This is a genomic window from Bacteroides sp. 224 (assembly GCF_010500995.1).
GTDB lineage: Bacteria > Bacteroidota > Bacteroidia > Bacteroidales > Bacteroidaceae > Bacteroides.
This window is the reverse complement of record NZ_QVMK01000002.1, coordinates 173015-230685: the sequence shown is the minus strand read 5'-3', so window position 1 is coordinate 230685 and position 57671 is coordinate 173015. Positions and strand designations below refer to the sequence as shown.

The 57671-nt window shown below is 40.7% G+C and carries 41 protein-coding genes and 1 riboswitch (2 of these 42 running past the window's edge); of the genes, 28 read left to right on the top strand and 13 right to left on the bottom strand.

Annotation, left to right across the window (positions count from 1 at the left end; translation table 11 throughout):
- Both D0T60_RS02340 and D0T60_RS02335 read left to right on the top strand, forming a co-directional pair.
- Positions 1-1156, top strand: partial view of a U32 family peptidase gene (locus D0T60_RS02340; protein ID WP_163216535.1) — the 3' portion only. Its footprint begins 668 nt before the window's first position; the window shows 1156 of its 1824 coding nt (coding positions 669-1824); the start codon falls outside the window, past its left edge; it ends in the stop codon at positions 1154-1156.
- Positions 1153-1980 carry a hypothetical protein gene (locus D0T60_RS02335; RefSeq protein WP_163216534.1) on the top strand — a complete coding sequence of 276 codons (828 nt, stop codon included), beginning with the start codon at positions 1153-1155 and terminating at the stop codon, positions 1978-1980. Before D0T60_RS02340 ends, D0T60_RS02335 begins: the two co-directional genes overlap by 4 nt.
- A gap of 29 nt (positions 1981-2009) precedes the next feature.
- On the opposite strand, the gene D0T60_RS02330 is transcribed toward D0T60_RS02335, so the two are convergent.
- The 6 genes from D0T60_RS02330 to D0T60_RS02305 all read right to left on the bottom strand — a co-directional run bounded on the left by D0T60_RS02330 (position 2010) and on the right by D0T60_RS02305 (position 9972).
- Complete coding sequence (locus D0T60_RS02330) at positions 2010-4370, bottom strand: TonB-dependent receptor (RefSeq protein WP_163216533.1); 2361 nt, start codon at positions 4368-4370, stop codon at positions 2010-2012.
- A 74-nt stretch (positions 4371-4444) separates the two neighbouring features.
- Positions 4445-5062, bottom strand: a complete 618-nt coding sequence (locus D0T60_RS02325) for a response regulator transcription factor (RefSeq protein WP_163216532.1) — start codon at positions 5060-5062, stop codon at positions 4445-4447.
- Positions 5049-6599 carry an NAD(P)/FAD-dependent oxidoreductase gene (locus D0T60_RS02320; RefSeq protein ID WP_163216531.1) on the bottom strand — a complete coding sequence of 517 codons (1551 nt, stop codon included), beginning with the start codon at positions 6597-6599 and terminating at the stop codon, positions 5049-5051. The genes D0T60_RS02325 and D0T60_RS02320 overlap by 14 nt, the downstream gene beginning before the upstream one ends.
- Positions 6600-6659: 60 nt before the next feature.
- Positions 6660-7046, bottom strand: a complete 387-nt coding sequence (locus tag D0T60_RS02315; RefSeq protein WP_163216530.1) for a GxxExxY protein — start codon at positions 7044-7046, stop codon at positions 6660-6662.
- A 54-nt stretch (positions 7047-7100) separates the two neighbouring features.
- Positions 7101-8468, bottom strand: a complete 1368-nt coding sequence (gene radA / locus D0T60_RS02310; protein ID WP_163216529.1) for a DNA repair protein RadA — start codon at positions 8466-8468, stop codon at positions 7101-7103.
- A gap of 463 nt (positions 8469-8931) precedes the next feature.
- Entirely contained in the window at positions 8932-9972 is a 1041-nt protein-coding gene (locus D0T60_RS02305; RefSeq protein WP_163216599.1) for an asparaginase, read from the bottom strand.
- 543 nt (positions 9973-10515) lie between these two features.
- Between D0T60_RS02305 and thrA the strand changes: the two genes are divergently transcribed.
- From thrA to thrC, 3 genes are all read left to right on the top strand, one after another.
- The gene (gene thrA / locus D0T60_RS02300) at positions 10516-12951 is read left to right on the top strand and encodes a bifunctional aspartate kinase/homoserine dehydrogenase I (RefSeq protein WP_163216528.1); all 2436 of its coding nucleotides are present in this window, start codon (positions 10516-10518) and stop codon (positions 12949-12951) included.
- Positions 12952-13043: 92 nt separating this feature from the next.
- Positions 13044-14255, top strand: coding sequence for a cofactor-independent phosphoglycerate mutase (locus tag D0T60_RS02295; protein ID WP_163216527.1), 1212 nt, complete (start codon positions 13044-13046; stop codon positions 14253-14255).
- A gap of 98 nt (positions 14256-14353) precedes the next feature.
- A complete protein-coding gene (thrC, locus tag D0T60_RS02290; protein WP_163216526.1) occupies positions 14354-15658 on the top strand; it encodes a threonine synthase in 1305 nt (434 codons plus the stop codon).
- 8 nt (positions 15659-15666) lie between these two features.
- Here the strand turns inward: thrC and D0T60_RS02285 are convergent, their stop codons facing one another.
- From D0T60_RS02285 to D0T60_RS02275, 3 genes are all read right to left on the bottom strand, one after another.
- Positions 15667-16308 carry a thiamine diphosphokinase gene (locus tag D0T60_RS02285; protein WP_163216525.1) on the bottom strand — a complete coding sequence of 214 codons (642 nt, stop codon included), beginning with the start codon at positions 16306-16308 and terminating at the stop codon, positions 15667-15669.
- 196 nt (positions 16309-16504) lie between these two features.
- Positions 16505-17074 (bottom strand): nicotinamide riboside transporter PnuC, encoded by a 570-nt coding sequence (gene pnuC, locus D0T60_RS02280; protein WP_163216524.1) that lies wholly within the window; start codon positions 17072-17074, stop codon positions 16505-16507.
- 3 nt (positions 17075-17077) lie between these two features.
- Complete coding sequence (locus D0T60_RS02275) at positions 17078-19339, bottom strand: TonB-dependent receptor (RefSeq protein WP_163216523.1); 2262 nt, start codon at positions 19337-19339, stop codon at positions 17078-17080.
- 31 nt (positions 19340-19370) lie between these two features.
- Positions 19371-19467, bottom strand: a riboswitch (TPP riboswitch).
- Between the two features lie 252 nt (positions 19468-19719).
- Here D0T60_RS02275 and argR point away from each other — a divergent pair.
- The 9 genes from argR to D0T60_RS02230 all read left to right on the top strand — a co-directional run bounded on the left by argR (position 19720) and on the right by D0T60_RS02230 (position 28644).
- Positions 19720-20193, top strand: coding sequence for an arginine repressor (gene argR / locus D0T60_RS02270; RefSeq protein ID WP_163216522.1), 474 nt, complete (start codon positions 19720-19722; stop codon positions 20191-20193).
- Positions 20194-20227: 34 nt separating this feature from the next.
- A complete protein-coding gene (locus D0T60_RS02265; protein ID WP_163216521.1) occupies positions 20228-20815 on the top strand; it encodes a GNAT family N-acetyltransferase in 588 nt (195 codons plus the stop codon).
- A 71-nt stretch (positions 20816-20886) separates the two neighbouring features.
- A complete protein-coding gene (locus D0T60_RS02260; protein WP_163216520.1) occupies positions 20887-22089 on the top strand; it encodes an argininosuccinate synthase in 1203 nt (400 codons plus the stop codon).
- Positions 22086-23054, top strand: a complete 969-nt coding sequence (gene argC, locus D0T60_RS02255) for an N-acetyl-gamma-glutamyl-phosphate reductase (RefSeq protein WP_163216519.1) — start codon at positions 22086-22088, stop codon at positions 23052-23054. Before D0T60_RS02260 ends, argC begins: the two co-directional genes overlap by 4 nt.
- 163 nt (positions 23055-23217) lie before the next feature.
- Entirely contained in the window at positions 23218-24342 is a 1125-nt protein-coding gene (locus D0T60_RS02250) for an aspartate aminotransferase family protein (protein ID WP_163216518.1), read from the top strand.
- Between the two features lie 13 nt (positions 24343-24355).
- Entirely contained in the window at positions 24356-25132 is a 777-nt protein-coding gene (gene proC, locus D0T60_RS02245; protein WP_163216517.1) for a pyrroline-5-carboxylate reductase, read from the top strand.
- An 80-nt stretch (positions 25133-25212) separates the two neighbouring features.
- Positions 25213-25767 carry a helix-turn-helix domain-containing protein gene (locus D0T60_RS02240; RefSeq protein WP_163216516.1) on the top strand — a complete coding sequence of 185 codons (555 nt, stop codon included), beginning with the start codon at positions 25213-25215 and terminating at the stop codon, positions 25765-25767.
- 21 nt (positions 25768-25788) lie between these two features.
- Positions 25789-27444 carry an AMP-binding protein gene (locus D0T60_RS02235; RefSeq protein WP_163216515.1) on the top strand — a complete coding sequence of 552 codons (1656 nt, stop codon included), beginning with the start codon at positions 25789-25791 and terminating at the stop codon, positions 27442-27444.
- A gap of 306 nt (positions 27445-27750) precedes the next feature.
- On the top strand, positions 27751-28644 hold the full coding sequence (locus tag D0T60_RS02230) for a sugar phosphate isomerase/epimerase family protein (protein ID WP_163216514.1): 894 nt from the start codon (positions 27751-27753) through the stop codon (positions 28642-28644).
- Positions 28645-28650: 6 nt separating this feature from the next.
- Here D0T60_RS02230 and D0T60_RS02225 read toward each other — a convergent pair whose 3' ends face one another.
- Genes D0T60_RS02225 through D0T60_RS02215 form a run of 3 tightly spaced genes read right to left on the bottom strand, consistent with a single transcriptional unit; the run spans position 28651 to position 33038 of the window.
- On the bottom strand, positions 28651-29187 hold the full coding sequence (locus D0T60_RS02225) for a recombinase family protein (RefSeq protein WP_163216513.1): 537 nt from the start codon (positions 29185-29187) through the stop codon (positions 28651-28653).
- A complete protein-coding gene (locus D0T60_RS02220; RefSeq protein ID WP_163216512.1) occupies positions 29111-29539 on the bottom strand; it encodes a hypothetical protein in 429 nt (142 codons plus the stop codon). Before D0T60_RS02220 ends, D0T60_RS02225 begins: the two co-directional genes overlap by 77 nt.
- 22 nt (positions 29540-29561) lie before the next feature.
- A complete protein-coding gene (locus D0T60_RS02215) occupies positions 29562-33038 on the bottom strand; it encodes a SusC/RagA family TonB-linked outer membrane protein (RefSeq protein ID WP_163216511.1) in 3477 nt (1158 codons plus the stop codon).
- A gap of 737 nt (positions 33039-33775) precedes the next feature.
- Between D0T60_RS02215 and D0T60_RS02210 the strand changes: the two genes are divergently transcribed.
- Genes D0T60_RS02210 through D0T60_RS02200 form a run of 3 tightly spaced genes read left to right on the top strand, consistent with a single transcriptional unit; the run spans position 33776 to position 40876 of the window.
- Complete coding sequence (locus D0T60_RS02210) at positions 33776-35182, top strand: DUF4992 family lipoprotein (protein WP_163216510.1); 1407 nt, start codon at positions 33776-33778, stop codon at positions 35180-35182.
- Between the two features lie 41 nt (positions 35183-35223).
- Positions 35224-38556 (top strand): TonB-dependent receptor, encoded by a 3333-nt coding sequence (locus D0T60_RS02205; protein WP_163216509.1) that lies wholly within the window; start codon positions 35224-35226, stop codon positions 38554-38556.
- Between the two features lie 16 nt (positions 38557-38572).
- Entirely contained in the window at positions 38573-40876 is a 2304-nt protein-coding gene (locus D0T60_RS02200; RefSeq protein ID WP_163216508.1) for a RagB/SusD family nutrient uptake outer membrane protein, read from the top strand.
- Positions 40877-40933: 57 nt separating this feature from the next.
- On the opposite strand, the gene D0T60_RS18910 is transcribed toward D0T60_RS02200, so the two are convergent.
- Positions 40934-41068, bottom strand: a complete 135-nt coding sequence (locus D0T60_RS18910; protein ID WP_255491552.1) for a hypothetical protein — start codon at positions 41066-41068, stop codon at positions 40934-40936.
- Positions 41069-41269: 201 nt separating this feature from the next.
- On the opposite strand from D0T60_RS18910, the gene D0T60_RS02195 reads away from it, so the two are divergent.
- The 11 genes from D0T60_RS02195 to D0T60_RS02145 all read left to right on the top strand — a co-directional run.
- Positions 41270-41713 carry an HU family DNA-binding protein gene (locus D0T60_RS02195; RefSeq protein WP_163216507.1) on the top strand — a complete coding sequence of 148 codons (444 nt, stop codon included), beginning with the start codon at positions 41270-41272 and terminating at the stop codon, positions 41711-41713.
- Positions 41714-41762: 49 nt separating this feature from the next.
- On the top strand, positions 41763-42815 hold the full coding sequence (locus tag D0T60_RS02190; protein ID WP_163216506.1) for an endonuclease/exonuclease/phosphatase family protein: 1053 nt from the start codon (positions 41763-41765) through the stop codon (positions 42813-42815).
- A 411-nt stretch (positions 42816-43226) separates the two neighbouring features.
- The gene (locus tag D0T60_RS02185; RefSeq protein WP_163216505.1) at positions 43227-44912 is read left to right on the top strand and encodes a polysaccharide lyase; all 1686 of its coding nucleotides are present in this window, start codon (positions 43227-43229) and stop codon (positions 44910-44912) included.
- Positions 44913-45038: 126 nt separating this feature from the next.
- Complete coding sequence (locus tag D0T60_RS02180; RefSeq protein ID WP_163216504.1) at positions 45039-45701, top strand: DUF3826 domain-containing protein; 663 nt, start codon at positions 45039-45041, stop codon at positions 45699-45701.
- A gap of 103 nt (positions 45702-45804) precedes the next feature.
- Positions 45805-46758 carry a glycoside hydrolase family 43 protein gene (locus tag D0T60_RS02175; RefSeq protein ID WP_163216503.1) on the top strand — a complete coding sequence of 318 codons (954 nt, stop codon included), beginning with the start codon at positions 45805-45807 and terminating at the stop codon, positions 46756-46758.
- A gap of 20 nt (positions 46759-46778) precedes the next feature.
- A complete protein-coding gene (locus D0T60_RS02170) occupies positions 46779-50156 on the top strand; it encodes an MGH1-like glycoside hydrolase domain-containing protein (protein ID WP_239059479.1) in 3378 nt (1125 codons plus the stop codon).
- A 91-nt stretch (positions 50157-50247) separates the two neighbouring features.
- Positions 50248-51468 (top strand): ATP/GTP-binding protein, encoded by a 1221-nt coding sequence (locus D0T60_RS02165; protein WP_163216502.1) that lies wholly within the window; start codon positions 50248-50250, stop codon positions 51466-51468.
- Entirely contained in the window at positions 51455-52099 is a 645-nt protein-coding gene (locus D0T60_RS02160) for an RloB domain-containing protein (protein ID WP_163216501.1), read from the top strand. Before D0T60_RS02165 ends, D0T60_RS02160 begins: the two co-directional genes overlap by 14 nt.
- 86 nt (positions 52100-52185) lie before the next feature.
- Positions 52186-54963, top strand: coding sequence for a glycoside hydrolase family 78 protein (locus D0T60_RS02155; protein WP_163216500.1), 2778 nt, complete (start codon positions 52186-52188; stop codon positions 54961-54963).
- A gap of 35 nt (positions 54964-54998) precedes the next feature.
- Positions 54999-56333 (top strand): glycoside hydrolase family 28 protein, encoded by a 1335-nt coding sequence (locus D0T60_RS02150; protein ID WP_163216499.1) that lies wholly within the window; start codon positions 54999-55001, stop codon positions 56331-56333.
- 157 nt (positions 56334-56490) lie between these two features.
- Positions 56491-57671, top strand: partial view of a DUF3826 domain-containing protein gene (locus D0T60_RS02145; protein ID WP_163216498.1) — the 5' portion only. It continues 781 nt past the right edge of the window; the window shows 1181 of its 1962 coding nt (coding positions 1-1181); its start codon is at positions 56491-56493; its stop codon lies beyond the right edge, outside the window.

The window sequence follows — 57671 nt, the reverse complement described above, 5'->3', positions numbered from 1 at the left end:
GAGTGAACAGTTGGAACAGTTGTTGGATGCCGGTGCCTCTTCTCTAAAGATAGAAGGACGGTTGAAAGATGTTTCTTACGTGAAGAATGTAACTGCTGCTTATCGGCAAAAACTGGATGCCATCTTTAAACGTAGGTCTGAATATATACGCGCTTCCTCCGGTACATGTACCTATACTTTTAAACCTCAACTGAATAAGAGTTTTAGCCGTGGCTTTACAAATTACTTTCTGCATGGAAGGGGAGAAGACATACACTCATTCGATACCCCCAAATCATTGGGCGAGGAGATGGGGCGACTCAAAGAAATACGAGGGAATTATCTGACAGTAGCCGGAGTGAAGTCTTTTAATAATGGTGATGGTGCCTGCTTTATGGATGAACAAGGTAAGCTGCAAGGCTTCCGCATTAACAAAGTAGACGGAAATAAGCTGTACCCTCAAGAGATGCCCCGCATAAAACCTAAAACACTTCTCTATCGTAACTTCGATCAGGAGTTTGAGCGGGTGTTGTCTCATAAATCTTCGGATAGGAAGATGGCTGTATCCATCTTATTGGCAGAGAATAATTTTGGCTTTTCTCTTACCTTAACCGATGAAGACGAGAACAATATAACACTTGCCCTTCCTTATGAAAAGGAAGTAGCGCGTACCCCTCAACTGGAGAATATAAAGAAACAACTGGGCAAGCTGGGAAATACCCCCTTTGAGGCAGAACGCATTGATGTAGACTTTGCAGAGAATTGGTTTATTCCTGCTTCGGTTCTAACAGAATATCGCAGAGAGGCTATTGAGAAATTGATTACTGCCAGACGCATTAACTATAAACAAGAAAAGTCGGTTCTTAAACCAACTACCCATACTTATATTAGAGAAGAATTAACTTATCTGGATAATGTTTCGAACTCCGCCGCAGTTTCATTTTATCAGAAACATGGTGTTCAAAGCATAGCCCCTGCTTATGAGCAAAAACCGGAAGAAGGAGTTGCTTTAATGTTCTGTAAGCATTGCATACGATTTAGCATGGGATGGTGTAGAGTGCATCAGCAGGTTCAATCACCTTATAAAGAACCTTTTTATCTGCAATCTTCCGACGGAAGAAAGTTTAGACTTCAATTTGATTGTAAGAACTGTCAGATGAAAGTATTTGCTGTATGAACCCTTTAATGCCACTGAATACAAATCTGGAGCTGTTTATAGATTCAGCTCCATTGAGGATTCTCCCTCTGAAAGATTCTGTATGGTTATATCAAGGTGACCGGGTAGTGGTAGCAGAGTTTGATGTTCATCCGGTTGATAGTTCCGTCTGGGTAAAGCTGGCTCATAGCGAGGATGTTCAAGGATGGATTAACCAATCGGATATTGTAGATTCTTTTGTGCCGGCAGATAGTATTTCGCAGTTCATTCATTGGTTTAGTAACTCTTACGTTCCTTACTTTATAGCATTTGTGGCTATCTTTTTAAGCATTTGGATTTATAGATTATCTATAAGGAAGCAGACTAAGTTTGTGTTTTTTAATGATATAGGTAGTTTGTATCCATTATTTCTCTGTTTGCTGATGGCTACAAGTGCCACTGTCTATCAGTCTATTCAGATGTACGCTCCTGAAATGTGGCAATACTATTATTTTAATCCTACACTATCACCTTGGGAGGTTCCTTCTATTTTATCAGCCTTTCTATTATGTATTTGGGGAATTCTGATTGTTGGAATTGCTTCAACAGAAGTAGTTTTTCGTAGTTTGCCGTCGGGGTCAGCGCTTCTGTATTTGCTTGGTTTGGTTACTTCCTGTATCTTTTGCTACGTGTTTTTTATCTGGACTACCCGGATTTATTTAGGGTATATTTTCCTGTTGGGCTTTGCTTGCTTGTTTCTAATTAAATTGATAGGTAGTGCTCAGCATCAGTTTAAATGCGGAAACTGTGGCAAGGGGATAAAAAAGAAAGGGGCTTGTCCATTCTGTGGGGTGGTGAATGAATAGCCCCTTGTGTTTATTTTAATTCTTTGGTCCTAAAACCTACACCTCACCTCAACCCCCACCTGTACAGGTCGTCCTCTTTGTGCAAATCCGTTGCCCATACTTTCAAAGTAGAAAGCATCGTATTTCTTATTCAATATATTCTGTGCCCAGAAGGCAATCTGACCATTTCCTTTGTTGAATGCCAGTCTGCTATTTAGTGTACCATAGAAGGATTGGCTGACATCATTTTGTTCTGTCCAGTAAATGCGTCCGGCGCCGGCATAGTTCAAGTTGAACTGAATTTGATCTAACAGCTTGCAGGAAGTAAGGTTAGCTGTATACTGTCCGCCAACATTAAATGTGTGTTTGGGGGCAAAGGGCACTGTGTTTCCTTTATAGTCAATGCCATTTCCTGCATTATATTCTCTGAAAGTAGAACGGGTATATCCATACGTGGCATTAAAGCTCAATGCTTCGGAAAGAATGGTTCTTAAAGCAACCTCTGCTCCATAGCTACGGCTTTTACCGGCGTTGACAGTGATGCGACCTAATCCGGATTCTACAAATTGAGATATCTGTTGGTTTTTGGTATCCATGTAGAAAGCAGCCAGGTCTGCCTGCAAGCGACCTCCCCAGAAGGTAAGATGAGAACCTATTTCGTAACTCCATGTATGTTCTGGTTTATAGATAGATGCAGTATCCGGGTCAATCTTTACGGCAGGCATCATTTTGTCAATCATGGCTGCATACTTGTTGAATTTATTACTTTCCATTAGTGCTGTTTTCATAGAACCACGCATTTCCTGGGATACTAAGTCCGAGAACATCTGTACGTTATAGCCACCCGAGCGATATCCTTTGGATACAGTAAAGTAAATACTATTGTTTTTCTTCCATTCATATTGAAGGGAAAATTTGGGTAATAGTTGCATATAGTCATGATCTGCTTTTCCTTTCAATGTTGTAGGAGCTTCCATAGTGTCAACAGTAGGGAAGGGGGCTCCGGGCATCTGCATACTAAAATTGAAGTCAAGTGGATCGCTTTCGCAATCGTAGTCTATTTTAATCTTTTCATAATCTAATCTTAGTCCGGCTGTAAAAGAGAGCCCTTTGATGAATAAATCGTTAATAGTAGATTGATGATAAATAGCCGCATTCAATATAGGAGTTTTAAAATCATCTCGGATAGGTAATTGTGAATTGTTCACACTAAAAATCATTGTAGGAGCAGCCGGACTGTTTGGGAATTTGCTGTTTGCATTCTCCTCGATAGTAGTCCTTATACCTTCCTCCTTAAAAGTAACAGGTGCATTTGTCTTCAGCCATTGATAAAACCCGAAAGCCCCGGTAGTCCATTCCCATTTACGACCGGATTTAGATTTTAATATAACTTCCTCCGAAATGGTATTTATCTGCTGCTTTTGTTGCATGGTAAAGATATCGCGTTCGGTGAAATCCTGGTCAAGAAGCATATTGTCTTTTAGGTATTGATAACCTGTTACCATATTTAAAGTGAAATCTTTTGCCTGATACTCCATATTTACTCCGGCATTCAATAAATTACGGCGATAGTAAGTATTATCTTTAATAGAAATTTTGTCTATATAATCTTTCCTTTTGTCATCATCTTCCGGATTGACTCTTCCTGTATAAGCATAAGGATACCCTCCCTGATCGCTATACTCATAATTCACCGTTGCATCTATTTTAAAGTTTTGAGAAGGGAAATAGATCGCTCGGATACGTCCTCCGGTTGCATCGCTTTTATCAATCTTTTTATTGTTGAAACTGTTTTTGAAGAATCCTCCCGAATACTCATAAAAACCTCCTGCCGAGAATGCGAATTGATCCGACAAACGGTGATAATGAGTTACGGAAGCCTTGTAGCCATTGCGAGTGGCTGCTTCTATCTGAACATCTGTTCCTTGGTAGTTGAACGGATTCTTGGTATGTATCCGAATCAGTCCTCCCATTGTGTTGCGCCCGTAGAGAGTTCCTTGGGGACCGCGAAGGATGTCGATGCGTTCAACATCCGCATAACTGAAATCAAAAGCAGATTTATCAATAAAGGGGATATTGTCTACATAGAGCCCCACAGAAGGGGTGTTGATGCGCGAACCGATTCCACGGATATACACAGCCGATGTCATCTTAGAACCATAGTCGGGAATAAACATGTTAGGAACCAGTCCTGTAAGATTCTTAATTGAATTTACCTGATTTACCTGCATGTCTTGTTGAGAAAGAAGGGTAACAGAGGCAGGTTGCTCGCGCAACTTTCTGTTTTCTTTGGGCGAGGCTATCACCATTACTTCTTCAATGTCTACTACTTTTAAAGTGTCACGATCTTCTGCCAGTAAGTTGACAGTGAATAAGAAAGATAAGGCGATTAGAATAGCTGGTTTTTTCATTTATATTTAGCTTATTATTTTCTTTTGCAAAGAAACAATAACTATAATAACTACACAATCCTAATTTATGAGGATTATATTCTGTCCGCTTCTACATATCCATTCATTACGGCATACATGGTAAGTCCTGATACAGATTTGATGCCTAACTTCTCAGTGATATTTTTGCGATGTGTAATGACTGTCGTTAGGCTGATATTCAATTTATCGGCAATTTCTTTATTGATGTAGCCTTTGCTGACAAGCACCAACACTTCTATTTCCCGGGCAGATAGCTCTTTCTCTTCTTCCGGGGTGGGCAATGGTTTCTTTTCTTCGAAGAAACGCGCCAGTTCTGTTTGCATCTTCTGTTCGGGCAGAAAGATGTTTAGTATATGATTGCCGGCAGGTATCACTGTTCCGCCTACGCCATGCATCAATATGATGGTTTTCTCCTTGCGGGGCAGAAAGAAAGCATTGTAAAGCACATAAGTTTGCGAAGAAACAAAGTACCAGGTGTACATGTCGGGGGTATCGTCGGCAAATGCTCCGAAGTTGGGGAACATACGAACGATGCATATAGGGTCGATACCTTTTAATAACTCCCTTAAACCAATGGCAGAAAGGGTGTCGGGGGTGATGATGGCTATTTCGAGCCTCTCCCCGGCTCTCTCCGAAGGAGAGGCTGGGTGGTTGGAATTATTGTAAACCATGACTTAGGCTCTCCGCGCATCTTTCTCCATCTATGGCAGCCGAAACAATTCCACCTGCATATCCGGCTCCTTCTCCGCAAGGGAATAATCCACTAATGTTGATGTGCTGCAAAGTTTCTTTATCTCGCGTGATACGTACCGGAGAGGAAGTGCGGCTCTCTACCCCAATCATTAAAGCTTCGTTAGTAAGGAAGCCATGAGCACTCCGACCGAACTGAGTGAAAGCAGTCGATAACCTTTTGGTGATAAACTCCGGCATCCAGAAATGCAGGGGAGAAGATACCAGTCCCGGACTGTATGAACTGTCGGGCAAATCGAAACTCAATTTCTTTCTGGTGAAGTCTACCATTCGTTGGGCAGGTGCTGTTTGTTTCATGCCTCCTTGCAGCCAACTTTGTCTTTCTATCTCATGTTGAAACTTCATCATGGTTAAGGCTCCTGTTACTTCGGCAACATCTTCCGGATGCACCTCTACCACCATGCCCGAGTTACTCCATTTAGAACCCCGGTTGGAGGGCGACATACCATTTACCACTACCTGCTCCGGTTGGCTTGCCGCAGGAACAACAAACCCTCCGGGACACATACAGAAGCTATAAACACCGCGACCATCTACCTGAGTAACAAAACTATATTCGGCGGCAGGCAGGTATTTGCCTCGTCCTTCTTTATTATGGTATTGTATACGATCTATCAGTTCGGAAGGGTGTTCCAAACGTACTCCTACGGCGATGGCTTTGGGTTCAATAAATACATCGTTGTGGTATAACCATTGGTAAACATCCCGGGCAGAGTGTCCGGTAGCAAGGATAACAGGTCCGAGGAATGTTTTTCCGGTGTTGGTTTCGATGCCTTCTACTTTCTGTTTCTGAATGATAAGCCTGTCCATTCTTGTTTCGAAGTGTATTTCACCACCACATTGCAGAATGGTGTTTCGCATATTCTCAATGACTCGGGGCAGTTTGTCTGTGCCAAGGTGGGGGTGGGCATCTATCAAGATATTGGTGGAGGCTCCATGTTGGCAGAATACGTTTAATATCTTTTCTACATTTCCCCGTTTCTTGCTGCGGGTGTAGAGCTTGCCATCGGAGAAAGCACCTGCACCTCCTTCGCCGAAGCTATAGTTCGATTCCGGGTTTATCGTATGCTCTCTGCTGATCAGGGCAATGTCTTTACGACGGTCGTGTACGTTCTTTCCTCGCTCCACAATGATGGGGCGTATGCCTAACTCAATAAGTCGCAAAGCGGCAAATAGTCCGGCAGGGCCGGCACCTACTATAATTGCCTGAGGTTTACCCTCTACATTTTTATAGTCGACGCGTTGGTATTCGTCGTCTTTAGGCATCTCATTCAGGTAAACACGCACTTTGATGTTTACATAGATAGTGCGTTGGCGAGCATCAATACTACGTTTAAGTATACGGATGGCAGTGATGTCCTTTTTGTTAAATCCTTCCTCTTGGATGAGGTAGGAGGTTATGGACTGTTCGCTGGCGGCTTGCTCGGGGAGGATTCTTAGTTGGTATTCTTGTATCATAATTGTTTTTGTTTTGTTCACCACAGATTAACACAGATTTTCGCAGATTAATTTAGTAGTTTATAGTACGTATCTCCTTATTCCGTGTTGTAAATTAGTTTGGTTGAAGTTTATTAGCAGCCCTAAATGTAGTTTACTTAGTTTAAGGTAGCTCATAACTTGAGCAGTGTGTATTGGCAGCAGTTGGTCAACGGATTTTAGTTCAATAATAACCTTGTTTTCAACAAGAATGTCAATTCTATATCCACAATCAAGTTTCTGATTCATGTAAATAACCGGCAGCTCTTTTTGCTTTTCAAAAAAGAGATTCTCTTTTTCTAATTCATAACATAAACATGCTTCGTAAGTACTTTCCAGTAATCCGGGACCTAATTCCTTGTGAACCCTGTATGCACACCCTATAATCTTATATGATAAATCATTTATTTCTTTATCTACTATAGCCATATCTTTAATATAATAATCTGTGGAAATCTGTGTTAATCTGTGGTGAACAATAAATCACCCAAAGAGGCACCTAAACGCCTCCTCCACCTTCCTCACCGCCACCAGCTCAATCTTTATTTTCTTTCTATCCAGCCCCTGCAAATTATACTTAGGCAATATAAACTGTTTGAATCCCAGTTTCTCCGCTTCGCTAATCCGTTGCTCTATCCGGTTTACGGGGCGAATCTCCCCTGATAACCCAATCTCCCCTGCCATGCATACCCCTGTTTCTATGGCCGTATCCATATTCGACGAGAGGATGGCACTGATTACAGCTAAGTCGATAGCCGGATCGTTCACCTTCAACCCTCCGGCAATATTCAGGAATACATCCTTTTGGGCCAGTTTGAACCCTACCCGTTTTTCGAGCACAGCCAGCAACATATTCATGCGACGAATATCGAACCCGGTGGCCGAACGCTGCGGATTTCCATACACCGCAGAACTTACAAGCGCCTGTGTTTCAATCAGGAAAGGACGAACCCCCTCGATGGCCGAAGCAATGGCTACGCCACTCATCCCCTCATGATCTTGAGAGAGCAGTAACTCCGAAGGATTACTCACCTGCCTGAGTCCATCTTGACGCATTTCATAAATTCCCAGTTCGGCAGTACTCCCAAAGCGATTCTTGATGCTTCGGAGAATGCGGTACATATAATGCTGATCGCCTTCGAACTGCAAAACGGCGTCTACAATATGCTCCAGCACTTTCGGACCCGCTATACTTCCCTCTTTGTTGATATGACCGATGAGGATAACCGGAATATGCGTTTCTTTGGCAAACCGTAAGACAGAAGCCGAACATTCCCGTACCTGTGATACGCTGCCCGGAGAAGACTCAATGGCTTCTGTAGAAATAGTCTGGATGGAATCAATCACCACCAGTTCCGGACGAATATTCTTGATGTGCACATAAATCTGCTCTAAAGATGTTTCGCATACAATGTAACAATTGTCCGAAGCATGAGTAATGCGGTCGGCACGGAGCTTCAACTGCCGGGCACTTTCCTCGCCGGATACATAAAGGATGCGTTTCTCCGGTATATGAAGTACTGTTTGCAGAATAAGGGTTGATTTACCAATGCCCGGTTCACCTCCCAGCAATACTAAAGAGCCCGGTACTAACCCGCCTCCCAATACACGATTGAGCTCTTCGTCGTGCATATTGATGCGTGGTTCGTCTCCTGCTTCCACATCGCGCAGCATCATAGGCTTTGCTTTGGTGGTTTCCATACCCGACACAGGACGAAGTTTGGAAGGTTCCTTGCGTACAATCTCTTCTACATAAGTGTTCCATTCTCCACAAGAGGAACATTTGCCCACCCATTTCGGGGAGTCCTGTCCACAGTTGCTGCATACATATACGGTTTTTTCTTTAGCCATTGGGGTTGTTTTTTAATCAAAACTACGATTTTGTGATTATTGTGAGGCAAAGGTATGAAATAGAAAACAAATTGAGCTCATAAAGTGCGCGTTATGGCACAAAACGCTCATTTTCGAGAGATAATTTTCGAATTATTTTCTAAGTATCAGATTGTAAGCAGGTTGTGTTTTTGTGTTGTCGTCCTTTTTCTCTGTTGCTTCCATCTATTTCGATTGCCGGTAGCATTTCAGTTAACTGTCGGTAGTATTTCGGTCGATTGCCGGTAGCATTTTAATCAGTTGCCGGTAGGCCTTTTTTCTAAATTTATTTTCTACTTCTGCTTCTTATCATCATCAGTAGTATTCTACTACAATATATTGTTATAGGGTCGCTATAACGAACGCTATACTTTAGGTTTATGCTTTTTTGTTGAAGAAATGTGACTTTTTTAGTTGTGAGCATTGCGCCCAGTGTGTTCTTTATTTACTGAATAGTGATTTCTCCTACCATCGGCTCATTCATTCGTAGTCTTACTTCTCCGGGCGAGTAACCTTTTCCCAGCAGATACATCAGTTTGGTGATGGCGGCCTCTGTGGTACTGTCGTGCCCGCATACTACTCCTGATCTAAGTAGCTGATAGCCAGTTTTGTATCTTTTCATTTCTACGCTTCCGGCGCTGCATTGGGTTACGTTTACAATAACAATACCCCGTTCGCTGGCTTCGCTAAGATGGCGAGTGAACCATTCCTTCTGCGGAGCATTTCCGGAACCATACGTTTCTAATACCACTCCTTTCAGGCCTTCGATATTAAGAATGGACTTTACCACACCCTCCTGAATACCCGGAAACAGTTTCAGTATAGCTACATTGCTATCCATCTTATAATGGGGCTTCAATGTTTGCTTATACGACTTAGGGTAGTTGAATAAATGATTGTAGCGTATGTGTATGCCTGCGGTGGCTAAAGCCGGGAAATTGCAAGAACGGAACGCATTGAAGTTCTCTGCGTTCAATTTTGTTGTCCGGTTACCACGCATCAAATGGTTTTCGAAAAATATACAAACTTCCGGCACTACGGGTTTGCCTTCTTTATCTTGTTCGGCAGCAATTTCGATACTCGTCATCAGGTTCTCTTTTCCATCGGTTCTAAGCACTCCAATGGGTAGTTGCGACCCTGTAAATATAACAGGCTTGTTTAAACCTTCGAGCATAAAACTGAGAGCCGACGCTGTATAAGCCATCGTATCTGTTCCATGCAGAATAACGAAGCCATTGTATTTATCGTAATTATCGAATATTATTTTAACTAATCTGCTCCACATGTCCGGCTCCATATCCGAAGAGTCCATAGGAGGATCAAACTGATAAGTATCTATACGGAAAATGAAACGGCGCAACTCCGGTATATATTTCTGGAGCTGGTCGAATTTAAAATTTTCAAGTGCACCGGTTTCTGGATTTTCAATCATCCCAATGGTTCCGCCGGTATATATTAATAAAACTGAGGCACTTTCAGGGCACATAAGAAAAAGAATGTTGTTCCCTGCAAAGATAGTAATATTTTTGGTTCGCGGTTTCAAATTGTCAATAAATAAACCGATCATTTGCTTGTGCCTGATTTGTTTGGTGTTAAAATGATAATACTATAGGTTGCTATTTTCTTTGCCTTCTTCTGTTTTCATGTGCTTTTAATGCAAAATAATCGCAAAAAGTGATAGAATGAATAGAATTATTTGTATTTTTGCAGCACTTATCAATCTAAAAGGCGTAGAAATAGAGATTATGATTAAGAACTACTCACATACTACAACGACGATGTGTATATGTACCATGACCCTTAGGGGTTAAGGAAAGTTCTTGTGTATCTACGTGATCCACGTTTGCAAAGGCAGACAAAATCATTTAAGTTTTTTAGTTTTGAGTTTATAGTTTAGAGGGTAAACTGTTTTTGAAGTAAATGGAAACTCAAAAAACTCACCACCCATAAACTCAACCCTACAAACTCAAAACTATAAACTACAAACTTAAAACTACAAACTTAAAACTCAAAAACTCAAACCCAATATATGAAAGTAATGAAATTCGGCGGAACATCCGTAGGTTCCGTGAACAGCATTTTAAACGTAAAGAAAATAGTCGAGTCGGTAAAAGAACCGGTTATTGTAGTTGTATCTGCTTTAGGCGGAATAACCGACAAGTTAATTAATACCTCTAAAATAGCCGCTTCGGGCGATTCCGGTTACGAAACGGAATTTCAAGAGATAGTCTATCGTCATGTAGAAATGATTAAAGGGGTGATCCCTGCCGGAGATCGGCAAGTTGTTCTGCAAAAGCAAGTAGGAGAACTCTTGAACGAACTTAAAGATATTTATCAAGGTATTTACCTGATTAGAGATCTCTCTCCTAAAACTGCCGATACCATTGTTAGTTACGGCGAAAGACTTTCGTCTATCATTGTAGCCGAACTGATTAAGGATGCTCAATGGTTCGACTCGCGTACCTTTATTAAAACAGAGAAGAAACACTCCAAACATATTCTGGATGCAGAACTATCGAACCAACTGATAAGTGAAACTTTTAAGAATAAGCCTAAGGTTGCCGTACTTGGTGGTTTTATTTCGTCGGATAAAACTTCCGGCGATGTAACCAATCTGGGTCGTGGCGGATCGGACTATACCGCTGCCGTTATTGCTGCTACCCTTGATGCTTCTATTCTGGAGATCTGGACAGATGTAGACGGATTTATGACTGCCGATCCTCGTGTGATTTCTTCGGCTTATACCATCGATGAGCTTAGTTATGTAGAGGCTATGGAGCTTTGTAACTTTGGGGCTAAGGTGGTATATCCTCCAACAATCTATCCGGTTTGCCATAAGAATATTCCTATTCTGGTAAAGAATACCTTCAACCCCGAAGGAAAAGGAACCATCATTATACAAAAGAATGGCAATAGCGAAGGAAAAGCGATTAAAGGAATTTCATCTATTAATGATACCAGCTTGATTACTGTACAAGGGCTTGGTATGGTAGGGGTAATCGGTGTAAACTACCGTATATTCCGTGCGTTGGCTAAAAACGGAATCAGTGTATTCCTTGTATCTCAGGCTTCTTCGGAAAACAGTACTTCCATCGGAGTGCGTAATGATGATGCAGATTTGGCTTGTCAGGTATTGAACGAAGAGTTCGCCAAAGAAATAGAGATGGGAGAGATTACCGAAATCTCTGCGGAAAAAGGATTGGCCACTGTGGCTATTGTAGGCGAAAACATGAAGCATACTCCCGGTATTGCCGGAAAGTTGTTTGGCACATTGGGTCGCAACGGTATCAATGTAATTGCTTGTGCACAAGGAGCTTCGGAAACAAACATCTCGTTTGTGGTAGATGAGAAATCATTGCGCAAATCACTGAACGTTATTCACGACTCCTTCTTCTTGTCCGAATATCAGGTGCTTAACCTCTTTATCTGCGGAACAGGTACTGTAGGAGGAAGCCTAATCGACCAGATACGTTGCCAACGTCAGAAGTTAATGGAAGAAAACGGACTGGTACTTAATGTAGTAGGTATTGCCGATAATGTGAAAGGCTTATTTAACCGCTCGGGCATCAACCTCGACAACTATCAGGAAGATTTATACAAAACAGGCATGGATAGCAGTCCGCAAATACTTCGTGATGAGATTATCGGAATGAATATCTTCAATTCCGTATTTGTAGATTGTACTGCCAGTTCTGACGTTGCTTCGTTGTACAAAGACCTTTTGCAGCATAATATTTCGGTGGTGGCCGCCAATAAAATTGCAGCTTCTTCTGAATATGACAACTATATAGAATTGAAGCAGATAGCCCGAAAGCGTGGTGCTAAATACTTGTTTGAAACCAATGTAGGAGCAGGACTACCCATTATCAATACAATAAACGACCTGATACACAGCGGCGACAAGATATTAAAAATAGAAGCCGTACTTTCCGGTACATTAAACTATATCTTCAATAAAATCAGTGCGGATATTCCTTTCAGCAAAACCATTAAGATGGCACAGGAAGAACGCTACTCCGAACCCGATCCACGTATCGACCTAAGTGGAAAGGATGTAATCCGTAAACTGGTAATCCTTGCCCGTGAAGCCGGCTATAAACTGGAACAAGAAGATGTAGAGAAACACCTCTTTGTGCCCGATTCTTTCTTCGAAGGCACATTGGATGACTTCTGGACACGCATCCCGGAATTAGATGCCGACTTTGAAGCACGTCGCAAAGTATTGGAGAGCGAAAACAAACACTGGCGATTTGTGGCTAAGTTTGAAAACGGAAAAGGTTCTGTCTCTTTACAAGAGGTAGATTCCAAACACCCATTTTTTAACCTGGAAGGAAGTAATAACATCATTCTGCTTACCACTGAACGCTATAAAGAATACCCGATGATGATTCAGGGATACGGAGCAGGCGCCAGTGTAACCGCCGCCGGTGTATTTGCAGATATTATGAGTATTGCCAACGTTTAAATTAGTTGAGAGTTGAGAGTTGAAAGTTGAGAGTTACCATGCGGCATCGTAACTCTCAACTCTCAACTCTCAACTCTCAACTCTCAACTATTATGAAACATATAATAATTCTCGGAGACGGTATGGCCGACTGGCCGGTAAAATCTCTGAATAACAAAACTTTGCTTCAACATGCCAATATTCCTTATATGGATATGTTGGCAAGTATGGGGCGCAACGGACTGTTGGCAACCGTTCCCGAAGGATTTCATCCCGGGAGCGAAGTTGCCAATCTTTCTGTATTGGGGTATGACTTATCTAAAGTATATGAAGGTAGAGGTGTACTCGAAGCTGCCAGCATGGGGGTAGATGTGTTGCCCGGAGAAATAGCCATGCGTTGTAACCTGATTTGTGTGGAAGACGGTCGGATTAAGAATCATTCTGCCGGACACATTACATCCGAAGAAGCGGCGGAGTTGATAAGCTATCTGCAAAAAGAGTTGGGTACAGAAGCGGTTACTTTTCATCCCGGAGTGTCTTATCGCCATCTGTTGGTTGTAAAAGGAGGCAAGAAAGAATTAACTTGTACCCCTCCGCATGATGTGCCCGGTAAGGAATTTGCTCCTTTATTAATAAAACCGATTGTTCCCGAAGCCGAAGAAACAGCCAGACTGCTTAATGAACTGATTCTACGTTCGCAAGAGTTGCTGAAGAATCACCCAATCAATCTGAAACGTATGGCAGAAGGCAAAGACCCGGCTAATAGTATTTGGCCTTGGTCGCCGGGGTATCGTCCTCAGATGGAGCCACTTTCGAGTACTTATCCGCAAATCAAATCCGGAACAGTAATCTCTGCTGTCGATCTGATTCAAGGAATAGGAAGATATGCCGGTTTGCGTAAGGTAGAAGTAGAAGGTGCTACCGGACTTTATGATACGAACTATAAGAATAAAGTAGCCGCTGCATTGGAAGCGTTAAAGTCAGAAGATTTTGTATATCTCCATATCGAAGCCAGCGATGAAGCCGGGCACGAAGGAGATGTTTCGCTTAAAATAAAGACTATTGAAGATCTGGACAGCCAGGTAGTCGGCCCTGTTTATGAAGCCGTGAAAGGTTGGGGTGAACCCGTGGCTATTGCCATTCTTCCCGATCATCCTACCCCTTGCGAATTGCGTACCCATACCTCAGAACCGGTTCCCTTCCTGATCTGGTATCCGGGTATTGAGGCAGATGGTGTGGAAGCGTATAATGAAGAAGCAGCCAAGCAAGGAGTGTATGGGCTGCTGAAAGGAGATGAGTTTATGAATGAATTTATGGATAATTAAACCACAGATTAACACGGATTTTCACGGATTATTATTCTGAATTAAGTTTTTAATCTGTGTAAATCCGTGTTAATCTGTGGTGAATAAAAGATAAAACAATGAAATACTACAGTACCAACCAGCAAGCCCCTTTAGCCTCCCTGCAAGAAGCAGTAGTCAAAGGATTGGCCTCCGACAAAGGGCTTTTCATGCCCGAAAGCATTAAACCCCTCCCAAAAGAGTTTTATGATAAAATAGATACCTATTCTTTTCAGGAAATAGCCTACCGGGTAGCCGATGCTTTCTTTGGCGAAGATGTTCCGGCAGATGTATTGAAAGAAATTGTATATGATACCCTTAACTTCGATGTTCCTTTAGTGAAAGTGACCGATACGATTTATTCACTGGAATTGTTTCACGGACCCACACTTGCCTTTAAAGATGTAGGTGGTCGCTTTATGGCTCGTTTATTGGGCTACTTTATCAGAAAACAGGGGCAAAAGAACGTGAATGTGTTAGTTGCTACTTCCGGAGATACAGGTAGTGCGGTGGCCAACGGATTTCTGGGGGTAGACGGTATTCATGTGTATGTACTCTATCCCAAAGGGAAGGTGAGCGAGATACAAGAAAAGCAATTCACCACCTTAGGACAAAATATCACAGCTTTAGAAGTAGAAGGTACGTTCGATGATTGCCAAGCTCTGGTAAAAGCTGCGTTCATGGATAAAGAGCTGAATGATCATTTGTTGCTTACCTCTGCCAATTCTATTAATGTGGCTCGTTTCCTGCCACAAGCTTTTTATTATTTCTATGCTTATGCTCAGTTAAAGAAGCTTGGCAAGGAAGGCAGTGCCGTTATTTGTGTTCCAAGCGGTAACTTTGGTAATATAACTGCCGGGTTATTTGGCAAACAAATGGGATTACCTATAAAACGCTTTATTGCAGCCAATAATAAGAACGATATCTTCTATCAGTATTTGCAAACAGGTAAATATAATCCGCGTCCTTCCATTGCTACCATTGCCAATGCTATGGATGTAGGAGATCCCAGCAACTTTGCTCGTGTACTCGATTTATACAAGAACTCACACGAAGCAATTGCCGCCGAAATAAGTGGCACTACTTATACAGACGACCAGATTCGCGAAACGGTGAAGAATGTATATAAAGAAACCGGTTATTTGTTAGATCCTCATGGCGCTTGTGGCTATCGTGCCCTTCAGGAAGGATTGAAAGAAGGAGAAACCGGTGTATTCCTTGAAACAGCCCATCCTGCCAAATTCTTGGAGACAGTAGAAAGCATCATCGAAGATAAAGTGGAAATACCTGCCAAACTACAGGAATTCATGAAAGGTGAGAAGAAGAGCTTGCCTCTGACAAAGCATTTTGAAGATTTCAAGAAGTATCTATTAAACGTAAAATAGAGTTTCTTCTAAATTATATTCCTGAACAAGAGATACTTGCCATTGGCCCAAATGGTAATGTTCTCTTGTTTAGCTTCGTTCAGTGTGCCTTGCCACCAGTTAGTAAATCCCCGAAGTGGGTAGGCAACCCCTTCGCCTTCCATCCGGGTAGCAGTGAAGTTAATAATGGATATTTGTTCTTCAGGTATACATTCAAAAGTTGCATTCCCGCAAACGGCATTGAAAATACCATAGTTAGTCACCATCTGCACCCGAACTTCATCCATATAATCAATTAACAGGCTGATGTTTCCTAAGGTATGATCCTCTCTTTTACCTGTGGCACCTACTATAATAATATCTTTTCTTCCCTGCTCAATACAGTAATTGACTGCTTTCGTCTGATCATTTGTTTCCTGATCGTTATTAAAGTGAAGAATGTCTGCAAACCGATCTTTGTTTTCTGATGAGAGCGAATCTCCATCTCCGATAATGGCATTGGGAATGAATCCTCTTTTTATATATTCATTAGCAGCACCATCGCAACAAACTACATATTTGGCTTGTTTCAGTAAAGCCAAAGGAAGAGAATGGGTTGGGAATTCTCCATTGGCCAGAATAACAGTTTCGGGAATCGTTTTTGTGGATATAAGTGGGTAATGTTTTATCATATTAAGTGCAAAATAAGTATTATGGGTACGCGGAAAAAGCAGAATGAGCGGATGAACGCGGAATAATAATAAAGCAAATCCAAACAAACAGGATTTATTTAGTTCAGTAAATTAAAATTCCGCGTTCATCCGCTTATTCCGTTTCTTCCGCGTATCTATGTTTAAAAGTAATATAGGCTTCATCTTTAGAATTGCTCTACACCTTCATCATTTTTCTCCATTTTAAGTAGCCAAAGATAGCAATTACCGAGTAAAGTCCATATAACCCTGCCGTATAATCGAGTCCCTTATAAATGTATAACCCACAACTCACCACATCCACTGCAATCCACACCAACCATTGTTCCACATATTTTCTGGCCAACATCCACATGGCGACAATACTTAATGCAGTCGTAAAACTGTCAAGCCAAGGTACTGTACTGTCTGTATAAGTAATTAATATCCATGCAATGAGAAAGAAAGCAATGAAGAAGGCAACAGAAAGAGGAAGAATTGTTTTTGATGGCATATAGGTAATCGGTAACTCTGCCTTATCTTTTTTCTCTTTTCCACTTCCTTTCAGCCAAACGATCCACCCGTAAACAGATGCCAACAAGAAATATACATTGATTCCTGTATCTGCATACAAGCCTGCGTTATAATATACAAAGATATAGATAGCAGGCATAATGATGCTTGCTATCCATAAGTAAATACTAGCTTTGTACTCTAACCAAAGATAGAGCAACCCTACAAACGTTCCTATAATTTCTAAATAATCCATCCGTTAAAAGCGAAGCGTTAGATTAAATAAAACATTGGTTCCTGCCATCGGGTAGAAACATGGATCATTGGAAACACGCCAATTGTTGGTTGGGTTCCCATTTGAATCTGTCTGATAAACAGCAGCCGTCTGTGAATATCCGTTTGTTTCATATTTGGTGTTGAACAGATTATAAACAGAGGCACCTACGGTTATACTCTTTACATGTCTGATCTTGAATGTATATCCCGCATGCAGATGATTAACAAAATAAGCATCCAACGAGTTTTCTTTATCCCCCGCATTATCTAAATACTGGCGGCTCACATACTGCGATTGGAAAGAAGCACTCCATCCCGATAACTCAAAGTTGATTAAGCTTCCTGCCATAAAGGAAGGGGAGAAAGCAATAGGAGTATCACCCAAATACCGCTCAGTCTGTGTATATAGTTCACTGCCTTTGTCGGAGTAATCGCTCAGATATTCGGTGTAGTTCTTAATGCGATTCTTACTCCAGGTAGCATTCACATCCCATCGAAGGTAATCGGTGAGTTTAACACCTGCTGTCAGCTCCACACCCATGCGATAACTGTCTTTTACGTTTTCGGCCATTGGTTCTCCAATATCATTCAGGTTTCCGTTTAATACTAATTGGTCTTTGTAATCCATATAATAAAGGTTGATTCCTGCGGTAAAGCAACTGTTCCGGTAAGTATAACCTAACTCGTAATCGAACAACTTTTCTGCTTTGGGATGCTTATCAAACAATCCGTCTGTATAATTATTGCGGGTCGGTTCTTTCTGGGCAACAGCAAAGGAGGCATATACATTATTATTTGGATTGATTTGCCAGAAAACACCCGCTTTAGGATTGAAGAAGTTGAAGTCCTTATCAATATCGAGGAGCTGTGGCCTTTCAGGTTCAGCGCTCCAATCCCACTTATCATTATTTCCTTTTATTTGGTAATTGATAGATCGATACTGTAAGTCAGCATAAAGGTTGAAGCCCTTTGTTAATTCATAATTGGCTTTGGCATAGATATTACCATCCAACTTCTCTCCCTTATTACGATAATATTCATGATCGGGAGCAAGGTATCCGATATAGTTTTTTACCCAGATTACTTGTCCGTAGTGATCATTCTTATAATGATTGAGGCCTCCGCCGATAGAGCCATCCAGTCTGTTGTTTTTATAATTGAAAGAGAAAATACCTCCACCAAATCCACTATCTACATGCTTGCGGCGTATCAGATTGCTTTTGTCATAGTTAATTCCATCTATTATATAAGAAAGAAGACTATATTCTTTCAGTGTCCGGTCATTTTTATATTCTTCGTAATAACCATTTCCATCTGTATAATGCAGAGCTACATTCATGTTCCATGCAGAAGAGAAAGAATGATTAAAGAGCAACTGATAATGAGTTTGCTTATAATGATCTAACTGATTATCATAAAAGCCCATCTCTACCTTTCCATCTTTAATTTTTCCGTTTGGGTTATAACGACGGTCTGTCTTCAACCTCTCCCGACTTATCCCGTCCCAGGCATGATACGTTTCCTCTTTACCACCAAAGGTGATAAACTTAATGCTTGAATTCTCACCGTAATATCCTGCCTGTGCAAAGTAAGATTTCAAATCCGAAGAAGCACGATCCCTGTATCCATCACTCTGAATGTTAGAGATACGAGCATCGAATGCCCAATGATTGTTTATTAACCCCGAACCTACTTTAAAGGTTTCTTTATGTGTATTGAAAGAACCGTAGGAGCCGGAAAACTCTCCATAAGCTTTCGAAGGAATCCCCTGCGTCTTCATATTAATGCTTGCACCGAAAGCGCCCGAACCGTTGGTAGACGTTCCTGCGCCTCGTTGTATCTGCAAATCTTCCAAAGAAGAAGCTAAGTCGGGAGTATTTACCCAATAAATAGCATGGCTCTCGGCATCATTCATCGGAATGCCATTGGTGGTGATATTAATACGGGTAGCATCCGTTCCGCGCACACGAATACCTGTATAGCCAACTCCTGAACCTGCGTCCGAAGTAGTTAATACCGATGGGGTGGCAGTAAGCAGAAAGGGGATATCCTGCCCGAAGTTTTGTTTCTCCAATTGCTTTTTACTCACGTTTGTAAATGCTACGGGAGTCTTGGAAGTGGCTCGTGTAGATATAACTACTTCCTGAAGATTCACCATCTTTACACTGTCTTTAGAGGAACTTTGGCTGTATACATGTATTCCTACACAACAAAGACTCATTAGCATCGCTGCTTTCCTTTTCATTTTCGATAAGTTTTTTTGTTAAACAGAAAAGGGGTACTTTTCTATATCTTCCCTCCGCCGGTATTACCCGGATCAGGTCAATGGGTATGATCTCAGCCCGTTATTTTAGGGCACCCCTCACATGAAAATTTGTTCCAAAACACGTTTGTTTTGGTAAACGCCTGCAAAAGTAGACAAAAATACTCGATTTATAAACGAATCTAATAGAATTAAGGATAAACACAGAGGTACTGTACTCATTAATAGAATAGCTTTAATGCGGCATTATAGATACAATAAAGAATGTAATATGGCATAAAAACTCAAAAAAAGAGCTGTTTTATGCATAAATCTATGAAATAATGCATACTTTTGCAGTCTATTTGGAATAATTATACGACATGAAGAAGAAAGCGGATCGATTAGATACTATCAAAATTATTATTTCCAGCAAAGAAGTCAGTTCTCAGGAAGAATTGTTGCAGGAACTTATGAATGAAGGGTTTGAGCTAACGCAAGCCACTCTTTCCCGCGATCTGAAACAACTAAAAGTAGCCAAAGCTGCCAGTATGAACGGGAAGTATGTATATGTATTGCCTAACGATATAATGTATAAGCGGAATACAGAACAATCGTCTACCCGTGATATGCTGATGAACAGCGGCTTTATTTCGTTGCAGTTTTCGGGCAACTTAGCTGTCATAAAAACCCGCCCGGGGTACGCAAGCAGCATTGCTTATGATATTGATAACCGCGACTGTAAAGATATTATTGGCACCATTGCAGGAGATGATACTATCCTATTGGTGTTGAAAGAAAATACAAGCAGAGTTTCTGTTGAGAATTGTCTGAGTTTTATAATGCATAATAAATAAATTAAAGGGTTCCATTTTATAACAAGGAATGTAAATGAAAGATTCAATTGATGTAATGGTGGCCGATGCCTCCCATGAAATTTACGTGGACACCATACTTAACACAATAACCGAAGCCGCGAAGGTAAGAGGTACAGGAATTGCCAAAAGAACACATGAGTATTTGGCACAGAAAATGAAAGAAGGGAAAGCAATTATAGCCCTTGCCGGCGATGAATTTGCAGGTTTCTGTTATATCGAAAGTTGGGGGAATAAACAATACGTAGCCAATTCCGGGCTTATTGTAGTAGAAAAATTTCGTGGGCACGGATTGGCAAAGCGAATAAAGAAAGCGGCATTCGCCCTTTCTCGCTTACGATGGCCACATGCCAAACTGTTTGGGCTAACCAGCGGAGGAGCTGTGATGAAGATTAATACAGAGCTTGGATACGTACCCGTACCCTTCTCGGAGTTGACAGACGATGAGTCTTTCTGGAAAGGTTGCGAGGGTTGTGTCAATCATGATGTGCTCATGCGTACCGATAGGCGTTACTGTATTTGTACTGCTATGCTTTTTGATCCGGCCTCTCCCCCGGCCCCTCTCCGAAAGAGAGGGGAGGAAGAAGAAAAAGAAGAAATATAAATAATATAAGCCACAACTCCATTCTCCCTCTCCTTTGGAGAGGGTTGGGGAGAGGCTCTAATTTTACCAATATGAAGAAAAAAGTAGTTTTAGCATTCAGCGGAGGTTTAGATACCTCCTTTTGCGCCATGTACTTGTCGAAAGACAAAGATTATGAAGTATATACAGCTCTTGCTAACACCGGTGGTTTTAGCGAAGAAGAACTGAAAGTAATTGAAGAAAAAGCATATAAACTGGGTGCCGTAAAACATGTGGCATTGGATGTTACACAAGATTATTATGAGAAAAGTATCAAATACATGATCTTTGGTAATGTTTTGCGTAATGGTACATATCCTATTTCGGTAAGCTCGGAACGTATATTCCAAGCCATAGGTATTGCCGAGTATGCTAAAGAAATCGGAGCAGATGCCATTGCTCACGGAAGTACCGGAGCCGGTAATGATCAAATACGCTTCGACTTAACATTTGAAGTGCTTGCTCCCGGAATCGAAATCATTACTCCTACCCGTGACATGATTCTTACTCGTGAATACGAAATAAACTACTTACGCGAACACGGTTTCGAAGCCGACTTCGTAAAGATGGAGTATTCTATCAATAAAGGATTGTGGGGAACTTCTATTGGTGGAAAAGAAACATTGAATAGCGATCAAACTTTGCCGGAAGAGGCATATCCAAGCCAAGTAGTTGCTTCGGGAACAGAAGAACTCAAACTTGAATTTAAAGAAGGAGAGCTACATGCCGTAAACGGAGAAGTATTTACCGACAAGGTAAAGGCTATCAATAAAGTAGAAGAAATTGGCAACAAATACGGTATTGGTCGCGATATGCATATTGGCGATACCATCATCGGATTGAAAGGACGCGTAGGCTTTGAGGCTGCCGGACCTTTGCTGATTATCAATGCCCATAAAATGCTCGAAAAGCATACATTAAGCAAGTGGCAATTGTATTGGAAAGATCAGGTAGGTACCTGGTACGGCATGTTCCTGCACGAAGCACAATACCTGGAACCTGTAATGAGAGATATTGAAGCCATGTTGGAAAGCTCTCAACGCAATGTGAACGGAACTGTAAGCATCATCTTGCGTCCTTATAGCTATACATTAGTAGGTGTTGATTCTGCTTATGATTTAGTGAAGAACGAACTGGGTGAATATGGTGAAGTACAAAAAGGATGGACTTCGGAAGATGCCAAAGGATTTACCAAGATTCTTTCTACTCCGTTACGAGTCTATTATGCAAATCAAAAGAAAAACAACAAACTATGATTAAAGTAGGAATAGTAGGCGGTGCAGGTTATACAGCAGGAGAACTAATCAGATTATTAATTAATCATCCTGATGCCGAGATCGTATTTATAAACAGTAGCAGTAACGCAGGTAATAAGATTACCGATGTACATACCGGACTTTATGGTGAATGTGATTTGGTTTTCACCAATGAACTTCCTTTAGATACGATTGATGTTTTGTTCTTCTGTACAGCTCACGGAGACACCCGTAAGTTTATGGATAGTCATAACATCCCGGAGAATCTGAAGATTATCGACCTTTCTATGGATTACCGCATAGCCGGAGAAGATCATGAGTTCCTTTACGGTTTGCCCGAATTGAATCGTCGTGCTATCTGTAAAACCAAGTATGTGGCCAATCCGGGATGCTTTGCTACAAGCATTCAGCTGGGGCTGCTGCCATTGGCAAAACACCTGATGCTGAATGATGAAATCATCGTAAATGCCATTACTGGTAGTACAGGGGCAGGGGTAAAGCCGGGAGCTACCACTCATTTCAGTTGGCGGAATAATAATATGAGTGTTTATAAACCATTCACTCACCAACATATTCCCGAAATAAAGCAATCGCTCAAGCAGTTGCAAAACAGCTTTAATTCGGACATCGTATTTATCCCTTATAGAGGAGACTTTGCCCGCGGTATCTTTACCACAATCATTGTAAAGAGCAAAGTGGAATTGGACGAACTTGTCCGTATGTATAAAGAATATTATGAGAAAGATTCTTTTGTGCACATTGTAGAAAAGAATATAGACCTAAAGCAAGTTGTAAACACCAACAAGTGCTTACTTCATCTGGAAAAACAAGGCGATAAATTATTAATCATCTCCTGCATTGACAACTTGCTGAAAGGAGCCTCGGGGCAGGCTGTTCATAATATGAATCTGATGTTTAATCTGGAGGAAACTGTAGGATTACAGTTGAAACCAAGCGCATTCTAAAAAGCCTCTCCCCAACCCTCTCCAAAGGAGAGGGAGGAAGACGATGCAGTGCATAGTTAAGAGGCATTAGAATTTAAAATACTATTATTATTAACAATTAAAAAATCCCCTGAACCGCACGGTTCTTCCCCCTCTCTTTTGGAGAGGGCTGGGGTGAGGCTTTATGAATTTATTCGACGTATATCCATTATTTGATATCAACATAGTAAAAGGAGAGTACTGCCAGGTGTGGGATGAAAACGGTACCCAATACCTCGACCTCTATGGCGGACATGCTGTGATCTCTATCGGTCACTCTCATCCGCACTATGTAAAAATGATTAGTGAGCAGGTAAGTAAGTTGGGATTCTATTCCAATTCAGTAATAAACAAACTGCAACAGGAAGTTGCCACAAAGTTAGGACCTATTTGCGGATACGATGATTATTCATTGTTTCTGGTAAACTCGGGTGCGGAGGCAAATGAGAATGCACTGAAACTGGCTTCTTTCCATAACGGGCGCAAGCGAGTTGTATCCTTCTGTAAATCATTTCACGGACGTACGTCGCTTGCTGTAGAGGCTACAGATAATCCTAAGATTATAGCTCCGATCAATGCCAATGGGCATGTTACCTATTTAGAATTGGATGATGTAGAAGCAATGAAAGCCGAATTAGCCAAAGGAGACGTTTGTGCTGTAATCATAGAAGGCATACAGGGCGTAGGTGGTATTCGTATTCCTTCCAACGAGTTTATGCAAGAACTGCGTAAGGCTTGCACCGAAACCGGAACAATTCTTGTTTTGGATGAAATTCAAAGTGGATACGGTCGTACAGGTAAGTTCTTTGCTCATCAATATAGCAATATTAAAGCAGACATTATCACTGTGGCTAAAGGAATTGGTAATGGCTTTCCTTTGTCGGGAGTGTTAATCAGCCCGATGTTTAAGCCGGTTTACGGAATGTTGGGTACTACATTCGGCGGTAATCATTTGGCATGTGCCGCAGCATTGGCTGTGCTTGATGTAATGCAAGAAGAAAACCTTGTAGATAATGCAGCCAAAGTAGGCGAGTACTTAATGACGGAGTTGAAGAAAATACCTCAAATCAAAGATGTACGTGGTAAAGGACTTATGATTGGGTTGGAATTCGACGAACCTGTTAAAGAACTACGTAAACGTTTGCTGTTTGATTATAAGGTGTTTACAGGTGCAACCGGAACTCATGTGATACGTTTATTACCACCTCTTTGTCTTACTATAGAAGAGGCCGATCAATTCTTATTATCTTTGAAATCCTGTTTAAACTAAAGAACGCGTATTTATGAGGATTACAATAATCGGAGCCGGAAATATGGGAGGGGCTATCGCTCGTGGACTTACCTTAGGAACGTTGGTGAAAGCTGCCGATATAACGGTATCCGATCCGTCTAAAGCAAACCTTGACAAACTAACTGCGTTTAATAAAGATATTCAAACAATCAGCGATAACCAAGAAGCTATTGCGGATGCAGATATCGTTATGATAGCCGTGAAGCCTTGGTTAATGAAAGAAGTGATTAGTAATCTGCAATTCAAGGTAGATAAGCAAATCATAGTTTCGGTAGCTGCCGGAATTTCATTGTCCGACCTTGCCGATTGGACAGACCCTGTGGCTACTCTCTTTCGGTTGGTGCCCAATACAGCCATTTCAGAGTTGGCAAGCATGACGCTGATTGCTTCTATGAATGCCACATCTGAACAGGAACAAATTCTGCTGAATCTTTTCAATGAATTAGGCTTGGCTATGCTGATACCCGAAAAACAGATTCCCGCTACTACAGCTATGACTTCTTGTGGTATTGCGTATGCCTTAAAGTATATACAAGCAGGCTTGCAGGCAGGAGTAGAGATGGGTGTATATCCGAAAGACGCCATGAAGATGGTTGCCCAATCATTAAAAGGAGCCGCCGAGCTCATTCTAAATAATGACACTCATCCTGCTGTTGAAATAGACAAAGTAACTACTCCGGGTGGCCTTACCATTAAGGGCATTAATGAGTTGGAGCATGCAGGGTTTACTTCTGCCATTATTAAGGCGATGAAGGAAAGTGCTAAATAAAAGCCTCTCCCTAACCCTCTCCAAAGGAAGAGTGTAGTAGAAATAAACTTAAAACTACAAACTAAAAACTATAAACTTAAATGGATGAACAGATTAAGCAAATAGCAGAGCGTTTACGCGGATTACGTGAAGCTCTCGACCTGTCGGTAGAAGAGTTTGCCAAACAAGCAGAAGTGAAAGTTGAAGACTATCAGAAAGCAGAAGCCGGAGAGTCTGATATCTCTGTGGGTATGTTACAAAAGATAGCTCGTACTTACAATATTGCATTGGATGCCCTCATGTTCGACGAGGAACCTAAAATGAATAGCTATTTTGTAACGCGTGCCGGTAAAGGGATTTCTGTAGAACGTACCAAAGCTTATAAATACCAAGCGTTGGCTTCGGGCTTTATGAAACGTGAAGCCGATCCGTTTATTGTAACTGTGGAGCCTAAAGCAGATGATACTCCTATACATTATAATACACATAACGGACAGGAATTTAATTATGTGTTGGAAGGAAGTATGCTCATTAGTGTAGCAGGGAAAGAGTTGATTTTGAATGAAGGAGATAGCATTTACTTTAACTCAAAACTACCTCATGGTATGAAAGCGTTGAACGGAGAGAAAGTACGTTTTCTTGCAGTAATCTTTTAAACTTAAAAACCACAAATAAAAATGGTAGAAAGATTTTTATCTCAAACAACCTTCACTTCACAAGAAGATTTCAAAAAGAACTTAAAGATACAGGTACCCGATAACTTCAATTTTGGATATGATATTGTAGACGAATGGGCAGCCAAAGAACCAAATAAGCGCGCATTGCTTTGGACTAACGATAAAGATGAATGTCGCGAGTTTACATTTGGTGATATAAAGAAGTATTCGGATATGACCGCTTCTTACTTTCAAAGCTTAGGTATTGGTCGTGGCGACATGGTGATGTTGATTCTTAAACGTCGCTATGAATTTTGGTTTAGCGTTATTGCATTGCATAAAATAGGAGCAGTGGTAATTCCTGCTACACACCTTCTGACTAAGAAAGATATTGTATATCGATGCAATGCCGCAGATATTAAGATGATTGTGGCTGCCGGAGAAAACATCATCACACAGCATATACTGGATGCCATGCCGGATTCGCCCAGCATAAAGAAAGTGGTAAGCATTGGACCCGATATACCCGAAGGCTTCGAAGACTTTCACAAAGGTATTGAAAATGCTGCTCCTTTTGTGCGTCCTGAACATGCGAATACAAATGATGATATCTCATTGATGTACTTTACTTCGGGAACTACCGGAGAACCTAAAATGGTGGCTCATGATTTTACTTACCCGTTAGGGCATATAACTACTGCCACTTATTGGCACAATCTTCACGAGAATAGCCTTCACCTGACTATTGCCGATACCGGTTGGGGAAAAGCGGTGTGGGGAAAACTGTATGGTCAATGGATTGCCGGAGCTACCGTGTTTGTTTATGATCATGAAAAGTTTGTGCCCGCAGAGATCTTAAAGAAGATTCACGACTACCATATCACTTCGCTTTGCGCGCCTCCTACTATCTTCCGTTTTTTGATTAGAGAAGATTTATCGAAGTACGATCTTTCTTCTTTGGAGTATTGTACCATTGCAGGCGAAGCCTTGAATCCTTCTGTTTTTGAGAACTTCCTGAAACTGACAGGCATCAAACTCATGGAAGGTTTCGGACAAACAGAAACTACATTAACCATTGCCACTTTCCCTTGGATGGAGCCAAAACCCGGAAGTATGGGAATGCCCAACCCTCAATATGAAGTCGACTTAATTGATTATGAAGGTCGCTCAGTAGAAGCCGGTGAGCAAGGACAAATTGTGTTGCGTACCGACAAAGGTAAATCGGTAGGGCTTTTCAAAGAATACTATCGCGATGAACAGCGCACTAACGAAACCTGGCATGATGGCATTTATTATACCGGAGATGTTGCCTGGCGAGATGAAGACGGCTATTTCTGGTTTGTAGGGCGTACCGATGATGTTATTAAGAGCTCGGGCTACCGTATCGGACCTTTCGAAGTGGAAAGTGCCCTGATGACTCACCCTGCCGTGGTAGAATGTGCTATTACCGGTGTTCCCGATGAAATACGCGGTCAGATAGTTAAAGCTACTGTTATATTGGCAAAAGAATACAAAGAACGCGCCGGAGAAGAACTTGTGAAGGAACTGCAAAACCATGTGAAGAAAGTAACTGCTCCTTATAAGTACCCTCGTGTGATAGAATTTGTTGAAGAACTGCCTAAAACGATTAGTGGTAAGATACGCCGCGTAGAGATTAGACAGAACGACGAGAAGTAAGCTCTGTAATCTATGGCGGGCATCTGCCAGTAGCCTCGTTATAAAATGCCGGTTGCATTTGCTTTGAATGCCAGTTTCATTTGATTCAAATGGCGGTTGCATTTTAATTAAACAGCAAGCATTTACCCCGATAGGGGTAATATGTGCATAACCCCGGGTGAGCGAAGCGTAACCCGGGGATGATGATACTCTCTCTTCTCTGAACCCCGAAGTGGGTTCAACCCCCTGAACACTTACTTAGCATATTATTGATTACAGAATGAAGAGAACTTCGTCTTTCAATAAACAATCAAAAACCATGCTAAAATGAAATATTCCTTATCTTATCTGTTTCTATTAACAATCCTACTCTCTACGGCCTCTTGTGGACTAAACAAGAAAAATAATGCCGATTCCATTCCGGAAGGCGAAAGATATAAACTTGCCGTATGCGACTGGATGATCTTGAAAAGACAGAAGATAGGTGCTTTTCAGTTGGCGCACGAAATTGGTGCCGATGGTCTTGAATTGGATATGGGCGGACTCGGAAAGCGAGATTCTTTTGATAACAAACTTCGCGAACCCCATTTCCAGATTCTATTTAAAGAGAAAGCAAGCGAGTTTGATATAGAGCTATCTTCCATTGCCATGTCGGGCTTTTATGCCCAATCATTAGTGGGCAGAGATAATTACCGGGATTTAATACAAGATTGCCTGCAAACCATGAAGGCTATGGGAGTAAAAACAGCTTTCTTACCTTTAGGCACAGAAGGCGACTTGATTAAGAAGCCCGAAATACGACCGGAAATGGTGCGCCGTCTTCGAACCATAGGTGATATGGCAGCCAAAGATAGTTTGACAGTTGGTATAGAAACCTCTTTAGATGCTCAAGGCGAAGTAGAACTCCTGGAAGAAATAAACTCCCCGGGAATAAAAATCTATTTTAATTTTCAGAATCCGTTAGAGGCAGGCAGAGATGTTTATAAAGAACTTCGTGTGCTGGGCAAAGATAGAATCTGCCAGATTCACTGTACAGATACCGACGGTGTGACTCTTCCTAACAATAAACGTTTGAATATGCGCAAGATTAAAGAGACTTTAGACGATATGGGCTGGAGTGGCTGGCTGGTAGTAGAACGCTCACGCGATGCCAATGATGTACGTAATGTGAAAGGTAACTTTAGTGCAAATGTGGCTTATCTGAGGGAGGTGTTTAATTAGCTAAGGCTACTCTTCTGCATTCATTCGGGTCAGATGCTTGTTTAATGTTACGATGTGGCATTTAAGGCGGCGGCATATTGCTGTTTTTGTTTGGCCTTCCTGAAGCATCTCTTTGATTACTTTTTCTTTATCAACCAATCTGTACTTTTTGTTTTTCGAACCGTTTTTCCTTCCTAATATAACGCCTTCGGCTTTTCGGCGGGCTAAGCCTTCTTTGGTTCTTTGCGAAATAAGATCTCGCTCGATTTGTGCAGATAAACCAAAGGCAAATGCCAATATATGTGAGTTTATATTGTTGCCTAACTCGTATTTTTCTTTTACGGTGTAGATGATGGCTTGTTTGTTCATGCAGAGGTGGAGGGTTGACATGATGCCCATTAAGTTACGCCCGAGGCGAGAGATTTCGGAGATAATTAGAATGTCGCCTTTCTTCATTCTCTTTAGTAGAGAGCCTAACTTCCTGTCGTTAGCCGATTTGGTGCCCGAAGCTGCTGCCACTACCTCCATTCCAATAAAAGGTACCGGCAATATGATTACCGGCATAAGTAGTTTTTCCGGTTCCGTTTAAATACCTGGCATCACCTAATCCGAGAGCACTTATTTGGCTTCCGGTAGGAGCTGTTACCGGGAGCTCTTCGGTAAGGAAGCTGTTTCTTCCGGCTTGGTTGTTATTGTGCCTCATTAAAGGGTCTGCTCCATGTATCGGAGCTACGTAGGTGCCCAGGATTTTGTAGTAAATCTCAGCAAAAACTGCCTCTGCCTGTTTAGGGTCAGAGAATATATCTTGTGAAGACAAGATGCTATAGTCTTTTTTGTCTTCCAAGAAAGAATCGCTACAGGAGGTGCTGCTTAGCAGAAGCGCTCCTAATAATATGGTGGATATTTTATTTTTCATATTCGTTGATTTGTCATTCATGTTAGAAAGTCAGGTTAACGCCTAATGTCCATGTTCTAAGTGTTGGATAACCGGAATTACCGTTATCATACATGTTTCTAAACTTTTTGGGATATGGATTATAAAAATCCCATAAGTTGTTACCGGTCAGATTAATCTGTAATTTATCAATATTGATCTTTCGGGTTAGCTCTTTCGGCAATGCATAACTAAAGGTCATATTTCTGACATAGCACCGGAAAGTTGAAACAGTCCAGAAGTTAGAATATTCTCCATAAGCATTATCAACTGCCATACTTGGGTATTTACCATTTGGATTGTCTGTAGGGTCGTACATATCGTTCATATAAGAAAACTGCGACCAGATCATAGAGCTTGTGCTAATATCTTGTTTTACATCGCTATAAATGGTACTGTACCCTCCCCAAGAAGTAGAAAGCTGTGCCGACCAACTGAAGTCTCCCCATTGCGCACCTAAACGGGTGTTGATGTTATGACGGCGATTACTTGCTAATTTGGCATAGTCTTCACTTCGTGCAATTCGTCCGTCGGGACCTTGAATAGTTTTATTGTCGTAGTCGATGTTGCTACCTGCTAAATCTTGGTAAGCAAGCATCCCTACGTGCATATCTTTTTTGCTTTTGTCAAAGTATCTGGCATCACCGGCTTCTCCGCCTGCTGATACTGCATTTTGCTCCAGATATGCCCAGTAGTTATCAATGTCAGCCTGATTACGTAAAATACCATCACCTTGTGAAGTGCCATTCCAAGTCTTGAATCCGTATTGGCTATTAGGAGATCTATATCCGGTCCACGAACTCATGTCATTAACTATGGATGGATAGTCGAAATCAGCTTTCACACCTTTCTTAATCTTATACCATGATATACCATAGTTCATCGAAATGTTATATTTAACGGGTCCCATTTTAGGCAATAAGTTCTGATTGATCTTATCATTCCACGATAAAGTGAACTCCCATCCCCAAGAATCAACTGCGCCATAATTTTGGGCAGGAAGAGCAGCGCCAATATAAACTAAAGCAGGGTCTTCCGGGATTTTCATTAACATATCGGTTGTTTTATCGTAAAAGTAATCAACGGTTAAACCTAATCGGTTAGACAATACATTGACGTCGATACCATAATTACTCTTAATAGTTTGGTCCCATTTAATCTTTCTGTTTGCTGTTCCATTAAACATGGCACCTGCACCCGGTAGTCCGGCGTTTTGTCCAAACTGTGCTCCACTTTCCGAGTTTGTATTGAAGGCATAAAGCCATGACCATGCTTTTACATTGTCTTTACCGGTTTTACCTAAACTATATCGTAGTTTTAAGAAGTCGATGTATTTAGCCACTTTGCTGTTCTGGAAGAACTTCTCCTCAGAAAGTACCCAGCCTAAAGAACCTGTAGGGAATGTGCCCCAGTAGTTTTCGGGTGCAAATTTGGTTGAAGCATCTGCCCGGATAATAAACTGGGCTAAGTAACGATTGCCGTATTTGTAGTTCAATCTTCCAACATAAGACAGTGCACCACTCTCGTACTTCCTTACATAAGTGTCGGACGAACCGGGCTGTATTGTTCCGGCAAATTCACTTGTTCCGTTAAAAGAATCAAGTGGCGACCTCCATGTTGTTTGCATCTCTTTACCTTCATTCTCGGCCCTTTCCACTACTCCGGTAAGTGCAACATCGTGCTGACCGAATGAACGATTATAATTAATCATGAAGTTCATTTGCTCGCTTTTAGTTGTTCTCTTATTATAGATAACAGCGGGGCCTCTATTTACATCGGTTACCCGGCCGAATTGTGGATATACCCATTCGGAATGTTCGCCCACCAGATGCTTTCCTTCGGTAGCTGTATTGGTGGCTAATGCTACTTGATAGTAGTCTCCGATGTCATTGCTGAATGTATTTGCATAGCTAATAGAATAACTACCTTTTAAGGATAATCCTTTTACATGAGGTACATCGTATGTTAATGAGAAATTAGCATTGTATCCATTATCTTCGTTTATCTTTCTTGCTTTCGAAGCTTCGTTAGCAAAGAAGTTCCACAATGGATAACCGCTGACAGAATTATCATCTTTATAATCATATACATGGTGGGGACCAATGTATGGAGACATAAAGAATGTGCCCTCGTCTGTTGTAACCTCCATCGGTATGTGGCGAGGCATGTGGCGCAACTGCAAATAGTCGTTCTCATTCGATTGATTTCCCCATGGTCCTTTGGCTATCTTAACTTGATAATTGGGGCTCGTTTTTTCGGCATTGTATCCGGCAATAGATGCTGACAGCTTTAAACCTGCGGCAACTTTAAGCTCTCCCCCTGTACGGAATGTCCATTTCTCATAATCCTGAATATCACCTAAATTGCTTCCTTGCTTTTGGTAAGAAACTCCTGCAAAATAAGTGACTTTGTCGGTACCACCATTTACACTTAACGAATGGCGGTGCGAAACAGATGATTGCCATGCCCGATCCAACCAATTGTAATCTAAGCCTTTCATCGTGTTAAGTTCTGCTTCCGAGTAGCTATGTGGAGTATAGTCTGTACCCCCGGCGGCTGTAAACTGCCTAAGCATTCTGTTGGTAAATACCCCGGTTTCGTAAGCATTCATCGTTTTTGCATGACTCACAGCATCAGAAAAGTCTAATTTAGCAGAGTATGAAATCTTAGGTGTTCCAACCGAACCTCTTTTAGTCTTTATAAGAATAACCCCCTGAGAAGAGCGCGATCCGTATACTGCTGCGGAAGCATCTTTTAATACAGTCATGCTTTCGATTTCGGATTGATCCAACATATTGAAAGCTGTCATGTCCGGTTCGCCATCATGGTTTACCTGAACCACATCATCAATTACAATCAATGGCCCGTAGCTAACTCCATCTGCAAAGGCAGGAGCCGGTTCGCGTACCTTGAAAGAACCCATAGCTCCCGGTCGCCCAGTACTTTGCGACACAGAAAGCCCAACTATTTGACCTGCCAAAGCATCAATAATAGAAGCACCCGGTAAATCAGCAATTTCATTCATCTTAACCATACTGGCTGCACCGGTTAAGTCTTTAACGCGTTGAGTACCATACCCAACCACTACAACTTCATCTAAAAGTTTAGAATCTTCCTTTAGTGTAACTTTAATTTCACCACTGGCCGGAATAGCAACTACCTGCGTAGTATAGCCAATAAATGAAACCTCAATCTTCTGATTTGCAGGAACAGACAGGTTGAATTTACCGTCAAAATCAGTGATTGTTCCCAATGTGGTGCCTAATGCTTTTACATTTGCTCCGATAATCGGTTCTCCGGACTCGTCAACAACCGAACCTTTCACGGTCTTTGTCTGTTGTTGGGCGACTTCTACAGCCTCTTTTTCAGGTACTGCAAAAGCATTCATTGAAGTGCTTATCAGAAAAAGACCTAAGCAACAAAGTTTTGTCCACCTTGTTGTTTGCATCCTCGTCTGAAAGAATAAATAATTCTTCTTCATAGATCAAATTTTAAATTAAACAAAATATGGTTTTCTCATTTATTAATTGTTTTTACTCGTATAAGGCTCGTGCTTTAGGGTGTCGTTTTATGCGTTTTGTTTTATGGGTATATAGTTTAAACGTCCGATTGAAGAGATGAGGAAAGAGGAAAGTGTAAATCTTTTTATCTTGTTAGATTTGTAATAATAATTATGTTCTTATTGATGCATATCCTGAAATAAATAAAAGTCGAGTCATGATCTTATTATCTCCTATAAATAATAAGCTTATCCATAGAACCTAACATTACTATCTTTTAGGGATTTTTTCTTCTTAATTGAATGAATTGGTGAAGTTTACTTCTCTGTAATTAGCCGGCAGAACTTTAATATATCTAACTTTCGAACATGAAAAGAACCAATCTTTATATTTATATTGTTTTTTTTAGATTTAAGTGATTACAGATAAAAAGGATCCCCGTCCTATTATAAGATTTATGAATAACACATGTAGAACTTTAAAAAAGAAAACGATGAGAAAAACGCATTTCAAAGTAATAAAAATCAAGGATGGATTGTTTGTTTTTTAGAAATTGATTATCCGCGAAGGAGATATGATAAATGCAAGTTAATTGCTTCTATTTCAATCGGACGTTTGATTTGAATTTCAAGGGTGGGATGTTTGGTTGTAAATATCATTGCTTGATAATGAATATAAAAAGAGAAAATAATATTTTGTTTAATTTAAAATTTAATCTATGAAGAAGAACTTATTCTTGCTTGGAAAGACAGGGGGTTGGATAGTTGCAATCGCCTTATTTCTGTTTAGTTCCTGTGCACAGGGATATGATGAAGATTGGACTTTTGAATCGGATGTGAGGGATGCGCAGCTTGAATCACCAGAGGAGATAGCGTTTGCAGCGAATCCAGAGGGCACAGAAGTCATAATTTCTTGGCCAGTAGTACGTGGCGCAGGAGGGTATGAATTGTCATTCTATATTGCTGACGATCCAAACAATTTGGTACCTGTAGGAAAAGAAAAAGAAATAGTGGATGGTTGTTCCATCAAGAGAGAGATTTTAGAAGATACTAAGTATGTTGCTGTTGTTAAGGCACTTGGAAATGAAAAAAACAACAATCGCGAGGCTCTTGAAGAGACAAAAAGAGAATGGAGTACATTAGTTGAGGCCACAATAATCCCATCTGGTACAGATTTGGGCACTTATTTTGCGGAAAATTCATTTGAGGATGGTGCCGCTTTTGAATTAGAAGGGGGGGCTGAATATACTTTATCAAAGAATGTGAATCTTGCAGCGAAGAGTATTATTATTCGCGGAAGCAGACTTAATCATGCAAAGATAAAAGTAACATCAAATGCTATGTTTGTTTCTAATGGAGCAGGACTTAAATTAAAATTTCTAGATTTTGATTTGTCTGGCACAACAAAAGAATTTATTAATTATGGAGATCCAGCAACAGAGTTACCAACACAAGGGAATGATAAATATGTTGCGAATTCACCTGTTTTAATAGAAGAATGCCATTTTTCTGGAATGACATATCGTTTATTAAATTCGTCTAGTAGTAAAAAATATTTCGTATCTGTTTTGACTATTAATAACAGTGTTTTTGATATGTCATTATCTTCTTCCTTTATACAGTTTTCTGGTTCTGCTTATATAAAAGATTTTACTATTAAAAACTCTACTTTAAATAATAAGAAAGGGGCGAGTACTTCTCAGCGTCTAGTTCAGTATGGGAATGGAAGTATTGCAAAATCAGGGGTTACGTCGTCTAAACTCTTATTCACAAATAGTACTTTCTATAATATATCCTCAGCTCAGAAAATAGCTAACTATAATATGATGCGTCAATCTTCATATACAGTTGAACTTAGGAAAAATATATTTGTAGACTGTGGAAATAAGCGATTGGTAAAAGACTTGGTAGCGGATAATACTAACCCTAAATTAATTTGCGAAAAAAATGCTTATTGGTATGATGGAGCTTTCCCAACAGAAGAGACTACAGATTCTAAAGGAGATAAGAGTGGCACGCATTTTAGCGTTGATCCGGCTTTTGTTAATTCTGCCCAAAATAATTTTAAGGTTACTGCTTCGGAACTTATCTCTAACAAGATTGGTGATCCACGTTGGTTAGAGTAAATGAGATGAAACAAGGAAGTATGAATTTTAATACTAAGAAAATGAAACATAAAAATATATTTAAACTGTATGTATGTATGATTCTAGTTGTTTTAATTGCATTACCTGCAACAGCTCAGAATATACAAACAATATCAGGAACAGTAGTTGACGAAAGTGGAGAAGCCATCATCGGAGCAAGTGTTATGGTAGAGGGGACCTCTACAGGTACCATCACTGATTTTGATGGAAAATACTCTCTTAAAGTTCCCGAAAAAGGAAAACTAAAAGTAAGTTTTATCGGATATATTACTCAAATAGTTTCTGATATGGGGAAAGCATCTCGTATCATTTTAATGGAAGACAACTTAAAACTGGATGAAGTAGTAGTGGTAGGTTACGGATCGCAGAAAGGTAAAAATGTTACCGGTTCTATTGAAGTGTTGGATATGAAAGATATTCAAGACCTGGCAGTAACTAATCTGGGAGATGCTTTGGCTGGTATGATTAGTGGCTTACATGTAAGCTCCTCTGGAAATAAGCCAGGTTCGGCTGCTCACTTAACCATTCGTCAGAGTTCTGAACTTGCTAAAAACAATGGAGCTGTGAATGCAAAGTTCTCTACACAAGATGATACTCCTCTTTACATAATAGATGATTTTTTCTCTACTGAAGAAGCTTTTAATGCATTGGACCCCAGCGAAGTAGAAAGTATTTCTGTATTGAAAGATGCTTCTGCTGCTATTTATGGTGCACAAGGTGCTTATGGTGTTATTTTGGTAAAGACTAAGAGAGGCAAAGTGAGTGTTCCGCAAATATCTTATTCCGGACAGTTTGGTTTTACTGATGCTTTGTTTAAACCTAAAATGATGAGTGCTTACGACTATGGTCGTACTTGGAATGGGTATAAAGGAACTCCTAATGGTGATAATGAGGAAATATTAGCAAAATCTATCTTCCAGGCAGATGAGTTGGAAACAATGAAAAGCCTGAATTATGATCTATTAGATAATGAATGGAGTTCGGCTTTAACGCAACGTCATAGCATTAATATTAATGGAGGTACAGAAAAAGCAACTTATTTTGCTGGTGTTTCTTATAATACACAAGATGGAAATTTAGGGAAACTTGATTATGAACGTTGGAACTATCGTGCGGGTGTAAATGTAAATTTGAATAAATGGATTAAGACTTCTTTGCAGGTATCCGGACATTATGGAGAAACTAAAAAACCGAAAAATAAATATGGTAATTCAGATTCGGGTGATTATAACTTGCTATTGCAACATTTACGTTTTGTTCCGGAAACAATTGATGGATTTCCTATAATACATCAAGGAATGGATCAGGATAACAAAGATATTGCTAAGGATTATTCCTTTAATTTTCATGCAATTCAAAATTCACCTGATTATGCTAAAAATGACAATAATGGGTTCTCATTAAATGGGTCTGTTGAAGTTGATATGGGATGGATTAAGCCACTAAAAGGATTAAAACTGAAAGCTGCTTACTCGAAAAATGTAGATAATACTAAGTATAATGAAGTTGCAACCTCAATACCAGTGTATCGTATGATGCAACGTGGTGGTAGTGGTGGACATCTTTACTCCGGACTTACTGCAAGTGGTGAAGAGTTAGATTATTCTATCACTAATTTTGCTGAATATGTTTTGGATAATGGTAATAACCTTACACGGAAAATGACCCGAGGTGATAATTATCAGTTGAACTTTATTGCAACTTATGCCCGTCAGTTTGGATTGCATGATGTTAGCGGATTATTTTCTATTGAGCGTGGTGAGAGTGAATCAGAATATCTGGATGGTTTGGTTTTAAGTCCGCTTTCTTATACAGATGGACAATCTAATTCGGGTACAGGAAAACAAGAAGTTGCGTGGGGACGTTCAGAATCTGGTCGTTTGTCTTATATAGGTCGTTTAAACTATTCTTATGCAGATAAATACCTATTGGAATTCTTAATTCGTTCGGATGCATCTACCAAATTTGCTCCGAAAAATTATTGGGGAGTATTCCCTTCGGTATCTGCAGGCTGGATTATTTCTGAAGAAAGCTGGTTTAATAAAGAAAAATTGGGAATTGATTTCTTGAAAATCAGAGGATCATTTGGTATGTTGGGACGTGATAATATTAACCCATTTGTGTGGTTAACTCGTTATAACCGATCCGTAAATGAAAATGGGGCTGTATTTGGTGTAAATTCAATGGGGAATAATCTTAGTTCGGGTATAACAATTGAACAAGGTGGCGCCAATCCGGATGCACATTGGGATAAAACCTATAAAACAAACTTTGGTCTTGATATGCGCTTTCTGAATAGTCGTCTTTCTGTAAATGTGGATGGATATTATGACATGGGACGTGAAATTTTTGGTTCTCATCAAGGTACTAAATACTTTCCAATGACAGTGGGGCTTCAACCAACACCGGAAAACTTTGTAGAAAAAGATGTATATGGTGTTGAATTAAGTATAGGTTGGAAAGATAAAATTGGCAAAGATTTTACCTATTGGGTGAAATTGAATACTGGTTACAGTGACGATAAAGTAAAACTAATGGCGGTAAAAGAGGTAATAGGAGTAAATGATCCTATACCAAATAAACGTCAGGATCGTGGACTTTGGGGGTATGAATGTATTGGTATGTTCCGTGATTATCAGCAAATTGAAGAATATTTTGCTAAATATAATATTACTTCTTACATGGGAATGGGAAAAGAGGCTGTTCGTCCGGGTATGTTGATTTATAAAGATAATGGAGGTAAATGGGATCCGGTAAAGAAACAGTATGATTCAACCCCTGATGGCATAGTTAGCTTGAAAGATGACGAAGATAAAATTAAAATTTCTCATCGCTCAGATAATCCGTACGGAATGACATTTAACTTTGGTGGAAGCTTTAAAAGTTTCAGTATTCAGGCGCAATTAGGTGCAAGCTGGGGTGGAAAAGTAATGGCAGGAACTGGTATTCGTAAAAGTGCTACTAAATTAGAATACACCAATATACCCGATTTCTGGAAAGATATGTATGTATATGAAGATGTAATAGATTCTAAAGGTAATGTTGTAGCTGCACAAAATAGAAATGCTAAATATCCGAATCTACAATATGATGGTATAAATAACCATGCCTCTACATTTTGGGTAGTGGATGGTACTACTATTTCAATACGCAATTTGTCGTTGGCATATACAGTACCTAAAAAATGGCTGAGAGTTGCAGGCGTAGAAAGCTGTCGATTAAATTTGACTTGCCAGAACGTGGTTAATTTTGTAAGTCCTCATTTTGAAGATGCTTGGAGCAGTTGGGGAGGTACTTATGGAAATTATCCAAACTTGCGCAAAATTACGTTAGGGGTAAATCTATCATTCTAATTAAAGAAAAAGAATTATGAGAAAAAATATAATCAAATGGGGCATGCTTGCCCTGATGAGTGCAACAGCGGCATGTAATATCGGATGTAGTGATGATTTTCTGGAAGAAAAGAAACTATATGGTAAAGATAATGAGGTAAGCGTTTACTCTAATTACATAACAGCAGTTGGGCGTATTGATAATCTTTACTATATGGTGCTTCCCGGACAAAAGGAAGGGAATGGAAGATATGCAAATATGATCAGTACAGGTACAGAAGATGATTGGGCTAAAACTACTGAAGAGTACGGTGGAGTATCTAAATGGGAGGATAGCAGCAAATCATTAACTTATTCGGATACCGAAGACCATTTTTACGTAGAAAATAAAGAAATTAGTCCTTATGGTCAGGTTCGCGAAATAAATGAATTTATAGAAAATTTGCAGAAGTACGGGAAAGACAATTTGGAAGAATGGCAATATAACGGCCTTCTTGGGCAAGCTCATTTCCTTCGTGCATGGCGCTATTATTTAATGGTAAAATGGTACGGTGGAGTGCCTATTATAGATCATGTACAAGCAGCTTTAGTAGGAAATGGCGAAGGATTGGACTTAGTAGTGCCACGTTCTTCTACTAAAGAGTGTATTGACTTTATTTGTGGAGATTTGGATAAAGCAGCTAAACTCTTACCTCTTAAATGGGAGGAGGATGAAAAAGATTGGGGACGTGTAACTGCCGGAACTGCATTAGCCGTAAAAGGTCGTATTCTATTACATTGGGCTAGCCCCTTATGGAACCGGAAGAATGATCTTTCCCGCTGGGAGGCTGCTTTTGCTGCAAATGACAGTGCATTGAAAGTACTAAACAATAGTGGATATGGTTTAGCATTTAAGGATAATGCAGGATCTCAAAAAGAAAGTGCGGCCAATTGGGGTAAGATGTTTCTCAATACCAAAGGAACTGATGGAAGTGTGAATGAAGCTGTGTTTGTTACTTTGTATAATAACGTACAAAAAACAAATAATAATATCAAATGGAATAGTTGGGAGGAAGACAATCGTCCGAAGAATACATTTGGCGGTGGAGGAAAACATCCAACGGCTGAGATGGTAGATCTTTTCCCAATGGCTGATGGAAAGAAAGCTGGTGAATCAGAGCATGAATATGATAAACTCTCTTTCTTTATGAATCGTGATCCGCGTTTCTATCGTACCTTTGCTTTTCCGGGAGTAAGATGGTTTTATAAAGGCCAGACAAAAGATAACCTGACTACAGCAGCCAATAATGATGTGACTTTTAATAGTGGTGTTACCATGCGTAGCGAATACCCCTATAATGGTGGTGAATATGTGCTATGGAGCTATGCTTTTTATGCGAATGAAGCTAATATGACTGATCCTCATAAGTCCGGTTATGGAGCTGATGGATTAGGTTCTTTAAGCGGTAGATCTTCAGTCTACATCCGTAAACGCTCGGATGATCTTCAGCTAAATGGTAATACAACTTATATTTATGCACATGTTAAAACCGATGCTGATGGAAAAGGATTTTCGCGTTGTGCTCTTCCTTATATGGAAATGCGTTATGCCGAAGTTTTATTGAATTATGCCGAAGCTGCTGCCGCTATCAACAAGAATGTTGAAGCGTTTGAAGCTCTTAAAATGATCCGTTCTCGTGTTTATGACAGCAAATATGAAGCAACCAATTATGGATTGGAAGCAGGTATGACAGATGGAAGATTAATAGCAGCCATCTTATACGAACGCCAGATTGAGTTGGCATACGAAGGTAAACGTTTTGAAGACATGCGTCGTTGGTTATTATTTGATGGTGGTGTAGGTCATGAGTATTTGGGAGCTAATTTTAAACTGACAGGTTGGGGAGGTAATACTTGTGCGTACTTAGGTTTAACTCCCACAAATGGACGGGCGAAATATCATTATATTGAGATCTATGCAAAAAATAAAGCTTCCGGCGAAGACTTTAAGTCAGATCCTATTTTGGCAGAGATTGATCGCAATAAAGTATATGCAGGATTGAACTTGCTTGATAGAGAGAAAAATAATAATCAAGGCGAGCAACAGCTTAAAGCGTTTTATGAAACTTATTTCGAGCGTAAAGATAGAGATGGAGAAGGGAATGAAAGTAAAATATCTATTTTCTGGCAGCCTAATTTCTATATAATGGGATTAGGTAACAGTGCCATGATTAATAACCCGACTTTATATCAGAACATAGGTTGGGAAGATACTGCTCATGGTGGTAATGGAATCTTTGATCCATTGGAAGAAGATCCGGCTAAGATTCCGGTAGATACGGATACAGGATATAGTAGATAAGATAAAAATTGGGCTTCTCATTTCGGGAAGCCCTTATTTTTATTTACAGATAGATCATTACACCGATGGATCAATAAACTCATCCCCACTTCCGGAGCCTTTTCCGCCCCACAATACATATTCTACATTTTTAAACTGCGAGCGCGTCCTTCCTACCCCTTTAGCCATAGCAAACTCAGGTGTAAACTGCATTACCACCTAACCTCTTCCAACCTCCCTTCTTGCTTTGCTTAATATATAAATGTATCTTTGCCAAAGTAATATGTCTTAGACCCAGATCTAACACTGCGTTAAACCCGGATTAAAAAACGAATTAGACCCGGGTCTAATACATGCAGCTCTCGGCAAAACAAATAATACTTTTTATTAAGTTAAAACATAAATCAGCAAAATATGGCAATTCCTTATGTGGTACGAAAGAAACTGGATAGAACAGGTGGCGAAGACAAAGAATTGTGGTATGCCATAGCAAAAACCATGCAAGAAAGAGGCGGAATTACGGACGAAGAATTTGTGAGACGCATATCCCAAAGAACAGGCTTTAGTCCCGGTGTAATAGAAGGAATTTTGACTGAAATAGCCGAAGCACTTGAATTCTTTCTGAGTTATGGCTTTACTGTAAACCTTAAAAAACTGGGTACGTTTAAAACGGCACTTACCAGCAATGGCTTTGAACATCCGTCTCAGGTAACTCCCGAAGAAGTAAAGCTATCGCGTGTGTATTTTATGGCGAATCGTAAGATGGCAGGTAGAATACGGGAGAGCGGATATTTCAAAGTGCCATTTAAAGATTATTTGCCCAAAGAATATTGGGAAAAAGAAGAACAGGAAGAGTGAAAATAGATATAAGTAACTCATCAATACCATTAATACATACAAATAAACAATGAAAAAGAAACATTTATTTTGGCTTTTATTGTTGCCATTCTTCGTTAGTAGCTGCGCTACCTCCAAAACTCCCCTCACCCTCAAAGTCCTTCAAATCAACGCCTGGCACCAAGCTACCGCCGTTCCCGATGCCTTTTCGGGTTTAGTGAGCATCATAAACCAAACCGACCCGGATATTGTGCTGCTGAGCGAAGTGCGCGGGGGGAACACAAACTTCATCCCCCAATTGCTGGATAGCCTGAAGGCGCTAAACAAAACATACTACGGTGAGGTGTCTCATGAAAGTGCAGGGCTCATTTCAAAATATAAGATAGAGGAAAATATCAAGTGTTGCCCCTCCAAAGTGCAAGGGTTTATGATAAAATCTCGCATTACCGTCGGCGGAAAAACCATCATAGCTTACTCATCTCATTTAGATTATAAACACTACGAATGTTACTTGCCTCGTGGCTATAGTGGAACCACCTGGAAGAAACTTGATGCGCCAGTATTGGATGCCGATTCTATACTCCGTGCCAACCGAATGTCGGAACGAAATGAAACTATTACTGCCTTCATCGAAGATGCAAAACAAGAAATAGAGAAAGGTAACCTGGTTTTATTGGGAGGCGATTTCAACGAGCCATCCCATCTCGATTGGCAAGCCGATACCAAAGACCTGAGAGATCATAATGGAATGATCATTAATTGGGATTGTTCGCTGATGCTCACCCAAATGGGAATGAAAGATACCTATCGGGAATTGTACCCCGATGCTGTAAAATACCCCGGAATAACCTACCCGTCAGCCAATCCGTCTGCTGAAACTGCTAAGCTGACCTGGGCACCCGAAGCCGATGAAAGAGATCGGATTGATTTTATCTACTACTACCCCAATCCCTCCTGGAAGTTGAAACAGGCAGTGATAGTAGGACCTCAGGAAACCATTCGCTTCGGAAAAGTGCAGGAGAAAGATGCTTCAGATCCTTTTATAGTTCCTACGGGCATCTGGCCTACCGATCATAAAGCGAATCTGGCGACGTTTGTTATAAAGAAGAATAAAAAGCAATAATAAGTTTGTATAAGCTTTACAAATAAGTAAATGTTCATAATTAGTTTATATAGGTTCGGAAATGATTGAATTTGAACCGCAGAGTTACGCAGATTAACACAGAGTTTTTAATACAATGCTGCATAGAACTAAAACTTGATACTCTGTGTTAATCTGCGTAACTCTGCGGTTCAATATAACTCAAAAGAAAATAGATACGCGGAAAACGCGGAATGAGCAGAAACACGCGGAATTATTTTTTTTCTTGCGACATAAGGACGAAAATATATATTCCGCGTTCATCCGTTCATTATTAGCTACTAATATGTAATCTTGTGAATATTTGCGAATATTATCTTTATTTTGTAAACTACTGATTACAATAAAAGCCCCATGCCGTCTTTCCAGAGAAAGAATTTAATTTTTAAGGTAATGAATAAGAAACTATTTACAGGAATTTTAGCCATTCTCTTGACTGTTCCTTTTTCTGTGTTGAAAGCACAGTATCCTCAAGAACCACCCGAAGTAAAAGCAGCTGTAAAAGCCAGAATGGACGAAGAATATCGTCGTTCCGAAGAAGCCTGGCAAAAGGCACTGCCTATTATTGAACAACAAGCCAAAGAAGGGCGCCCCTACATTCCCTGGGCAGCGCGTCCTACCGATCTTCCTCAGGCAAATATACCTGCTTTCCCGGGTGCCGAAGGGGGAGGTATGTATAGCATTGGCGGTCGTGGTGGCAAAGTTATTACTGTAACAAACCTCAACGACCGTGGTCCCGGTTCCTTCCGCGAAGCTTGCGAAACAGGAGGTGCCCGTATTGTTGTATTCAACGTGGCGGGTATTATTAAACTGGAAACGCCAATCATTGTACGTGCTCCTTATATCACTATTGCCGGACAAACTGCTCCCGGAGATGGTGTTTGTATTGCAGGCGAATCATTCTGGGTAAATACACACGATGTAGTAGTACGCCACATGCGTTTCCGCAGAGGAGAAACCAACGTGGGTCGTCGTGACGATGCTTTCGGAGGAAACCCCGTAGGTAATATCATGATCGACCACTGTTCAACCAGTTGGGGATTGGATGAAAATATCTCATTCTATCGCCACATGTTCGATCCGGGCGACGGAAGCAAAGAACTGAAACTCCCTACAGTAAATGTAACCATACAAAATACCATTTCTGCGCAGGCACTCGACACTTACAATCATGCATTCGGAAGTACGCTGGGAGGCGAAAACTGCTCTTTCATGCGCAACTTGTGGGCCAGCAATGCAGGACGTAATCCGTCTATCGGTTGGAATGGCGTATTCAACTTTGTAAACAATGTGTTGTATAACTGGGTACACCGATCAGTAGATGGTGGTGACTATACAGCTCTTTATAATATTGTAAATAACTACTATAAACCCGGTCCGCTGACTCCGAAATCTCAGGTAGGGCATCGTTTGGTGAAACCCGAATCGGGACGTAGCAAACTGGGCTACAAAGTGTACGGTCGCGTGTATTGTAACGGAAATATCTTAGAAGGAAACGAAGCCGTAACCAAAGACAACTGGAACGGTGGAGTGCAGGTAGAAAGTCTACCTAACACGGGTCAGTACACCGATAACATGAAATGGAATGAACCTTTCCCTATGCCTCACCTGACTATTATGTCGGCCAAAGAAGCCTACAACTATGTATTGAAGAATGTAGGAGCAACCCTTCCTAAAAGAGATATCGTAGACGAACGTGTATTGAAAGAAGTAAAAACAGGCAAAGCGTATTATGTAAAAGGACTGGATCCTGAATCATTCTATCAATTTAAACACCGCCGTTTACCTGCCAACTCTTACGAGAAAGGTATCATCACCGATATCGCTCAGGTAGGTGGCTATCCCGAATATAAAGGAACTCCTTATGTAGACACAGATGGAGATGGCATGCCCGACAAATGGGAAATAGCCAACGGACTGAACCCTAATGATCCTTCGGATGCCAACCAGGATTGTACAGGCGATGGCTATACCAATATTGAAAAATATATCAACGGTATCAGCACCAAAAAGAAAACAGACTGGACAGACCTGAAAAACAATCAGGATACATTGGCTGAAAAGGGTAAATTGATGTAATTATCGCTTTAATTATATTTTGAACCACAGATTAACGCAGATTTTCGCAGAGTGAATATCATTTTTAGTAAAATAATAATCTGCGAAAATCTGCGTTAATCTGCGGTTCAATAAAAAATATATAAAATGAAAACAACCATAACCATTTTCCTTCTATTCTTCTCTCTATCTCTATTTGCCATAGAATTGAATAAAGAAAATCGTGATCCCCAATATGTAGAATCTATCGTAAACCGTTCGCAAAAGATTGTAGATAAATTAGGGATTACCGATCAGAACGTTACCGAAAATGTACGCAACATCATAGCCAATCGTTATTTCGAACTAAACGATATCTATGAAGCCCGCGATAGTAAAGTGAAGAAAATCAAAGAATCTTCTTTGGAAGGCGAAGCCAAAAGCGAAGCATTGAAAGCTGCCGACCATGAGAAAGACGCGGCACTTTATCGCTCTCATTTTGCTTTCCCGGCTGCCTTGTCACTCTATCTGAATGAAAAACAGGTAGAAGCTGTAAAAGACGGAATGACGTATGGTGTAGTAGATGTAACTTACACCGCTACATTGGAAATGATTCCTACACTAACCGAAGAAGAGAAAGCACAAATCTACGCCTGGTTGGTAGAAGCTCGCGAATTTGCCATGGATGCCGAAAATTCGAATAAGAAACACGAAGCATTCGGCAAATACAAAGGACGCATCAACAACTACCTCTCTAAAAGAGGCTACGACCTCGTGAAAGAAAGAGAAGGCTGGTATAAGCGTATAGAAGATGCTAAAAAGAAAAAATAATTGCTTATAGCATTCTTTTTTTTCTATATTCCTTAAATAGCCCTTGTTGAGTACAACAGGGCTGTTTTTGCGTCTTGTACTATATAATAATATAAAACTCGATATGAAGGAATCATTAAAATTACTGGGGCTGCTTTTTCTGATCGTTTTGGCTTCATGTAAATCGGCGGAGAAAGAATATTATGTGTTTACTTCCTTTCATGAGCCTGCCGACGAAGGACTGCGTTTCTTATACAGTGAGGATGGTTTACATTGGGATAGCATCCCGGGTATATGGCTAAAACCGGAACTCGGTTCACATAAGATTATGCGTGACCCTTCTATGGTACGTACTCCCGATGGAACTTTCCATTTGGTCTGGACATCGAGTTGGAACGGAGATTTAGGTTTTGGATACGCCAATACCAAAGACTTAAAAAACTGGTCGGAACAACAATTCATCCCCGCCATGAAGCACGAACCGACTACCGTGAACACCTGGGCTCCCGAAATATATTATGATGACGAGAAAGAAGAATTTATCGTAGTATGGGCTTCTTGCGTTCCCGGGCGTTTTGAAAGAGGAATAGAAGACGAAAAAAACAACCATCGCTTGTATTACCTCACCACCAAAGATTTTAAAACAATATCCGAAACGAAGTTATTCTACGATCCGGGATTCAGTGTGATTGATGCCGTGATTGTAAAAAGAGCAAAAGAAGATTATGTATTGGTGCATAAAGACAATACACGCCCCAATCGTAACCTGAAAGTCGCTTTCGGGAAAACACCGATTGGACCCTATTCCGAAGCATCGGAACCTTTTACGGAGGAGTTTGTAGAAGGTCCCTCAGTCGTTAAATTAGGCGATGAGTATTATATCTATTTTGATGCCTACCGCGAGAAAGTGTACGATGCGGTAAAGACAAAAGACTTTATTAATTTTACAAGTGCAACGAAAGAGATTTCTGTTCCTAAGTTGCATAAGCATGGTACTATATTTAAAGCATCAAAAAAGGTTATAGACAGCCTCTCCCCAACCCTCTCCAAAGGAGAGGGGAGTAACCATGCGGACTAATTAATTATAATGCAATTACAATGAAAAAATATATCTTTCTTTTTTTGATTCAACTATTCACATTTAATACTCTTTTTGGTCTTATTCCGCAAGGTTTAGCTCCCTCTCCTTCGGAGAGGGTCGGGGAGAGGCTGTCTGGGGAGAGGCTGCACTATACCGGAACCCAACTTTCCAACCCCCGCTACCACGACGGGCAGTTATCTCCCGTCATAGGCGTTCACAATATCCAAGTGATGCGAGCCAACCGTCAGCACCCCGATCCTTCCAATGGGGGAGGGTGGACTTACAATCACCAACCCATGCTTGCCTATTGGAATGGAACTTTCTATATGCAATACCTTTCGGATGTAGCCGATGAACACATACCTCCTTCACAAACCTTGTTAATGACTTCGAAGGATGGATATAACTGGTCGAATCCCGATATTATATTCCCTCCTTATAAAGTGCCCGATGGCTTTACCAAACCAGGCAGAGAGGATAAAGCAAAAGATCTGATAGCCATTGCTCACCAACGTGTTGGCTTCTATATATCTAAAGCAGGTAAACTTTATACTATGGGAGCTTACGGCGTAGCTTATGATAAAAAAGATTCCCCCAATGACGGGAACGGTATCGGCCGGGTAATTCGTGAGATTAAAGCCGATGGCACTTACGGTCCTATCCATTTCATCTATTTCAATCATGGCATGAAAGAAAAAGATGCAATTTATCCCTACTACAAAAAAAGCAAAGATAAAGCATTGAAAAAGGCTTGCGAAGAGATCATGAGTAATCCCCTCTACATGATGCAATGGGTAGAAGAAGCCGACCGCAATGATCCTCTGATTCCTCTACATAAAGAATACAGAGCCTTTTCTTATTATACACTTCCCGACGGACGCATTGCCGGCCTTTGGAAACACGCACTTACTTCCATTAGCGAAGATGGCGGTCGCACTTGGGCAGAACCCGTTCTCCGTGCCAAAGGATTTGTGAACAGCAATGCCAAAATCTGGGGACAACGATTAAGCGACGGCATGTATGCCACCGTATACAACCCTTCCGAGTTTCGTTGGCCGTTGGGTATCTCTTTAAGTAAAGACGGATTGGAATATACCACCCTGAATCTTATTCACGGCGAAATCACATCTATGCGCTACGGTGGAAACTATAAATCTTATGGTCCTCAATACGTGCGCGGTATTCTCGAAGGAAACGGAACACCTCCCGATAACGATTTATGGCTTACCTACAGTGTCAACAAAGAAGATATGTGGGTAGCCCATGTGCCGGTTCCTGTAAAGTTGGAAGCTACTTCTCATGTAGAAGATGATTTATCAGCTTATAACAGTCTGGCCGAGATGAGCGAATGGAATATTTATTCTCCGCTATGGGCACCCGTCTCCTTAGAAAAGGAAAATGGTAAGAACTGGCTGACACTGCGAGATAAAGACCCCTTCGACTATGCCAAGGTAGAACGTAAGATTCCTGCTACCCGCGATCTTACTTTTGCTTTCGACATCATGACAGGGCAGAACGATAAAGGTACCCTTCAAATTGAGTTTGTAGATGCAAACAGCATTGCCTGCTCCCATTTGGAGTTTGCCCCCGATGGCTATTTAAAAGCCAAGTACGGCTACCGTAGTTCTAATATGATGAGCTATGAACCAGGCAAAACTTACCACATAGAAGCTGTAATCTCCGTAGAGAATCGCAACATCACCGTGTATGCCGATGGAAAGAAAGTAGGCTTGCGTATGCTATATGCCCCCGTGCAATCCATTGAACGAGTAGTGTTCCGCACAGGAGAGGTACGCGACTTTCCTACACCCGAAACCCCTACCGATCCTGATTACGATTTGGAAAATGCAGGAGAGCAAGACCCGGAAAGCTGGTATCGCCTCACCAATTTCAAATCTTCTTCGGCCGATAAAGACGCTACTGCCGCCGTATTGAGATATGCAGACTTTGCTCACTATGCCGATTATTTCAACCGGATGGAAGATGAAAACATTATTCAGGCTATCCCTAATTCTGAATCTTCGGCCTGGATGGAGCAAAACATTCCGTTGTTTGAATGTCCGCAACAGAACTTCGAAGAAATGTATTATTATCGCTGGTGGAATCTGCGCAAGCATATAAAGCATACACCTGTAGGTTATGGAATGACAGAGTTTCTGGTAAACCGTTCTTATGCAGATAAATACAACCTGATAGCCTGTGCCATCGGGCATCATATTTATGAAAGCCGTTGGTTGCGTAATCGCGATTATCTGGATCAGATTATTCGCACTTGGTATCGCGGCAATGAAGGCAAGCCGATGGCTAAAATGATGAACTTCAGTTCCTGGAATGTCGATGCTATACTCAACCGCTACCTGGTAGACGGAAACAAAGATTTCCTTTTAGATATGAAGAATGATTTGGAAGCAGAGTACCTGCGTTGGGAAAGTACACACCGCTTACCAAACGGACTCTACTGGCAAGGCGATGTACAAGATGGTATGGAAGAATCCATCAGCGGAGGAAGACGCAAGAAGTACGCCCGCCCCACCATCAACAGCTACATGTATGGAAATGCCAAAGCTTTATATAAAATAGGTGTATTATCAGGCGATGAAGGCATGGCTATGACTTACAGCATGAAAGCCGATACCCTGAAACACCATATAGAAGAACGTTTGTGGAATGCACCCCGCGAGTTTTTCGAAACCATGCGTACCGATTCATTTTCCAATGCGCGCGAAGCCATCGGTTATATCCCCTGGTATTTTAATCTTCCCGATGCCGGCAAATACGATGCAGCCTGGAAACAAATCATGGAAGAAGGCGGCTTTTCTGCTCCCTACGGTTTGACTACCGCAGAACGTCGTCACCCCGAATTCCGTACCCGTGGCGTAGGCAAGTGCGAGTGGGACGGGGCTATCTGGCCTTTTGCCTCTGCTCAAACCCTAACAGCCATGGCTAATTTTATGAACAACTATCCGCAAACCGTGCTGACTGACAGTGTTTATTTCCGTCAGATGGAGCTTTATGTAGAATCGCAATATCACCGCGGTCGTCCTTATATCGGTGAGTACTTAGATGAAGTAACCGGATACTGGCTGAAAGGAGATCAGGAAAGATCGCGCTACTATAATCATTCTACCTTTAATGATTTGATTATAACAGGATTGGTAGGTCTTCGTCCGCGTATGGATAATGCGTTGGAAGTTAATCCGCTTATCCCCGAAGGAAAATGGGATTGGTTCTGTTTGGATAATGTTCTGTATCACGGACATAACATCACCATCCTTTGGGATAAAGACGGCACCCGCTATTATCGCGGTAAAGGATTGCGTGTGTATGTAGATGGTAGGGAAGTGGGGCATGCCGAAAGGCTTTCTAAATTGGTGTGTGAGTCATTTTGCCCTTAAATTTGCAGATGGATTGCAAAAAAAGCATATAAGCTATCGTTTTTTTATTCTTTTATCTGTTACTTTGCAATAACAATAGCAGATTTAAGCAATGATTATAAATTTCTACGTTCAAAATTTTGGTTCAATAAAAGATAGGCAGACATTATCTTTTGAGGCTGATAAATCAAAGCATTTAGAAGATTATTATGTCTTTCAGGTAAACGAAAATCTTCGTTTATTGAAGATGGCGCTTATTTATGGCTCAAATGCCTCGGGGAAAACAATGATATTGAGGGCGTTACAATTTTTGAAAGAATTAGTATTGCTTCCCTTAGAAAAGAAAACTGAACCATTAGATTTTGAACCTTTTCTTTTTGATGAAAATACCCCCCATGAAAATACAATTCTGGGGATAGAGTTTATTCAAGCAAGGGTACGCTATGAATATGAAGTGGAATTTAATCAAAAAACGATAATAAAGGAAGAACTTTATAATTATAATCCGCATAAAGCCAATGTTTTTAAACGTACAACAGATATAGAGAAACAATTCTCTCAAATAACTTTTGGAGGAAAAATAAAAGGAAATTCTATCTTTAAGAAAACGTTAGAGGCAAATACATTATGGAATAATACTGTAATAGGAGGCTTTCTAAAAACAAATATAGAATCTAAAGAACTAACAGATGTAAAAAACTGGTTTGATAATTATTTGAGCCCTTTGATATTTCCTGAAACCAATTTGGAGAATGCAGCAACAACTGTGGCTGGAGAATTAAATTCTGTGAAGAATACTATTATTCAGATTTTAAAGAAAGCTGATTTTAACATATCTGATGTCTTAATTAAAAAAGAGGATGCTGATGTTGAATTAAAATTTGAACATACTATAAAAGGAAAACAATATTTGCTTCCTTTTGAGTATGAATCGAGAGGGACTAAACGTTATTATATGTTTGCATTACTATTAAATGCATTGATAACTTTACCTGTAGGGATTCCTATTGATGAAATAGATTCATCATTACACCCCGATCTGTTTGAACATTTTTTGATTACCTTTTTATTGAACTCTCAACAATCTCAATTGATAGCCACTACTCATAATCGGGAAATATTAAATAATCGGGATTTATTTAGAAATGATGCTATCTGGATTGTAGATCGTACGGAGGAATGTTCTACTGAATTATATTCGCTGGTTGACTTTGATACTTCTGTGATAAGAAATACGAGTAATATTTACAATGCCTATAAAGCAGGTAAATTTGGTGGAGTGCCTAATTTAGGAGACAATTACATAGAAAAAGAAAGTAATGAGAAGGGCTAAAACAATCATACGTCCAGTTAAAACAACATTCGCATTCTTGGTAGATGGGGATTGTGAATATTGGTATATACAGTTGTTGAAGCGCAATGAACAGAATCTGAAAGTAGATTTGAAACCTGAAATACCACAACGCAAAGAACTATCAGACTTATATATGAAAGCCAAAGAATTATCGAAAGATTACACGAAAGTTTTTTGGATTGTAGATTTTGATGTAATACAAAAGGAAACACGGGAAACCCCAAAGGGAAAGAAAACTCCAATGCAATATTTTAAAGAGTATTATGCTGATTTACGGAGTAATTATGAAAATGTTATTGTTATTATTAATAATCCATGTTTGGAATATTGGTATTTATTACATTTTGTAAAAACAACTCGTCATTATGAAAAATATGATTCTCTAAAACCTGATCTTAGAAAATATCTTCCGAATTATGATAAGTCTCAAAAGTACTATATGCAAAAGGATGATATTTATAAGAAGCTAAAGCCCTTTTTACCGGCTGCTATTGCAAATGCAAAAAGTACGAATACATTTGAAGTGAATAATCCTTGTGGAATCGCTCAAATGCATTTGTTTTATGATACGGAAATTAACTCAAAGAAGATCATTGAGATGCTTTTTTAATTGATAATAGTAGGTACATTTTTCCCGTTTTCTCGTCTTGTAATAAAATGAAAATACTTTTATAGAGTTAATTTCACATCATTAATATGAATAGATTTTTATGGGTACTCCTTTCTATGTATTTCTCGTTACAACTCCAAGCCAAAGGAATTGTAATAGATAAGCTTACTACCGAACTGCAAGATGGATTTGCCATTGTGGATAATACCTACCCCCGTTTAAGCTGGACAATGAAGTCTGATGAGAATGGCACACGTCAAACCGCTTATGAAATAGAGATTCGGGAAGCTCACACAAATAGAGAAGTATGGAACTCGGGTAAAGTGATATCTTCCCAAAATCATTTAGTGCCAACTGACGGGGCTGCCTTTCGGGCAATTTACAGTCACTATAGATATACATGGCGTGTTCGTGTATGGGACGAGGTCGATACTCCTTCTTCATGGAGCGAGGAAGTTGCTTTTCGTATCGTCACAGGACAGGAGTTAAATAACTGTGAATGGGTTGGAGTCATTACTCGAAAAGATGCCAATCTGCCTGAAGGACGAAAGTTTCATGGAACAGAACTAAAGAAGCCCGAAGTAAAAGCAGCCTGGGATGCAGTAGACTCTTTATCGAGAAAAAGCATTTGTTTGCGTAAAGCTTTTGCTATTCAAAAAGACATAATAGAAGCAACCGTTTTTATTTGTGGCTTGGGTAATTATGAACTCTCCTTCAACGGAAAGAAAGTGGGAGATAGTGAGTTTGCTCCCCTATGGAGTGATTTTGATAAGACAGTTTATTATAATGTATATGATGTTACCGGCTTTATAAAGAAAGGAGAGAATACAACAGGTGTACTGCTTGGCAATGGCTTTTATAATGTACAGGGAGGTCGATACACCAAATTAAAGATTAGCTTTGGCCCTCCTACACTCTCATTTAAGCTATTGATAAACTATACAGATGGCACAAGTGAAGAAATAAAATCGGGAGCCGACTGGAAGTACAGCCTTAGTCCCCTTACCTTTAATTGTATATACGGAGGCGAAAACTACGATGCCCGCCTGGAACAAAAAGGGTGGAACAAACCCGGATTTGATGATTCGGAATGGCTCCCCGTTGTTGTTCAGGAAGCCCCTAAAGGAAAGCTGCGTCCGCAACAAACCACCCCTGTGAAGATTATGGAGCGTTACGACATCCAAAAGGTAACCAAGCTGACTCCCGATCAAGTGATATCTGCTACCAAAACAATCAAGCGCACAGTGGATCCTTCTGCCTTTGTGTTGGATATGGGGCAGAACTTAGCAGGCTTTCCGGAGATTACCGTAAAAGGAAAGAAAGGACAAACCGTAACTTTACTTGTTGGAGAATCTCTTACCGAAGAAGGCGCTGTTAATCAACGTCAAACAGGACGCCAGCATTACTATCAATATACCTTAAAAGGAGACGGAGAAGAAACCTGGCATCCCAGATTCTCTTATTACGGATTTCGGTATATTCAGGTAGAAGGAACTGTACTAAAAGGGAAAAAGAATCCGCAGAACTTACCTGTATTAAAGAAGATTCAGTCCTGTTTTATCTATAACTCAGCCCCTAAAGTTTCTACTTTCGAAACCTCCAATCAGTTGTTTAATGATACTCATCGACTGATAGAGAAAGCTGTACGCAGCAATATGCAATCTGTTTTCACTGATTGTCCCCATCGCGAAAAGCTCGGTTGGTTGGAACAAACTCACCTGAATGGTCCGGGATTACTCTATAACTACGACTTGAGGACTTATATTCCTAAGATTATGCAGGATATGGCAGATGCTCAGATGCCTAACGGTGCCATGCCTACTACGGCCCCTCAATATGTTATCTTTGACGGGCCAGGGTTAGAACCTTTTGCCGAATCGCCCGAGTGGGGGAGTGCATTAGTGATTCTTCCATTTATGTATTATGAGTTTTATGGAGACGATTCGCTGATTACAAAGTACTTTCACAATATGCGCAGTTATGTGGATTATCTGACTTCGCGTGCTGATAACCACATCGTTTCTTTTGGACTGGGAGATTGGTATGACTATGGAGACTTCAAAGCCGGATTCTCGCGCAATACCCCTGTGGCATTGGTAGCCACTGCTCATTATTATATGGCTATTGAGTGTGTGCGAAAGGCGAGTTCGATAGTTGGTAATCAGTTTGATAAGAATTACTACATGAAACTGGCACAAAAAGTAAAGGATGCCTTTAATGAGAAATTCTTGAATGTTGAAACATCTCAATATGGTACAGGCAGCCAGTGTAGTAATGCTTTGCCTCTTTTCCTGAATATGGTTGACTTCAAACGAGTGAAAGGCTCCGAAGTCTTACAGAACTTAGTGACAGACATAGAAGCTCATGGAAATCGTTTAACTACAGGCGATGTTGGCAATCGGTATCTGTTTCAGTCGCTGGCTCGCAATGGTTATAATGAATTGATGTATAAGATGTTCAATCACTATGAAGCACCAGGCTATGGCTTTCAACTTAAATTTGGTGCAACCACGCTGACTGAACAGTGGGACCCTCGTCAAGGCTCATCCTGGAATCACTTTATGATGGGACAAATAGATGAGTGGTTCTTTCATTCACTGGCGGGTATTGAAAGCGATTCGAATGAAAAAGGCTTTAAGAAGATCCGGATTCGTCCTAACGCTGTAGGAGATCTTACCTCTGTAAAAGCTTCTACCGCAACTCCTTATGGAGAAGTGAAAGTCTCTTGGAAACGATCAGGGAATAACTTCACCATGGATGTTTATGTTCCCGTAAATACCACAGCGAAAGTATATGTGCCCGGTAAAAAAGAACCCGAAGAAGTGGGCAGTGGTCATTATACATTCCAATCTCAACTTGAGTAGATATTAATTCGTTCATAATTTAAACCTACATAAAAATGAAATTAAAATCAATCCTCTTATTACTCGTTTGTTTTTGTGCTGCAACAACCCTGCGCGCCGAGCGTGTCGACATGTTGAAAGCAGGAGCAAAAGCAGACGGAAAAACCTTGAATACCAAACTAATAAACGCTACCATCGAACGTTTGAATAAAGCAGGTGGTGGTACTCTTTTCTTCCCTGCGGGAAAATACCTCACAGGCCCTATTGTGATGAAAAGCAATATCACTCTGGATATAGAAGCCGGAGCCACTATCATGTTCTCCGATAACTTCGACCATTACCTCCCCTTTGTAGAAATGCGTTACGAAGGAGTGGTGATGAAAAGCTTCTCTCCATTAATCTATGCCGTTGATTGCGAAAACATCACCATCAAAGGAGAAGGAACCCTCGACGGACAAGGCAAAGCCTGGTGGATGGAAATTTATCGCGTAGAAGTTGATATCAAAGACAATGGAAAGCGCGATCTGAATAAATATCAACCATTATGGGACAAATCGAATGATACCAAAGCCTTGTATGCCCAAACCAACGCTGATTATGTGAGAACGCTCGAACGTCGTTTCTTCCGTCCTCCTTTTATTCAGCCTATTCGCTGCAAGAATGTGCGCATCGAAGGCGTGAAGATTCGGAATTCTCCTTTCTGGACGGTAAACCCGGAGTTCTGCGATAATGTAACAGTGAAAGGAATAACCATTCATAACGATCCTTCTCCCAATACAGACGGCATCAACCCAAGTTCTTGCCGTAATGTACACATCAGCGATTGCCATATCTCGGTGGGAGATGATTGTATTACCATCAAATCCGGTCGCGACTTACAGGGACGCAACTACGGGGTACCTTGCGAGAATATCACCATTACCAATTGTACCATGCTATCAGGACATGGAGGCGTAGTAATAGGAAGCGAGGTCAGTGGCAGCGTTCGGAAGGTAACCATCAGCAATTGTGTGTTCGATGGAACCGATCGCGGTATTCGCCTGAAAGCTACACGTGGCCGCGGAGGAATTGTAGAAGGAATCCGTGTGAGCAACATTGTAATGAGCAATATTAAGAAGGAAGCAGTGATTCTGGATTTGAAGTATAGCAACATGCCGCAGGAAGAAGTAACAGAACGTACTCCCATCTTCCGCAATATCCATATCTCAGGATTAACAGGGATGGATGTAAATATACCTATTTATATCCGTGGGTTGGAAGAATCTCCTATTACGGATATCACCTTACGCGATATTAATATGAATAGCAAGCAAAAGCCAACTTTTGAAAACTACGAGCGTATTAAGTTGAGCGATGTGATTATTAATGATAAAGAAGTGACTTTAGAATAATATTTTATGTGTACTTAATGGATAGATACGCGGAAAAAGCGGAATGAGCGGATGAACACGGAATTTTATTTTTCTTTTCCGCGTGTTTCCGCTCATTCTGCTTTTTCCGCGTACCTATTCATTTTATTATAAAAGTAGATAACAAAACATTCGTAATATGAGAAAAAGTATTCTTTTATCCCTCTGTTTAAGTAGCTCGCTACTCCTGATAGCCCAAACCCTCACCGTCGAAAACCAATTCGTCCGCCCCTTAAGCGATGTCCTTAACGAAATCTCTACCCGTTTCAACGTTCGCCTTAAATACGACATTGATACCATAGGTAAAATACTTCCTTATGCCGACTTTCGCATTCGCCCTTATTCCGCCGAAGAATCATTAACCAACGTACTTGCTTACTTCGATTACAAATTCGTAAAGCAAGGCAATAACGTATATAAACTAAAATCTTACGAATACCCCCGCCGTATCGACGAAGACGGAAAAAAGATGTTAGCCTACCTCAATACATTATACAAAGACCAGGCAAGTTGGGAAGCCCGCAAAGCCCTCCTTCGTTCCGAAGTACGCGAGAAGTTGGGCATCGACACCATTCTTAAACAAAGAGTGAATACCAAACCGATTCTTTCCAAAGTTCGTAAGTTCGATGGCTATACCGTTCAGAATATAGCATTGGAAACCCTGCCGGGTTTATATGTCTGCGGTTCCATCTATACCCCTGCCAAGAAAGGAAAACATCCCGTTATTATTTGCCCGAACGGACATTTCGGCGACGGCCGTTACCGCAAAGACCAACAACAACGCATGGCCACCCTCGCCCGTATGGGAGCAGTTTGTGTAGACTACGATCTGTTTGGATGGGGAGAATCCGAACTGCAAGTAGGAGGTGTGGCTCACCGTTCCAGTGCCGCCCATATTATCCAAGCCATGAACGGATTATCGTTACTGGATTATATACTTACCCGTAAAGACATTGATGCAACTCGCATTGGTGCCAATGGAGGCTCAGGCGGAGGTTCGCAGGTAGTGTTGTTAACCGTATTGGACAATCGTTTTACTGCTGCTGCCCCCATAGTAAGTCTTGCCTCTCATTTCGATGGTGGTTGCCCTTGCGAGAGTGGCATGCCCATTTCTTTAGCAGGCAGAGGCACCAATAATGCCGAACTGATGGCTATGTTTGCCCCACAACCTTTATTGGTTGTTTCGGATGGCAAAGACTGGACTGCCAGCGTGCCTACCCTCGAATATCCTTATCTGCAACGCATCTATGGCTTTTATAATGCCACCGATAAAGTAAGTAATGTGCATCTTCCCCAAGAAGGACATGACTTTGGCCCCAA

Coding starts and splice junctions, on each gene's coding strand:
- D0T60_RS02285 (WP_163216525.1), bottom strand. CDS start 16,308: ATGATAAAACATTACCCACTTATATCCACAAAAACGATTCCCGAAACT.
- D0T60_RS02175 (WP_163216503.1), top strand. CDS start 45,805: ATGAAGGAATCATTAAAATTACTGGGGCTGCTTTTTCTGATCGTTTTG.
- D0T60_RS02305 (WP_163216599.1), bottom strand. CDS start 9,972: ATGTGCCCTGAAAGTGCCTCAGTTTTATTAATATATACCGGCGGAACC.
- D0T60_RS02185 (WP_163216505.1), top strand. CDS start 43,227: ATGAATAAGAAACTATTTACAGGAATTTTAGCCATTCTCTTGACTGTT.
- D0T60_RS02320 (WP_163216531.1), bottom strand. CDS start 6,599: ATGATACAAGAATACCAACTAAGAATCCTCCCCGAGCAAGCCGCCAGC.
- D0T60_RS18910 (WP_255491552.1), bottom strand. CDS start 41,068: ATGCAGTTTACACCTGAGTTTGCTATGGCTAAAGGGGTAGGAAGGACG.
- pnuC (WP_163216524.1), bottom strand. CDS start 17,074: ATGGATTATTTAGAAATTATAGGAACGTTTGTAGGGTTGCTCTATCTT.
- thrC (WP_163216526.1), top strand. CDS start 14,354: ATGAAATACTACAGTACCAACCAGCAAGCCCCTTTAGCCTCCCTGCAA.
- D0T60_RS02330 (WP_163216533.1), bottom strand. CDS start 4,370: ATGAAAAAACCAGCTATTCTAATCGCCTTATCTTTCTTATTCACTGTC.
- D0T60_RS02205 (WP_163216509.1), top strand. CDS start 35,224: ATGAAACATAAAAATATATTTAAACTGTATGTATGTATGATTCTAGTT.
- radA (WP_163216529.1), bottom strand. CDS start 8,468: ATGGCTAAAGAAAAAACCGTATATGTATGCAGCAACTGTGGACAGGAC.
- D0T60_RS02335 (WP_163216534.1), top strand. CDS start 1,153: ATGAACCCTTTAATGCCACTGAATACAAATCTGGAGCTGTTTATAGAT.
- D0T60_RS02235 (WP_163216515.1), top strand. CDS start 25,789: ATGGTAGAAAGATTTTTATCTCAAACAACCTTCACTTCACAAGAAGAT.
- D0T60_RS02165 (WP_163216502.1), top strand. CDS start 50,248: ATGATTATAAATTTCTACGTTCAAAATTTTGGTTCAATAAAAGATAGG.
- D0T60_RS02190 (WP_163216506.1), top strand. CDS start 41,763: ATGAAAAAGAAACATTTATTTTGGCTTTTATTGTTGCCATTCTTCGTT.
- D0T60_RS02325 (WP_163216532.1), bottom strand. CDS start 5,062: ATGGTTTACAATAATTCCAACCACCCAGCCTCTCCTTCGGAGAGAGCC.
- argC (WP_163216519.1), top strand. CDS start 22,086: ATGATTAAAGTAGGAATAGTAGGCGGTGCAGGTTATACAGCAGGAGAA.
- D0T60_RS02170 (WP_239059479.1), top strand. CDS start 46,779: ATGAAAAAATATATCTTTCTTTTTTTGATTCAACTATTCACATTTAAT.
- D0T60_RS02220 (WP_163216512.1), bottom strand. CDS start 29,539: ATGAAAAATAAAATATCCACCATATTATTAGGAGCGCTTCTGCTAAGC.
- D0T60_RS02265 (WP_163216521.1), top strand. CDS start 20,228: ATGAAAGATTCAATTGATGTAATGGTGGCCGATGCCTCCCATGAAATT.
- argR (WP_163216522.1), top strand. CDS start 19,720: ATGAAGAAGAAAGCGGATCGATTAGATACTATCAAAATTATTATTTCC.
- D0T60_RS02200 (WP_163216508.1), top strand. CDS start 38,573: ATGAGAAAAAATATAATCAAATGGGGCATGCTTGCCCTGATGAGTGCA.
- D0T60_RS02180 (WP_163216504.1), top strand. CDS start 45,039: ATGAAAACAACCATAACCATTTTCCTTCTATTCTTCTCTCTATCTCTA.
- D0T60_RS02195 (WP_163216507.1), top strand. CDS start 41,270: ATGGCAATTCCTTATGTGGTACGAAAGAAACTGGATAGAACAGGTGGC.
- D0T60_RS02155 (WP_163216500.1), top strand. CDS start 52,186: ATGAATAGATTTTTATGGGTACTCCTTTCTATGTATTTCTCGTTACAA.
- D0T60_RS02215 (WP_163216511.1), bottom strand. CDS start 33,038: ATGAAGAAGAATTATTTATTCTTTCAGACGAGGATGCAAACAACAAGG.
- D0T60_RS02315 (WP_163216530.1), bottom strand. CDS start 7,046: ATGGCTATAGTAGATAAAGAAATAAATGATTTATCATATAAGATTATA.
- D0T60_RS02240 (WP_163216516.1), top strand. CDS start 25,213: ATGGATGAACAGATTAAGCAAATAGCAGAGCGTTTACGCGGATTACGT.
- D0T60_RS02260 (WP_163216520.1), top strand. CDS start 20,887: ATGAAGAAAAAAGTAGTTTTAGCATTCAGCGGAGGTTTAGATACCTCC.
- thrA (WP_163216528.1), top strand. CDS start 10,516: ATGAAAGTAATGAAATTCGGCGGAACATCCGTAGGTTCCGTGAACAGC.
- D0T60_RS02295 (WP_163216527.1), top strand. CDS start 13,044: ATGAAACATATAATAATTCTCGGAGACGGTATGGCCGACTGGCCGGTA.
- D0T60_RS02275 (WP_163216523.1), bottom strand. CDS start 19,339: ATGAAAAGGAAAGCAGCGATGCTAATGAGTCTTTGTTGTGTAGGAATA.
- D0T60_RS02250 (WP_163216518.1), top strand. CDS start 23,218: ATGAATTTATTCGACGTATATCCATTATTTGATATCAACATAGTAAAA.
- proC (WP_163216517.1), top strand. CDS start 24,356: ATGAGGATTACAATAATCGGAGCCGGAAATATGGGAGGGGCTATCGCT.
- D0T60_RS02160 (WP_163216501.1), top strand. CDS start 51,455: ATGAGAAGGGCTAAAACAATCATACGTCCAGTTAAAACAACATTCGCA.
- D0T60_RS02225 (WP_163216513.1), bottom strand. CDS start 29,187: ATGCCGGTAATCATATTGCCGGTACCTTTTATTGGAATGGAGGTAGTG.
- D0T60_RS02150 (WP_163216499.1), top strand. CDS start 54,999: ATGAAATTAAAATCAATCCTCTTATTACTCGTTTGTTTTTGTGCTGCA.
- D0T60_RS02210 (WP_163216510.1), top strand. CDS start 33,776: ATGAAGAAGAACTTATTCTTGCTTGGAAAGACAGGGGGTTGGATAGTT.
- D0T60_RS02230 (WP_163216514.1), top strand. CDS start 27,751: ATGAAATATTCCTTATCTTATCTGTTTCTATTAACAATCCTACTCTCT.